66 protein-coding genes (2 of these 66 cut by a window edge) are annotated in these 57,671 nt (G+C 35.6%); 44 read left to right on the top strand and 22 right to left on the bottom strand.

What is annotated here, in order from left to right; translation table 11 throughout:
* Positions 1–167 carry the 3' end of a rhomboid family intramembrane serine protease gene (locus N4270_RS13060; RefSeq protein WP_260097742.1) on the top strand. 586 nt of this gene lie to the left of the window's left edge, so the window shows 167 of its 753 coding nt (coding positions 587–753); its start codon lies beyond the left edge, outside the window; it ends in the stop codon at positions 165–167.
* Between the two features lie 2 nt (positions 168–169).
* Here the strand turns inward: N4270_RS13060 and rlmB are convergent, their stop codons facing one another.
* The 7 genes from rlmB to N4270_RS13025 form a co-directional block, all read right to left on the bottom strand.
* Entirely contained in the window at positions 170–904 is a 735-nt protein-coding gene (gene rlmB, locus N4270_RS13055; RefSeq protein ID WP_260097741.1) for a 23S rRNA (guanosine(2251)-2'-O)-methyltransferase RlmB, read from the bottom strand.
* A 61-nt stretch (positions 905–965) separates the two neighbouring features.
* A complete protein-coding gene (locus tag N4270_RS13050; RefSeq protein WP_260097740.1) occupies positions 966–2,609 on the bottom strand; it encodes an aryl-sulfate sulfotransferase in 1,644 nt (547 codons plus the stop codon).
* Between the two features lie 174 nt (positions 2,610–2,783).
* Complete coding sequence (locus N4270_RS13045) at positions 2,784–3,821, bottom strand: hypothetical protein (RefSeq protein ID WP_260097739.1); 1,038 nt, start codon at positions 3,819–3,821, stop codon at positions 2,784–2,786.
* Positions 3,822–3,835: 14 nt separating this feature from the next.
* Positions 3,836–4,696 (bottom strand): hypothetical protein, encoded by an 861-nt coding sequence (locus N4270_RS13040; RefSeq protein WP_260097736.1) that lies wholly within the window; start codon positions 4,694–4,696, stop codon positions 3,836–3,838.
* 11 nt (positions 4,697–4,707) lie between these two features.
* The gene (locus N4270_RS13035) at positions 4,708–6,225 is read right to left on the bottom strand and encodes a SusD/RagB family nutrient-binding outer membrane lipoprotein (RefSeq protein WP_260097735.1); all 1,518 of its coding nucleotides are present in this window, start codon (positions 6,223–6,225) and stop codon (positions 4,708–4,710) included.
* Positions 6,226–6,229: 4 nt separating this feature from the next.
* A complete protein-coding gene (locus N4270_RS13030; protein ID WP_260097734.1) occupies positions 6,230–9,340 on the bottom strand; it encodes a SusC/RagA family TonB-linked outer membrane protein in 3,111 nt (1,036 codons plus the stop codon).
* Between the two features lie 131 nt (positions 9,341–9,471).
* Entirely contained in the window at positions 9,472–11,160 is a 1,689-nt protein-coding gene (locus tag N4270_RS13025; protein WP_260097733.1) for a POTRA domain-containing protein, read from the bottom strand.
* A gap of 172 nt (positions 11,161–11,332) precedes the next feature.
* Here N4270_RS13025 and rpsL point away from each other — a divergent pair, with 172 nt between their 5' ends.
* From rpsL to eno, 34 genes are all read left to right on the top strand, one after another.
* Positions 11,333–11,707 (top strand): 30S ribosomal protein S12, encoded by a 375-nt coding sequence (gene rpsL / locus N4270_RS13020; RefSeq protein WP_008269190.1) that lies wholly within the window; start codon positions 11,333–11,335, stop codon positions 11,705–11,707.
* Positions 11,708–11,729: 22 nt separating this feature from the next.
* Entirely contained in the window at positions 11,730–12,206 is a 477-nt protein-coding gene (rpsG, locus tag N4270_RS13015; RefSeq protein ID WP_260097732.1) for a 30S ribosomal protein S7, read from the top strand.
* Positions 12,207–12,212: 6 nt separating this feature from the next.
* A complete protein-coding gene (fusA, locus tag N4270_RS13010; protein WP_204346318.1) occupies positions 12,213–14,339 on the top strand; it encodes an elongation factor G in 2,127 nt (708 codons plus the stop codon).
* A 12-nt stretch (positions 14,340–14,351) separates the two neighbouring features.
* A complete protein-coding gene (gene rpsJ / locus N4270_RS13005) occupies positions 14,352–14,657 on the top strand; it encodes a 30S ribosomal protein S10 (protein WP_007650482.1) in 306 nt (101 codons plus the stop codon).
* A gap of 138 nt (positions 14,658–14,795) precedes the next feature.
* Positions 14,796–15,413, top strand: a complete 618-nt coding sequence (gene rplC, locus N4270_RS13000; RefSeq protein ID WP_204346317.1) for a 50S ribosomal protein L3 — start codon at positions 14,796–14,798, stop codon at positions 15,411–15,413.
* Positions 15,413–16,042, top strand: a complete 630-nt coding sequence (gene rplD, locus N4270_RS12995; RefSeq protein WP_260097709.1) for a 50S ribosomal protein L4 — start codon at positions 15,413–15,415, stop codon at positions 16,040–16,042. The genes rplC and rplD overlap by 1 nt, the downstream gene beginning before the upstream one ends.
* A gap of 7 nt (positions 16,043–16,049) precedes the next feature.
* Positions 16,050–16,340, top strand: a complete 291-nt coding sequence (gene rplW, locus N4270_RS12990) for a 50S ribosomal protein L23 (RefSeq protein ID WP_204346315.1) — start codon at positions 16,050–16,052, stop codon at positions 16,338–16,340.
* 10 nt (positions 16,341–16,350) lie between these two features.
* Complete coding sequence (gene rplB / locus N4270_RS12985; RefSeq protein ID WP_260097708.1) at positions 16,351–17,178, top strand: 50S ribosomal protein L2; 828 nt, start codon at positions 16,351–16,353, stop codon at positions 17,176–17,178.
* A gap of 10 nt (positions 17,179–17,188) precedes the next feature.
* Positions 17,189–17,467 carry a 30S ribosomal protein S19 gene (gene rpsS, locus N4270_RS12980; protein ID WP_260097707.1) on the top strand — a complete coding sequence of 93 codons (279 nt, stop codon included), beginning with the start codon at positions 17,189–17,191 and terminating at the stop codon, positions 17,465–17,467.
* Between the two features lie 5 nt (positions 17,468–17,472).
* Entirely contained in the window at positions 17,473–17,880 is a 408-nt protein-coding gene (rplV, locus tag N4270_RS12975; protein WP_260097706.1) for a 50S ribosomal protein L22, read from the top strand.
* 8 nt (positions 17,881–17,888) lie between these two features.
* Positions 17,889–18,605, top strand: a complete 717-nt coding sequence (rpsC, locus tag N4270_RS12970; protein ID WP_260097705.1) for a 30S ribosomal protein S3 — start codon at positions 17,889–17,891, stop codon at positions 18,603–18,605.
* A 19-nt stretch (positions 18,606–18,624) separates the two neighbouring features.
* A complete protein-coding gene (gene rplP, locus N4270_RS12965; RefSeq protein ID WP_260097704.1) occupies positions 18,625–19,044 on the top strand; it encodes a 50S ribosomal protein L16 in 420 nt (139 codons plus the stop codon).
* Between the two features lie 13 nt (positions 19,045–19,057).
* The gene (gene rpmC, locus N4270_RS12960) at positions 19,058–19,249 is read left to right on the top strand and encodes a 50S ribosomal protein L29 (RefSeq protein WP_260097703.1); all 192 of its coding nucleotides are present in this window, start codon (positions 19,058–19,060) and stop codon (positions 19,247–19,249) included.
* A gap of 18 nt (positions 19,250–19,267) precedes the next feature.
* Positions 19,268–19,525, top strand: a complete 258-nt coding sequence (rpsQ, locus tag N4270_RS12955; protein ID WP_006988541.1) for a 30S ribosomal protein S17 — start codon at positions 19,268–19,270, stop codon at positions 19,523–19,525.
* 2 nt (positions 19,526–19,527) lie between these two features.
* On the top strand, positions 19,528–19,896 hold the full coding sequence (rplN, locus tag N4270_RS12950) for a 50S ribosomal protein L14 (protein ID WP_040248536.1): 369 nt from the start codon (positions 19,528–19,530) through the stop codon (positions 19,894–19,896).
* Positions 19,897–19,907: 11 nt separating this feature from the next.
* Positions 19,908–20,219, top strand: coding sequence for a 50S ribosomal protein L24 (gene rplX / locus N4270_RS12945; protein WP_260097702.1), 312 nt, complete (start codon positions 19,908–19,910; stop codon positions 20,217–20,219).
* A 2-nt stretch (positions 20,220–20,221) separates the two neighbouring features.
* Positions 20,222–20,773 carry a 50S ribosomal protein L5 gene (gene rplE / locus N4270_RS12940; protein WP_260097701.1) on the top strand — a complete coding sequence of 184 codons (552 nt, stop codon included), beginning with the start codon at positions 20,222–20,224 and terminating at the stop codon, positions 20,771–20,773.
* Between the two features lie 3 nt (positions 20,774–20,776).
* The gene (gene rpsN / locus N4270_RS12935; protein ID WP_092579393.1) at positions 20,777–21,046 is read left to right on the top strand and encodes a 30S ribosomal protein S14; all 270 of its coding nucleotides are present in this window, start codon (positions 20,777–20,779) and stop codon (positions 21,044–21,046) included.
* A gap of 91 nt (positions 21,047–21,137) precedes the next feature.
* Positions 21,138–21,536: a 30S ribosomal protein S8 gene (gene rpsH / locus N4270_RS12930; RefSeq protein ID WP_260097700.1), complete on the top strand. Its 399-nt coding sequence runs from the start codon at positions 21,138–21,140 to the stop codon at positions 21,534–21,536.
* A 17-nt stretch (positions 21,537–21,553) separates the two neighbouring features.
* Positions 21,554–22,096, top strand: a complete 543-nt coding sequence (gene rplF / locus N4270_RS12925) for a 50S ribosomal protein L6 (RefSeq protein WP_260097699.1) — start codon at positions 21,554–21,556, stop codon at positions 22,094–22,096.
* Positions 22,097–22,106: 10 nt separating this feature from the next.
* On the top strand, positions 22,107–22,463 hold the full coding sequence (gene rplR / locus N4270_RS12920; RefSeq protein ID WP_204346307.1) for a 50S ribosomal protein L18: 357 nt from the start codon (positions 22,107–22,109) through the stop codon (positions 22,461–22,463).
* Between the two features lie 6 nt (positions 22,464–22,469).
* Positions 22,470–22,994, top strand: coding sequence for a 30S ribosomal protein S5 (rpsE, locus tag N4270_RS12915; RefSeq protein WP_260097698.1), 525 nt, complete (start codon positions 22,470–22,472; stop codon positions 22,992–22,994).
* A gap of 11 nt (positions 22,995–23,005) precedes the next feature.
* Positions 23,006–23,188: a 50S ribosomal protein L30 gene (gene rpmD / locus N4270_RS12910; RefSeq protein ID WP_260097697.1), complete on the top strand. Its 183-nt coding sequence runs from the start codon at positions 23,006–23,008 to the stop codon at positions 23,186–23,188.
* Between the two features lie 96 nt (positions 23,189–23,284).
* Complete coding sequence (gene rplO, locus N4270_RS12905) at positions 23,285–23,737, top strand: 50S ribosomal protein L15 (protein ID WP_260097696.1); 453 nt, start codon at positions 23,285–23,287, stop codon at positions 23,735–23,737.
* 12 nt (positions 23,738–23,749) lie between these two features.
* Positions 23,750–25,102 (top strand): preprotein translocase subunit SecY, encoded by a 1,353-nt coding sequence (secY, locus tag N4270_RS12900; RefSeq protein ID WP_260097695.1) that lies wholly within the window; start codon positions 23,750–23,752, stop codon positions 25,100–25,102.
* A gap of 86 nt (positions 25,103–25,188) precedes the next feature.
* Complete coding sequence (gene infA / locus N4270_RS12895; RefSeq protein WP_026753784.1) at positions 25,189–25,404, top strand: translation initiation factor IF-1; 216 nt, start codon at positions 25,189–25,191, stop codon at positions 25,402–25,404.
* Positions 25,405–25,464: 60 nt separating this feature from the next.
* Positions 25,465–25,581: a type B 50S ribosomal protein L36 gene (gene ykgO / locus N4270_RS12890; protein WP_081990159.1), complete on the top strand. Its 117-nt coding sequence runs from the start codon at positions 25,465–25,467 to the stop codon at positions 25,579–25,581.
* Positions 25,582–25,684: 103 nt separating this feature from the next.
* Complete coding sequence (gene rpsM, locus N4270_RS12885; RefSeq protein ID WP_260097693.1) at positions 25,685–26,059, top strand: 30S ribosomal protein S13; 375 nt, start codon at positions 25,685–25,687, stop codon at positions 26,057–26,059.
* 97 nt (positions 26,060–26,156) lie between these two features.
* Positions 26,157–26,540 carry a 30S ribosomal protein S11 gene (gene rpsK / locus N4270_RS12880; protein WP_120202429.1) on the top strand — a complete coding sequence of 128 codons (384 nt, stop codon included), beginning with the start codon at positions 26,157–26,159 and terminating at the stop codon, positions 26,538–26,540.
* A gap of 170 nt (positions 26,541–26,710) precedes the next feature.
* A complete protein-coding gene (gene rpsD / locus N4270_RS12875) occupies positions 26,711–27,316 on the top strand; it encodes a 30S ribosomal protein S4 (protein ID WP_260097685.1) in 606 nt (201 codons plus the stop codon).
* A gap of 97 nt (positions 27,317–27,413) precedes the next feature.
* The gene (locus tag N4270_RS12870; protein WP_091423918.1) at positions 27,414–28,406 is read left to right on the top strand and encodes a DNA-directed RNA polymerase subunit alpha; all 993 of its coding nucleotides are present in this window, start codon (positions 27,414–27,416) and stop codon (positions 28,404–28,406) included.
* Positions 28,407–28,479: 73 nt separating this feature from the next.
* Positions 28,480–28,953, top strand: a complete 474-nt coding sequence (rplQ, locus tag N4270_RS12865) for a 50S ribosomal protein L17 (protein ID WP_204346299.1) — start codon at positions 28,480–28,482, stop codon at positions 28,951–28,953.
* A 325-nt stretch (positions 28,954–29,278) separates the two neighbouring features.
* Positions 29,279–30,382, top strand: coding sequence for a glutamine-hydrolyzing carbamoyl-phosphate synthase small subunit (gene carA, locus N4270_RS12860; protein ID WP_260097677.1), 1,104 nt, complete (start codon positions 29,279–29,281; stop codon positions 30,380–30,382).
* A gap of 159 nt (positions 30,383–30,541) precedes the next feature.
* Positions 30,542–31,834 carry a phosphopyruvate hydratase gene (eno, locus tag N4270_RS12855; protein ID WP_260097676.1) on the top strand — a complete coding sequence of 431 codons (1,293 nt, stop codon included), beginning with the start codon at positions 30,542–30,544 and terminating at the stop codon, positions 31,832–31,834.
* Between the two features lie 86 nt (positions 31,835–31,920).
* On the opposite strand, the gene N4270_RS12850 is transcribed toward eno, so the two are convergent.
* The gene (locus tag N4270_RS12850; RefSeq protein ID WP_260097675.1) at positions 31,921–32,673 is read right to left on the bottom strand and encodes a DUF481 domain-containing protein; all 753 of its coding nucleotides are present in this window, start codon (positions 32,671–32,673) and stop codon (positions 31,921–31,923) included.
* Between the two features lie 214 nt (positions 32,674–32,887).
* Here N4270_RS12850 and N4270_RS12845 point away from each other — a divergent pair, with 214 nt between their 5' ends.
* A complete protein-coding gene (locus N4270_RS12845; protein ID WP_260097674.1) occupies positions 32,888–34,174 on the top strand; it encodes a citrate synthase in 1,287 nt (428 codons plus the stop codon).
* A 62-nt stretch (positions 34,175–34,236) separates the two neighbouring features.
* Complete coding sequence (locus N4270_RS12840; RefSeq protein ID WP_260097673.1) at positions 34,237–35,151, top strand: dimethylarginine dimethylaminohydrolase family protein; 915 nt, start codon at positions 34,237–34,239, stop codon at positions 35,149–35,151.
* On the opposite strand, the gene N4270_RS12835 is transcribed toward N4270_RS12840, so the two are convergent.
* The 8 genes from N4270_RS12835 to rsfS all read right to left on the bottom strand — a co-directional run bounded on the left by N4270_RS12835 (position 35,148) and on the right by rsfS (position 41,386).
* Entirely contained in the window at positions 35,148–35,579 is a 432-nt protein-coding gene (locus tag N4270_RS12835; RefSeq protein WP_260097672.1) for a hypothetical protein, read from the bottom strand. The genes N4270_RS12840 and N4270_RS12835 overlap by 4 nt on opposite strands.
* Before the next feature lie 55 nt (positions 35,580–35,634).
* Positions 35,635–36,534 (bottom strand): M28 family metallopeptidase, encoded by a 900-nt coding sequence (locus N4270_RS12830; protein ID WP_260097671.1) that lies wholly within the window; start codon positions 36,532–36,534, stop codon positions 35,635–35,637.
* Positions 36,535–36,558: 24 nt separating this feature from the next.
* Entirely contained in the window at positions 36,559–36,825 is a 267-nt protein-coding gene (locus tag N4270_RS12825) for an acyl-CoA-binding protein (protein WP_260097670.1), read from the bottom strand.
* Positions 36,822–37,475 carry a phosphatidylserine decarboxylase family protein gene (locus tag N4270_RS12820; RefSeq protein WP_260097669.1) on the bottom strand — a complete coding sequence of 218 codons (654 nt, stop codon included), beginning with the start codon at positions 37,473–37,475 and terminating at the stop codon, positions 36,822–36,824. Before N4270_RS12820 ends, N4270_RS12825 begins: the two co-directional genes overlap by 4 nt.
* Positions 37,465–38,286 carry a phosphatidate cytidylyltransferase gene (locus N4270_RS12815; RefSeq protein WP_260097668.1) on the bottom strand — a complete coding sequence of 274 codons (822 nt, stop codon included), beginning with the start codon at positions 38,284–38,286 and terminating at the stop codon, positions 37,465–37,467. Before N4270_RS12815 ends, N4270_RS12820 begins: the two co-directional genes overlap by 11 nt.
* A complete protein-coding gene (locus tag N4270_RS12810; RefSeq protein ID WP_260097667.1) occupies positions 38,287–38,892 on the bottom strand; it encodes a lactate utilization protein in 606 nt (201 codons plus the stop codon). It abuts the gene before it with no gap.
* Between the two features lie 115 nt (positions 38,893–39,007).
* Entirely contained in the window at positions 39,008–40,975 is a 1,968-nt protein-coding gene (ftsH, locus tag N4270_RS12805) for an ATP-dependent zinc metalloprotease FtsH (protein ID WP_260097666.1), read from the bottom strand.
* Positions 40,976–41,014: 39 nt separating this feature from the next.
* The gene (gene rsfS / locus N4270_RS12800) at positions 41,015–41,386 is read right to left on the bottom strand and encodes a ribosome silencing factor (RefSeq protein ID WP_260097665.1); all 372 of its coding nucleotides are present in this window, start codon (positions 41,384–41,386) and stop codon (positions 41,015–41,017) included.
* Positions 41,387–41,482: 96 nt separating this feature from the next.
* Here rsfS and N4270_RS12795 point away from each other — a divergent pair, with 96 nt between their 5' ends.
* A complete protein-coding gene (locus N4270_RS12795) occupies positions 41,483–42,214 on the top strand; it encodes a biotin--[acetyl-CoA-carboxylase] ligase (RefSeq protein ID WP_260097664.1) in 732 nt (243 codons plus the stop codon).
* On the opposite strand, the gene N4270_RS12790 is transcribed toward N4270_RS12795, so the two are convergent.
* Together N4270_RS12790 and pyrE are read right to left on the bottom strand one after the other, a co-directional pair.
* Positions 42,211–42,606, bottom strand: a complete 396-nt coding sequence (locus N4270_RS12790) for an SRPBCC family protein (protein ID WP_260097663.1) — start codon at positions 42,604–42,606, stop codon at positions 42,211–42,213. The two genes, N4270_RS12795 and N4270_RS12790, sit on opposite strands and share 4 nt — an antisense overlap.
* Positions 42,607–42,637: 31 nt before the next feature.
* The gene (pyrE, locus tag N4270_RS12785) at positions 42,638–43,282 is read right to left on the bottom strand and encodes an orotate phosphoribosyltransferase (RefSeq protein ID WP_260097662.1); all 645 of its coding nucleotides are present in this window, start codon (positions 43,280–43,282) and stop codon (positions 42,638–42,640) included.
* Positions 43,283–43,405: 123 nt separating this feature from the next.
* On the opposite strand from pyrE, the gene N4270_RS12780 reads away from it, so the two are divergent.
* Positions 43,406–43,987 (top strand): NUDIX hydrolase, encoded by a 582-nt coding sequence (locus N4270_RS12780; protein ID WP_260097661.1) that lies wholly within the window; start codon positions 43,406–43,408, stop codon positions 43,985–43,987.
* 49 nt (positions 43,988–44,036) lie between these two features.
* Complete coding sequence (locus N4270_RS12775) at positions 44,037–44,249, top strand: hypothetical protein (RefSeq protein WP_260097660.1); 213 nt, start codon at positions 44,037–44,039, stop codon at positions 44,247–44,249.
* Between the two features lie 37 nt (positions 44,250–44,286).
* Here the strand turns inward: N4270_RS12775 and N4270_RS12770 are convergent, their stop codons facing one another.
* Entirely contained in the window at positions 44,287–46,020 is a 1,734-nt protein-coding gene (locus N4270_RS12770; RefSeq protein ID WP_260097659.1) for a M14 family metallopeptidase, read from the bottom strand.
* A 116-nt stretch (positions 46,021–46,136) separates the two neighbouring features.
* Here N4270_RS12770 and N4270_RS12765 point away from each other — a divergent pair, with 116 nt between their 5' ends.
* Entirely contained in the window at positions 46,137–46,523 is a 387-nt protein-coding gene (locus tag N4270_RS12765; RefSeq protein ID WP_260097658.1) for a hypothetical protein, read from the top strand.
* Positions 46,524–46,571: 48 nt separating this feature from the next.
* Positions 46,572–47,504, top strand: a complete 933-nt coding sequence (gene ctlX / locus N4270_RS12760) for a citrulline utilization hydrolase CtlX (protein ID WP_260097657.1) — start codon at positions 46,572–46,574, stop codon at positions 47,502–47,504.
* 199 nt (positions 47,505–47,703) lie between these two features.
* On the opposite strand, the gene N4270_RS12755 is transcribed toward ctlX, so the two are convergent.
* The 3 genes from N4270_RS12755 to N4270_RS12745 all read right to left on the bottom strand — a co-directional run bounded on the left by N4270_RS12755 (position 47,704) and on the right by N4270_RS12745 (position 51,188).
* The gene (locus tag N4270_RS12755) at positions 47,704–48,336 is read right to left on the bottom strand and encodes a chromophore lyase CpcT/CpeT (RefSeq protein ID WP_260097655.1); all 633 of its coding nucleotides are present in this window, start codon (positions 48,334–48,336) and stop codon (positions 47,704–47,706) included.
* Between the two features lie 56 nt (positions 48,337–48,392).
* Positions 48,393–50,453 (bottom strand): tetratricopeptide repeat-containing sensor histidine kinase, encoded by a 2,061-nt coding sequence (locus N4270_RS12750; protein ID WP_260097654.1) that lies wholly within the window; start codon positions 50,451–50,453, stop codon positions 48,393–48,395.
* Positions 50,454–50,819: 366 nt separating this feature from the next.
* Positions 50,820–51,188, bottom strand: a complete 369-nt coding sequence (locus N4270_RS12745; protein WP_260097653.1) for a VOC family protein — start codon at positions 51,186–51,188, stop codon at positions 50,820–50,822.
* Between the two features lie 103 nt (positions 51,189–51,291).
* Between N4270_RS12745 and argS the strand changes: the two genes are divergently transcribed.
* On the top strand, positions 51,292–53,076 hold the full coding sequence (gene argS / locus N4270_RS12740; RefSeq protein WP_260097914.1) for an arginine--tRNA ligase: 1,785 nt from the start codon (positions 51,292–51,294) through the stop codon (positions 53,074–53,076).
* A 199-nt stretch (positions 53,077–53,275) separates the two neighbouring features.
* Positions 53,276–57,671, top strand: partial view of a choice-of-anchor Q domain-containing protein gene (locus N4270_RS12735; protein WP_260097652.1) — the 5' portion only. Its footprint extends 1,598 nt past the window's final position; only the first 4,396 of its 5,994 coding nucleotides appear in the window; it begins with the start codon at positions 53,276–53,278; its stop codon lies beyond the right edge, outside the window.

Raw genomic sequence — 57,671 nt, 5'->3', positions numbered from 1 at the left:
GGCAGGAGCCAGATTATAATGAAGAAGATGATCCGTTTTTGAAGCATTTTGATGAAAACGGAAACTTTATAGAAATCTTAGAACCTGAACTAGAGGAGGAGTCAATACCTGAGGATACGGGTGTAAATTATAACTATACGTTTAAAGAAAACAAAGACAAGGAATAACTTTAAAGCCGTTGTCTAACCGCTTCATATAAAAACGCCCCACAAGCCACCGAAACATTAAGTGATTCTATTTCGCCTAGCAAAGGAAGTTTGGCTTTATCGTCTGCAACTTTTAATACCGAAGGATTGATGCCTTTCCCTTCAGACCCCATGATTATAGCACAAGGTTCTTTAAATGATACATCGTAAATGGTGTTGTCTGTTTTTTCGGTCGCTGCAATAACTTTGATACCGCTAGCTTGCATGTAAAACACTGCATCTTTAATATGGTCTACTTTGCAAATTGGCATTTTGAAAATGGCGCCAGCACTGGTTTTAATGGCATCACCGTTAACAGGAGCACCGCCTTTTTTCTGAATAATAATTCCTGAAACTCCAGTACATTCAGCAGTACGAACAATAGCACCAAAATTACGTACATCACTCAGTTGATCTAATAATAAAAATAGAGGTGTTTTACCAGATTCGATGACATTCATCACTAAGTCTTCAAGATCATGAAATGTAATTGGAGCGATTTGCGCAATGGCACCTTGGTGGTTCTTTTTAGAAAGACGGTTAAGTTTTTCTACGGGAACATAGGAACAGTTTAAGCGTTCTTTTTTAAGAAGCTGCTCTAATTCTGAAAATAATTCACCACGCAATCCTTTTTGAAGAAATATTTTATCAATGTTTTCTCCAGACTTTATAGCTTCAATTACGGCACGTATACCAAAAATGGTCGTTTCTTTTTCCATGGCTCAAAGGTATAAAAAAACCATTCTAAAAATAGAATGGTTTTTAAATGTGTTTTATAAATTACTGTTTGATGATTTTTTTACTAATGTTATGCTTGCCAGCATAAATCTGTATAAAATAAACTCCAGAATTAAAACTTGAAATATCAATAGAACTAGTATGAGTTGCCTCATGAATTTTTTGTCCTAGCATCGAGTACAATTCAATCTTGTCAATAGTATTAGTTGCTGAAACATGAACAAGATTTGATGTTGGGTTTGGGTAGATTTTGAAATTGACAAGATCTAAATCATCTACACTTAAGTTTTCACAAGGTGTAAGGTCTGGGTTTAATTCTAGTGTATTTCCTGGTGTTAAATCTCGCCCTGTAAAAGCAGCATAATTTGTAGGGTATTTAATCGCTCTAAATAAAGGGTTATTTGCAGGTGGTGGATTACCTTGATTGGTTGTTGAGCCATCTCCGTTATTAACCGGATTCACATACCTCCAAACCTCATTTTCATTACTGTCTATTTCAAAAATTTCACCTGAGCGTCCTTCGCAGATTAATAAGTTTCCGTTAGGCAAACGTTGGGCACTGCTTAAAATTGGTGAATAGAATTCGGAAGGCGAAGTCGATTGATCCGAATAAGAATATTCAGCAACTAATGGCCCATAAGCAGTATTAGGTGTATAATCATAAATTCCTGGAGCTGTTGTTGGAGGATCTATGATTGTGGCTTCAGAATATTCTGGAAATCTTCCGTTCCCATTATTAAAAATGAGAAGCTTACCAGCATCTACTAAACCACTTTCAATATAATGCGCATAATGTTGTCCAAATAAGGTTTGGTCTGCAGGAGTCCCTTGTTTATAGGCTAAAGGATTACCCCATCGGTATAAAAAATCGCCGCCTTTGCCATAAGTTCCGCCTGTACTTGTAGCAGATTCGGCTATAGTGGTTGAGTGATCTATAATATAAATTTCACTTAGATTTCGAGAGCTTATTACGATTTGGTCCAAATTCTCATCGTACTGTATGGAATTAAAATGAAGCCAATTTGCGCTTCCAGAACCGCCATTTAAGAAATTAATATCTAGTTTGCCAGGACTCATTGCAACATCACCAAAATTATCTTTAGTTGGGTCAAAATCCTGAATGAGGTGATCTTTAACATTCCAGTCCCAAACAACATTGGCTTGGTCGACGCCAACAGGTTCTACTTCAAAGATACGTTCGTTATAGAGTCTGGTGTCGTTCATATTATTGGGGTCTCTTCCTGCATCAATAGCTTCAGCAGCTGTCATGGTTGTCACGGCAAGAATCAACACATTACCATTAGGCATTGGGTAAATATCATGGTGCTGTCTGAAGTCGTTTGTATTATATAGATAAGACCAAATTAAATCACCTTCCCAATTAAATAATTCTATAACACCACCTTGTCCTCCAAACGTAATATTACTACTTGTATCGGTGACACGACCAGCTCTTAATAAATTGCCATTGGGTAGTAAGTAAACAGCATTTCCTGGAGGGTAAGCACTTTCCCATTGGTTAATGATTTCACCGCAATTATTAAATAAGTAAGATTTTGTATATGCTGTGATAAGTGTATAAGCATCAAAGGCATCTTCAGTAATGGCTATAGTTCCTACGGTATTCTGGCTTTGGGAAACGCTAAAAAGTATAAAAGTAAAATAGAGGAGTAATTTTTTCTTCATAGTATAGTTCTTCAATGGGTATTAGAAACTAGATTTTAACAAACCTAATACTTATATGCTAAACTAAACTTTAAGAAAATAAATTTAACATATTTGAGATGTTAAATTTACTGCTATTACTAATAAAAAAACCACCAGAATTCTGGTGGCTTTTTATTTGTTTTATTTCAATGTTTATTGATTTTTTAGTCGTCTCTTTTCTTCGAGAGTCAACCTATAATCAGCAAACCTGCCTTGAGCAATTTGCGTATCATTACTATCGGTAATGGTATAAGTGTTACCTGTTTTTTCAACAGTAAATGAAGTGATAGCATTATCATTACCATCGTTTAATCCACCATCATTTAAAGGAAACAATGTCGATAAATCAACAGATTCCACAAAAACACCTGCTTTCATAAAATCTATAGAAACAGGAATGTTATCACCATCTGCCGATGTATTGCCATTAGCAGTCCAAAAACTGGCATCGATGGTATAAAACCCATCAGCATCAGAACTAAGAATTGTTAGTTCTTCAGGGCAATCATTGTAGCTAGTTTGAACATATGCACCTCCATAGATAAGTTCTAAATCGAGGTCCAAGCCAGCATCAATGTCGCAAGCATCGGCACCGCTATCCAGATAATCACCAGCCCAATTAAGTCTGGCAACCAAGTCATTCCCAACAAAATCATTGATAATGATACTAATGTCTTCTTCGATAGTAGCATTCATTAATGAAGTCGCAGATAATCTCAGATTAACTGTTTCGGTACCTTCAGGAATGAAATCTTGAAGTGTTTCGATATTTAGTTCTATCGTTTCAGTGAATGCTGGAAAGGACGCCACATAACCTGTTCCGCCTAAATAACCATATTCAAACCAACCAGATTCGAACCAGGTTGGATAAGGTACTTCAATGGCATCAAATTGAACTCTGTCATAGAATCCATTACCAGTTGTTGGGTCGCCTTCAGCCGTTACAACTGGGTTTCCATCGGCATCTAAAATGTCAATTCTGATATCAATTTTTTCTGCGACAGGATATTCTACATCAAGGATGAACGTTGCTGTTTCGCCTTCGGTAACTGTAACAGAGTTACTCATTAGTATGAGTTCAGGTTTACCTCTTCTAGGAATCGAATCGTCGTCTTCACATGAAACGCTTACGAAACCTAAAAGGAACACAAGTACTAAGGTGTAACTTATTTTTTTATGTATATTTTTCATATTATTTTTTTGTATTAAAGTGGTGTATAAACTGAGACTCCATTTTCGCCATAACCTTCGCAGAACCATGATATGGTAATCACTCCTGTGTCTGGATCTACCGCATTGACGCCACCTTCTAATGGCACAACTGCACCCCAGGGATCTGTTTGGTTTTCCCAAGAGATATCACCACAGTTTTCAGTGAATTCAACATCAAAACTGGTTGCTCCGGTTCCGTAGGCATCTGCATAAGGTCCAGAGCTGTATAAGCCACTAGACATATCGAAGACTCTATATAAACCGTCGCCTAAAGCTTCGATTTCAATATCGGTGGTTTGCGGATTGTATGCAGGCAAGAAATCATGATACCCATAAGTTGTGGTAACACTATACATGCCTCCAATATCAGAAAAGCAAATTCCATTGATATTAATAGTTAAGGTTTTAAACGAGTCTGCAACTTGGCTATTACTTGCAGACGTAATATTAAGTATTAAGGTTTTAGGATTATCTACATCAATAACTCCAGAATAAAAATTGATATCTAGAGTGCCAAATTCGCTGTTTTGCGGAATGGTAATTGATTGTGATGAATCTACAAAGTCGTAATCCGTTCCGGCAACAGCTGTAGAACTCTGGTCGACTTCAAAACTTACAGTAATACTTGGGTTGCTTGAGAAGTCCTCTCCTCCAAATAAAACGATATTTTCACTGTACATATTGACGGCTCCATCGGTGACAAATGCAGGAGAAGCTTCACTGTTATTAAATCCAACGACAAAAGGAGTGTTGGCGAGGTCTGATTCTAATTGCTGCGGATCATCGTCTATACTACACGAAATCATGAGTTGCATGCTTAGAATGGTTAATAAAATACATTTAATTTTTTTCATAATCTTTTTTTTTAGTTAACATCCCAAAAAATTGAAGAATTGAATGCAGTATCTACAGTTTGATTGTAAACACTAACATTTGCAGAATTCCCCGTGTATTCTGATGTTGGGTAAAGTAATCGTAAGGGTCTATTTGGTCTGTTTGTGATATCTGGAAGCGGCATATTACTTGGGTATCCGGTTCTGGTATACTCAATCCAAGTTTCAGCTCCATTCGTTCCACCTAAATCAATCCATTTTTGGGTGATGATGGCTTCCAATTTATCTGCAGTACCATCCCAACCAATTCCACTAACATTATTAGCATCATTTAGGTAAGTTCCTATAGATGCACCCAATCTATTAAACGATGATTGAATGGCACTTTCAAACAAACCCTTAGCGTTTCCAGAATTTAGTAAGCCTCTGAAAACGGCTTCAGATTGAAGGAATAAAGCTTCGGAAGCAGTCATAATATAACCATCTTGTTCTGGAGACATGAGTAATCCAGGACCAATACGTGAAGGTTGTTCACCACCACCTTGAGTATTTCCTTGAATGGAAGCTTGACCAGATCGCGTGGCATATAATCGTTCTAATCTTGTATCAGAAACGCCATTAGTCGTTCCGTTTAAGAATTCGACCAAAAAGGTTGTTGGTCCGGCTCTAAGGTTATTAAAAGTTTGGTTTGCAGTATTGCCAAATTGACCAGCATCATATCCAAATGTTTCAACGAATGGGTTCATTCGGTCTACTTCATCAGAATAGCCTGGATTGATAGTAACATTTTCTCCGACACCTAAAAATGTAGCATTATTAAGTGTAGCAAATTCAGTATTGAGAACAGTTTGTAAATCTGGTGATGATTGAGCCGCATCAGAGACACGTAATAACATTCTCAATTTTAAGGTATTTCCAAATTTAATCCACATACTCATATTTCCACCCATGATCACATCGTTAGAACCCATACCAACAGCAGTGCTTGTATCTGTGTTTTGAATTTGTTCTATAGCATCATTAATATCATTAATCAAGGCTACATATACGTCGACTTGATTGTCATATTCAGGAAAGAGTAAATCTCCACGTTGATGAATATCAGTAAAAGGAATATCACCATATAAATCGACTAAATATTGAAAATAGAAAGCTCTATAAATTTTAGAAGCCCCTTTGAAATAATCATAATTATCGTCGTAATCATTTTCAATGATTTGAGTTAGATTTCCAGTTCTTGCCATTAAATTATCCCAGATTCCGCTGTAAAAATCGGTAGTTAGCTGGTATTGGAATTCAGTAAAGTAAGGCGCTTGAACCTGTTGTGCGTTACCAGACCATGTGGCAATCATTGTATTTCCCAGTTCGTTCATGGTACTCATGAGCGTTTCAGAAGGTACAGTAAGTGCTCCTGGCAAGATCACTTCCGGAGGTAATTCATCAATAAGGACACCATTAGGATCTTCATTCACGAGTACATCGTTACAAGAAAATGCTAGAAAAAGTAGTGTCAGTGACAACGTGTATTTTAGTTTAAATATATATTTCATTTTCTTAAAAGTTAAATTTTACATTCATTGAATAAAACTTGGTTGGAGGTGTTTGTCCGTAACCACCTATACCAGATCCAATTTCTGGGTCGTTATAACCTCTGTTTTCTTTTGGCAGAAGAACAAGTAGGTTTCTCCCGCTAATTCCTACAGATAAACCTTGAATAAAGGTATTCTCCAGAGCTTTACTTGGAAGTGTATAACTCAACGCAATTTCTCTAAGTTTGAAAGCTGTGGCATCTAGTATGAAGTTTTCATCGACACCTGTAAAGTCATCACTTTGTACAAACGATTGGTATTGAGCATAAGCCGATGGTCCTCCATAAGATGTTCCTGTAAGTACAGTTGTATTGGTTGTACCAGAGCCTTCCACCGTTGAATTTGGAAAAATAAAATAACCTCTTCCATTTTCAGCTGTTATGAAGCTACGACCTTGACCCGTTAAGTTGTTATAAATACCAGAATAGAATACATGCCCAGTTCTAAAATCGGCAACCGCACTTAATCGAAACCCTTTGTAGGTCACTTCCGTTCCAAAATTTAAAATGTAATCTGGTGTTGTTTTTCCAAGGACTTTAAGACCAGAGGCCGTTCTTGGTGAACCATCAGGATTTAAAACTACACGACCTTCGTCGTCTCTCTCGTAAGCTGTTCCTTGAATTAAAGGAAATTCTTCACCTTGAATCGCGTAGATTCCTGGAGCGCCACTACCTAATTGGTCTGCGTCGTCTGTAATTTTTGTGGCAATGGTTTTTTGAGAAGCATATCCGAAGTTTAAGTTCCATCTAAAGTCATCAGTTTTTATGGGAGTCAAGCCTAAGTCTATTTCGTAAGCATTAGTTTCAGTTTCACCAACGTTGATTCCGGCACTAAATACACTGGTTGATGATGAAACCGAAGCACTTAATATTTGATTGTCATTAGTGTAAAATGAATAACTTCCGTCTAGAGTAATTCTAGGAACACCACCTCGTCTTAATAACTCTAAGTTTAAATTAGCTTCAAAGGTGTTGATAAATTCAGGTTCAATAGCATTGTCAAAAGTTGAAGATGGAATAATAAATGAGTTGACACCTCCTGGATAAGGAAATGCTGCAGGTCTAAATCCGGTATCAAAAAGATCATGGGCTCCAAGAGCCGAAATATTTGCTGTTTTTACATAACCACCAGAGACTTTCATTTTGTGTAAAAAGTCGGACTTAATTTCAGGAAAGGCTTTGGTTGGTATAAATGATACACCAGCAGAGTAGTAGAAGAACGCAATGTCTCCAATTGTTCGACCAGCAGATTGTAATCTAGAATCCCATTCTTGACGTCCTGTAAGATTTACAAACAAATAGTCTTTGTAGTTTAAATCGATATTCGCAAATACAGCTTGCTGTCTTGTTTTTGAACTAAAGTCTGATACCGAAATACCACTAGAAATATTTTCTACAGTATAGAGACCTGGGAGTGTTAAAATGTCTCCAGATGTGGTTTGCGAGAATCCTTTGCTTTCCGTAGTATTAAAGCCTATCAGCGATTTTAAGCCAATATCTTCAGTTAAATCATAATTAAAATTGGCTATCAAATCTGTATATAAGGTTCTTGAATTATTGCTAGAAACACTTAAAGACGATTGAATATCTCTACTATCTCCAGTAACAGTATATTCCGACACATAATCGTTTGCAAAAGTGAAGGATTTGCCGCTATTGGTAACGACATTGCTTCTTAAAACAGCACTTATATTATCATTGAATTGATAAGAGAGTTCGGCAGATAAATCAGATCTTGTGTTTTCTGAAACACTTCTCTGGTTATCTCTAACCCAATACGGGCTATTTCCAAAAGCGGTCCAGTGGTCACTATTACTACCAGAATTGAAATCTGTTACATTTACATCACTTGGTAGTTGGGCTAATTCAGCATAAACACCGCTTAAACGTACAGTACCATCACTGTTGAAAATTGTACTGGAAACATCTTGGTCTTCACTAGTGAAACGCACATTTCCAGAGATTGAAAATTTGCCAAATGTTTTACCTGCACTAAGCGCTAAGAAATCCTTTTTGTAGGTGTCTTTCGGGATGATACCATCTGTCGTCCTTCTATTGGCTGTTAAAGAATAAAACCCTTCACTATCTCCTCCAGAGAGAGTTATCGTATTTTGAAGTGCCACACCTGTATTAAAAAAGTCTTTCATATTGTCTTTTTTAAATTCATAGGTATTGTATCTGAAATCTGTAACGGTGGGATAAGGTAAACCAACTGGTTGAATAGAACCATCATATTCTGGTCCCCAAGACCCTTGGTCAAAGGCATCTATTTCTCCCCAATAGCCTTTTCCGTATCGGTCTTGAAGTTGAGGAAGAAACGCTATTTCCTCAAGAGTTAGAGTAGAGGCGTAAGCAACATTGAGTTTGCCTTGATTTTTGGTTCCTTTTTTTGTAGTTACAATAATAACACCATTACCACCGCGAGATCCGTAAAGCGCTGCTCCATTCGGACCTTTAATAATATTAATAGATTCTATGATTTCTGGATCTAAATCTGATAAAATTGTCGCAGAAGAAATAACATTATCTATAACAACTAATGCTGAGTTGGATCCCGAAAGCGATCGGGTACCTCTAAGTCTAATGGAGGTTGAAGGATTAACACCCGTATTAGTGGTATTAATTTGTAATCCCGAAACTTTACCTGCAAGTGATTGCACTGCATCAGGATTATTTGCCGATGTAATCTCTTCAGCTTTAAGGTTTTCATAAGCTGTTGTAATTTCATCTGGTTTTCTCTTGATACCTACAGCGGTAACGACAACTTCGTCTAAGGACTCGGCATCTTCGATCATGGTAACATTTACAGTGTTAGATTCACCTACAGTAATTTCTTGAGTTTTTAAGCCTACATAAGAGAATACTAAAATGTCTCCAACATTACTTTGAATGGTGTAATTACCATCAAAGTCGGTTTGAGTCCCTGTGGTTGTTCCTTTAATGAGAATGTTAACGCCTGGAAGCGGCAGAGCAGATTGGTCTGATACGGTTCCAGAAATTGTTTTTTCTTGTGCTAACGTGAGTTGCACAGCTAACAGTAATAATACGGTTAGTGCTTTGCATAGAGTTTTTTTCATACTTTGAGTTTGAGTTAAAATTGGTCTTAAGCCAAATTTCTTAATAAAAAGTTAATAAAACAATCTAGATGTTAGAAAGTTTTCTATAATTATGTTAAAATAGGTAAGATATTATCGGGAATACAATTAAATCAGAATGTTGTTGTCAAACTCAGATGGATTTTTGAATCTGATAATTTGAATTTTTGATTCTCAGTTTTTCCGCTGGAATAATTAAATCGAAACAGTCCAGCTTTGGTTAATAGTCCAAATCCGAAGCCAAACCCAAAGAGTTTTCCTTTTTGATTAGCGATTTGATTTTCAAAATAAGCAGCATCAATTACAGAGTGCACATAGATCGTGTTATTGAGTTTGTATCTGTATTCGGTATTTAAAACCCCATAGAGGTTAGCAATTAGACTATTTTCTTCAAAGCCTCGAATAGAATTGATACCACCAAAACGAGGAAGTTCATTTTCTAAATAGGTGTCTGAGACCAGATAATTACCACTAAACTTTCCGTAGATGCTATTTTTAGCATTCAAATTAAATATTTTAAAAGTATTTAAATAAAAGTTAGATTGGCGCTCGTCTATGGTTTCGTAGGTGCGATTTCCAAAACCGGTCGTGATATCGAATAAGAAATTTACAGGAAACAGTAATTCGTAATTTTGTCGTTTAGTATAGGTGTAATTAATAAAGTATTGGTTTGACTTGTAATCTGTAATTAGGGTTGTTGGTAGCTCTAGTAAGTCGGTTGAATTCACCGAATTAATTCCAGCCGAAATCGCATGCTTACTATTCACTTGATATTTAATTTTGGCAGCCTGACTTACAGTTACAAACGACGAATCTCTTTTAAATATGTTTAAGTTTAAATCGAGCCCGATAGGGGAACTAAAAAGATAAGGCGCTCCAATTTTTAAATCGAAAGTTTGTTGGTCATTTTCATCACTTTTATATAAGAGTTTTAATGATTCTCCGTAATTAAGATTATTAGTAAGATTTAAATCAAGATAACCGTCAAATTCAATTTTATTTGTGCTTTCATTGGTGCCAAATCCTAAGAAGCCATCAAAGGTGTTACTTCTCGCTTTTTCAAGATACATATATAATATGGTAGAGTCTCGAGTAAAAAGAACTTCGGGGTCTTTTATTTGATTCGCAAAAACCAAATCATTCAATGCGGCTGTTTTCTCTTTAATTTTTTTTAAGCTGAAGGTTTGTCCGGTTTTAATTTTTAAATAACGTTTAATAAACGACTTTGGGAATTTTTCATAACCTTTTAGTATTAACTTGTCTACGGTTCTTGATTGAGCCGCACTCACCGAAAGCGATCCAGATAATGTTTTTGGGTCAATTTTTTTAATATCATTTATAATAAGTGTACTAAACGGGTTGCCGCGATTGGCAATTTCTGAATTGATAGACTGTAAGGTGGTTTCTACCTGTTCTATCGGAATCACTAATTGCTGATTTTTATTTAGGAATCCAGTTAATTTTAAAATAGACAGATCAACTAGATTGTGGTGCTCTATGATAATAGTATTGTATTTATGTTTGATACTGAAAGTGGCTAGGTAAGAAGAATCGTTCTGTTTTTTTAAATGGCGTAATTCACTTTCAATATAACCAAGTGTGTTTAATCGTTTCTTTAAACGCTTAACTTCTAAATCTAAAGACATATAATCCTGAAATGTTTGTTGGTACCCTAAAGAGTCAATCGTTTTGGTTTCTTTTTCAGAAGTCCCAACCGCAGTTAAATACAAATTTTGGGTCAACGTTTCTGAAGACCATAATATAAATAGGAGTAAAATTAAAGGACTAATTTTTAGTGACATTCATAGAAATATTATTCAAATCTAACGGAAATTAATCAGTAAAAATATCTGACTATAAAAATAAATTGAAAAACTTTCTAAAATTAATAGCTATGGGTTTGAATTATTGATATTTATTTCTACCTTTGCAGCCCTCTAAGGAGAGGGTTTAATAAAAATTATATAGTAATATATGCCAACAATTTCACAATTAGTACGAAAAGGAAGAGCCAAAATAACCAAGAAGAGTAAATCGGCTGCTTTAGATTCGTGTCCACAAAGACGTGGTGTGTGTACTCGTGTTTACACGACGACACCTAAGAAACCTAACTCAGCAATGCGTAAGGTAGCAAGGGTTCGTTTAACAAACGGAAACGAGGTTAACGCATACATCGGTGGAGAAGGACACAACTTACAAGAGCACTCGATAGTATTGGTTAGAGGTGGAAGGGTAAAAGATTTACCAGGAGTTAGATATCACATCGTTCGTGGTGCCTTAGACACAGCAGGTGTTGCAGGTAGAACACAACGTAGATCTAAGTATGGTGCAAAACGCCCTAAGAAGTAATTAAAAACTTTAAGAAGAAGACATGAGAAAAAGAGCAGCAAAAAAGAGACCGCTTTTACCAGATCCAAGATTTAACGATCAGTTAGTAACTCGTTTCGTTAATATGATGATGTGGGATGGAAAGAAGTCTGTCGCTTTTAAAGTATTCTACGATGCTATTGATATTGTAGAATCAAAAAAGACTGATGACGAAAAAACAGCTTTAGAAATTTGGAAAGATGCCTTATCTAACGTTATGCCTCACGTAGAAGTGCGTAGCCGTAGAGTTGGTGGAGCAACATTCCAAATTCCAATGCAAATTCGTCCAGACCGTAAAGTATCAACAGCTATGAAATGGTTGATTGGTTACTCAAGAAAAAGAAACGAAAAATCTATGCCTCAAAAATTAGCTGCTGAAATTTTAGCTGCAGCTAAAGAAGAAGGAGCAGCTGTTAAGAAGCGAGTTGATACTCACAAAATGGCAGAAGCAAATAAGGCATTCTCACACTTTAGATTTTAATTTAAGATGGCAAGAGATTTAAAATTCACAAGAAACATAGGTATCGCTGCACATATTGATGCAGGAAAAACGACAACTACAGAGCGTATCCTTTATTATACAGGGGTTTCACATAAAATTGGTGAAGTACATGATGGTGCTGCAACAATGGACTGGATGGAGCAAGAGCAGGAAAGAGGTATTACAATTACTTCTGCTGCAACCACTTGTACATGGAATTTCCCAATGGAGAATGGACAACCAACTCCAGATACAAAAGGATATCACTTTAATATTATAGATACTCCAGGTCACGTTGATTTTACGGTTGAGGTAAACCGTTCTTTACGTGTACTAGATGGTTTAGTATTTTTATTCAGTGCAGTTGATGGTGTTGAGCCACAATCTGAAACGAACTGGAGATTAGCTGATAACTATAAAGTGCCTAGAATTGGTTTCGTTAATAAAATGGACCGTCAAGGCTCTAACTTTTTAGGAGTTTGTCAGCAAGTAAAAGATATGTTGAAATCTAACGCAGTGCCAATTGTATTAAACATTGGTGATGAAGCAGATTTTAAAGGGATCATTGATTTAGTAAAAAACAGAGCTATTGTATGGCATGACGAAACTCAAGGGGCAACTTTTGATGTTATCGATATTCCAGAAGAAATGAAAGCTGAAGCGCGTAAGTATCGTGCCCTTTTAATTGAAGAGGTAGCAACTTATGATGAAGATCTTTTAGAAAAATTCATGGAAGATGAAGATTCAATTACAGAAGAAGAAGTGCATGCTGCACTTAGAGCTGCTGTAATGGATATGGCTATCATTCCTATGATTTGTGGTTCTGCATTTAAAAATAAAGGGGTACAGTTCTTATTAGATGCTGTATGTCGTTACTTACCTTCTCCAACAGATAAAGAAGGAATTAGAGGAATCAATCCAGATACTGAAAAAGAAGAATTACGTAAGCCAGATGTAAAGGAGCCATTTGCTGCTTTAGCATTTAAAATTGCTACCGATCCTTTCGTAGGTCGTTTAGCATTTTTCCGTGCCTATTCTGGTCGTTTAGATGCAGGTTCTTATATCTTGAACAACCGTTCAGGTAAAAAAGAACGTATCTCACGTATCTACCAAATGCACTCTAACAAACAAAATGCTATCGATTTTATCGAAGCAGGTGATATTGGAGCAGCAGTTGGATTTAAAGATATCAAGACTGGTGATACCATGTCTGATGAAAAACATCCTATTGTTTTAGAATCTATGGACTTCCCAGATCCAGTAATTGGTATCGCGGTTGAGCCTAAAACTAAAGCAGATGTTGATAAATTAGGTATGGCTTTAGCGAAATTAGCTGAAGAAGATCCAACATTTACAGCAAGAACTGATGAGGCTTCAGGACAGACGATTATCTCTGGAATGGGTGAGCTTCACTTAGATATTATTGTTGACCGTTTGAAGCGTGAGTTTAAAGTTGAAGTTAATCAAGGTCAACCTCAAGTAGAGTACAAAGAAGCGATTACACAACGTGCTGAACACAGAGAAGTTTATAAGAAACAATCTGGTGGACGTGGTAAATTTGCTGATATCGTATTTACGTTAGAGCCAGCAGAAGAAGGAAAAGTTGGTTTAGAATTCGTTTCTGAAATTAAAGGTGGTAACGTTCCTAAAGAATTTATCCCTTCAATTGAAAAAGGATTCAAAATGGCAATGGTTAACGGACCATTAGCAGGTTACGAAGTTGATGCTATGAAAGTAACATTAACTGATGGATCTTACCATGATGTAGATTCTGATCAATTATCGTTCGAATTAGCAGCGAAGCTCGGATTTAAAAATTCGGCAAAAGCAGCTAAAGCGGTAATCATGGAACCAATCATGAAACTTGAAGTTATTACTCCTGAAGAAAACATGGGTGATATCGTAGGTGACTTAAACCGTCGTCGTGGTCAAGTAAGTGATATGGGTGACAGAGCTGGAGCAAAAACTGTAAAAGCGACTGTGCCATTATCTGAAATGTTCGGTTATGTGACAACATTAAGAACATTATCATCAGGTCGTGCAACATCAACAATGGAATTTTCACATTATGCTGAAACTCCTTCTAACATTTCAGAAGAGGTTATCAAAGCAGCTAAAGGCGTAGAAGCTTAAAACTAAAAGAAAATGAGTCAGAAAATTAGAATAAAATTAAAGTCTTACGATCATAATTTAGTTGACAAGTCTGCTGATAAGATTGTAAAAACAGTAAAAAGTACTGGTGCTGTAGTAACTGGACCAATTCCATTACCAACACACAAAAAGATTTTCACTGTATTACGTTCACCACACGTAAATAAGAAGTCTAGAGAACAATTTCAATTAAGCTCTTACAAGCGTTTATTAGATATTTACTCTTCATCTTCTAAAACAATTGATGCCTTAATGAAACTTGAATTACCAAGTGGCGTTGAAGTAGAGATTAAAGTGTAATGAAACTCCTGCTTACGTAGGAAGTAGAAATGTCCCACCGATGCGGTCGCGGGAAAAACGGTAAAAATACAATTCAAGGTCGAATGTATTTTCGGCCTTGAATTTTAATAAATAGTAATAATAAATAAATTAATAATTATGTCTGGGTTAATAGGAAGAAAAATCGGTATGACCAGCATTTTCGATGAAAATGGAAAGAACATTCCATGTACAGTAATCGAAGCTGGACCATGTATCGTTACCCAAGTCAGAACCGAAGAGGTCGACGGGTACAATGCCCTTCAACTTGGTTTCGATGACAAGACAGAGAAAAGTGCTACAAAAGCTGAAATTGGTCACGCCAAAAAAGCTGGTACTTCTGTTAAAGCAAAAGTCGCGGAATTTCAAGGATTTGAAGGAGATTACAAATTAGGTGATGCCATAACAGTAGAGCACTTTATCGAAGGTGAATTTGTTGATATTGCAGGAACTTCTAAAGGTAAAGGTTTCCAAGGTGTTGTAAAACGTCATGGATTTGGTGGAGTTGGACAAGCAACGCATGGTCAACACAACCGTTTAAGAGCTCCAGGTTCTATTGGTGCTGCTTCATATCCTGCGAGAGTATTCAAAGGAATGAAAATGGCCGGAAGAATGGGTGGCGAAAGAGTGAATGTTGAAAATTTAAGAGTCTATAAAGTAGTTCCTGAAAAGAACTTACTTGTGGTTAAAGGATGTGTTCCAGGACACAAAAACTCTTATGTAATTATTCAGAAGTAATGAAAGTAGCAGTTTTAGATATAAACGGAAAAGACACAGGTAGACAGGTAGACCTTTCTAAAGATGTGTTTGCTATTGAGCCTAATAATCATGCCGTATACTTAGATGTTAAGCAATATCTTGCTAACCAACGTCAAGGAACGCATAAGGCTAAAGAAAGAGCAGAAATTGCAGGAAGTACACGTAAGATTAAAAAACAAAAAGGTACAGGTACTGCAAGAGCAGGTAGTATCAAATCTGGTGTATTTAAAGGTGGTGGACGTATGTTCGGACCAAGACCTAGAAACTATAGCTTTAAATTGAATAAAAACCTGAAGCGTTTAGCACGTAAATCAGTGTTAACAATGAAAGCTAATGATAAAGATATCGTTGTATTGGAAGACTTCAATTTTGATGCTCCAAAAACGAAAAACTTTACAGCAGTATTGAAAGCACTTGATATTCAAGACAAAAAATCGTTGTTTGTGTTGGGTGCGTCAAATAATAATGTATATTTGTCATCACGAAATTTTAAAGGCTCTGAAGTTGTAACTAATTCAGAATTAAGTACTTATAAAATTTTAAACGCAAATAAATTAGTTCTTCTAGAGAGTTCTTTAGAAGGAATTGAATCGAATTTAAGTAAATAAGTAGACAATGAGTATCTTAATTAAACCTATTATCACTGAAAAAGCGACAACCAATAGTGAGTTGAATAACTGCTTTACATTTCAAGTGAACACCAAGGCGAACAAGGTAGAAATCAAAAAAGCAGTTGAAGCTGCTTATGGTGTCTCTGTTGAAAAAGTTCGTACTATAAATGTCCGTCCAGATCGTAGTACCCGTTATACAAAAACAGGTATTCAACATGGTAAAACAAATGCTGTTAAAAAAGCAATTGTACAACTGGCGGAAGGTGAAGTAATTGATTTATACACTAACATGTAATTAGACAAGAATGTCAGTAAGAAAATTAAAACCAATCACATCAGCTCAGCGTTTTAGAGTAGTTAATGGATTCGATGCCATTACTACTGATAAGCCGGAAAAGAGTTTACTCGTTCCGAATAAAAGATCTGGTGGTAGAAACAATCGAGGAAAAATGACCATGCGCCAAATTGGTGGAGGTCATAAAAGAAAGTATCGTATTATCGATTTTCAACGTAACAAAACTGGAATTCCTGGTGAAGTTATGTCAATCCAATATGATCCAAACAGAACAGCGTTTATAGCATTATTGAACTATCAAGATGGCGAAAAGCGTTACATCATTGCTCAAAATGGTTTGCAAGTTGGGCAAAATGTAGTGTCTGGTAAAGAAGGAATAGCACCAGAAATTGGTAATGCTATGCCATTAAGTGAAATCCCATTAGGTACTATCATTTCTTGTATCGAATTACGTCCTGGACAAGGAGCAGTAATGGCAAGAAGTGCAGGTGCATTTGCTCAATTAATGGCAAGAGACGGGAAGTTTGCTACAGTTAAATTACCATCAGGAGAAACACGAATGATTCTTTCTGAATGTATGGCAACTATTGGTGTAGTTTCTAACTCTGATCATCAGTTAACGGTTTCTGGTAAAGCAGGACGTACTAGATGGTTAGGTAGAAGACCAAGAGTAAGACCAGTGGTAATGAATCCAGTCGATCACCCAATGGGTGGTGGTGAAGGTAAATCTTCAGGAGGACACCCAAGATCTAGAAATGGTATTCCGGCTAAAGGTTATAGAACACGTTCTAAAACTAAAGCGAGTAATAAGTATATTGTAGAACGTAGAAAGAAATAATTGAGATAATATGGCACGTTCATTAAAAAAAGGACCTTACATCCATTACAAATTGAATAAAAAAGTTGAAGAGAATGTAGCTTCAAACAAAAAGACAGTAATCAAAACGTGGTCTAGAGCCTCAATGATTTCTCCAGATTTTGTTGGACAAACAATCGCTGTTCATAATGGTCGTCAATTTGTACCAGTTTATGTAACTGAAAACATGGTAGGTCATAAATTAGGAGAATTTTCACCAACACGATCGTTTAGAGGTCACGCAGGTGCAAAAAATAAAGGTAAAAAATAGTAGCTATGGGAAGTCGTAAAAAACAAATGGCAGACGCTATTAAGGAAGACAGAAAGAAAGTTGCATTTGCAAAGTTGAATAACTGTCCAACTTCACCAAGAAAAATGCGTTTAGTTGCAGACTTGGTAAGAGGAAAAGAAGCTGAAAAAGCATTACAAATCTTGAGATTTAGCCAAAAAGAAGCCTCACGTAGATTAGAGAAATTACTTTTATCTGCAATTGCTAACTGGCAAGCTAAAAATGAAGATGCTGATATTGAAGAAGCAGATTTATTTGTTCAAGAGATTAGAGTTGATGGCGGATCTATGTTAAAAAGATTACGTCCAGCACCTCAAGGTCGTGCACACAGAATTAGAAAAAGATCTAATCACGTAACTGTTGTGATTGGAGCTAAAAATAACACACAAGCTTAAATAGAGATATGGGACAAAAGACAAATCCAATCGGAAATCGTTTAGGAATTATCAGAGGATGGGAATCTAACTGGTATGGTGGAAATGATTATGGTGATAAACTTGCTGAAGACGATAAAATCAGAAAGTATATCCATGCTCGTTTATCAAAAGCTAGTGTATCTAGAGTTATTATTGAGCGTACGCTTAAACTTGTAACCGTTACTATCACTACTGCTAGACCTGGTATTATTATCGGTAAAGGTGGCCAAGAGGTAGACAAGTTAAAAGAAGAGCTTAAGAAAATTACTGGAAAAGAAGTTCAGTTAAACATCTTTGAAATTAAAAGACCTGAACTTGATGCGTTTTTAGTAGGATCAAGTGTTGCTCGTCAAATTGAGAATCGTATCTCTTACAGACGTGCAATCAAAATGGCAATTGCTGCTGCTATGCGTATGAATGCTGAAGGAATAAAAATTCAAATTAGTGGTCGTTTAAATGGTGCTGAAATGGCACGTAGCGAACATTATAAAGAAGGACGTATTCCTTTATCTACATTTAGAGCTGATATTGACTATGCTTTAGTTGAAGCACATACTACTTACGGTAGATTAGGTGTAAAAGTATGGATCATGAAAGGTGAAGTGTACGGAAAAAGAGAACTTTCTCCATTAGTTGGCTTGTCTAAGAAACAAGGTGGCAAGTCTGGAGGACGTGGTGGGAACAAATCTCGTCGTAGAAAGTAATTTTTAAAGAAAAGTAAAAATGTTACAACCGAAAAGAACAAAATTTCGTAAAGTCCAAAAAGGACGTATGAAAGGAAATACTGGAAGAGGACACACACTTTCGTATGGTATGTTTGGTATAAAATCTTTAGATTCTAATTTTTTGACTTCTCGTCAAATCGAAGCGGCTCGTATTGCTGCAACGCGTTACATGAAAAGAGAAGGTCAATTATGGATTAAAGTATTTCCAGACAAACCAATTACCAAGAAACCTTTAGAGGTACGTATGGGTAAAGGAAAAGGTGCTGTTGAATATTGGGTAGCTGTTGTGAAACCAGGTAGAATTATATTCGAAGTTGGTGGAGTACCTATCGAAGTTGCAAAAGAAGCATTACGCTTAGCAGCTCAAAAACTACCTGTGAAAACTAAGTTTTTAATCGCTAGAGATTACGAAGCATAATTTATTTGATATTATGAAACAATCAGAAATTAAAGAATTATCAGTAGCTGAGTTACAAGAGAAACTTAGTGAAACTAAACAGAGTTATGCAGACCTTAAAATGGCACATGCAATCTCTCCATTAGATAATCCAATTCAGTTACGTAACGTTAGACGTTCAGTAGCAAGAATTGCAACAGAATTAACTAAAAGAGAAATACAATAATTGTATTCTGGCTGAAAGATGGAAAAAAGAAATTTAAGAAAAGAGCGTATAGGAGTTGTTACGAGTAACAAAATGCAGAAATCAATCGTGGTTGCTGAAGTTAAAAAAGTAAAACACCCTATGTACGGAAAGTTCGTTTTGAAAACAAAGAAATATGTTGCTCACGACGAAACAAACGATTGTAACATTGGAGATACTGTAAAGATCATGGAAACACGACCTTTAAGTAAATCTAAATGTTGGAGATTAGTAGAAATAATTGAAAGAGCGAAGTAATTATGGTACAACAAGAATCAAGATTAAAAGTAGCTGATAACACTGGAGCAAAGGAAGTTTTAACAATCCGTGTTCTAGGTGGTACAAAAAGAAGATACGCTTCTATTGGAGATAAAATTGTAGTCTCAGTAAAAGATGCGACTCCTAATGGAAACATTAAAAAAGGAGCAGTATCAACAGCAGTAGTTGTTCGTACTAAAAAAGAAGTGAGACGTCCAGACGGATCTTATATTAGATTCGATGATAACGCTTGTGTCCTTTTAAATCCAACAGGAGAAATGAGAGGTACACGTGTTTTTGGACCCGTAGCTAGAGAACTTCGTGATAAGCAATTCATGAAAATTGTATCATTAGCACCAGAAGTGCTTTAATGACTAATAAAATGACAAAGTTTAAAATTAAATCAGGAGATACTGTACAAGTAATAGCTGGAGACCATAAAGGTACCGAAGGTAAAGTTCTTAAAGTATTAAAAGATAAAAACAAAGCCATCATTGAAGGTGTAAACATGGTTAAGAAACATACGAAACCAAGTGCACAAAACCCTCAAGGAGGCATTGTAGAGAAAGAAGCACCAATACACATGTCTAACTTATCGTTGTTAACTTCAAAAGGAGAAACAACTAGAGTTGGTTACAGAGTTGAAGGTGACAAGAAAGTAAGATTTTCAGTAAAATCAAATGAAGTAATATAGTTATGGCTTATATTCCAAGATTAAAACAAGAGTACAAGGACAAAGTAGTTTCTGCTCTTACAGAAGAATTCGGATATAAAAACGTAATGCAAGTTCCTAAACTTAAAAAGATCGTTATATCTAAAGGTGTTGGAGCTGCTGTTGCCGATAAAAAATTAATTGATCATGCAATTGATGAATTAACAATGATATCTGGTCAAAAAGCTGTAGCGACACTTTCTAAAAAGGATGTTGCCTCTTTTAAATTACGTAAAGGGATGCCAATTGGTGTGCGTGTGACGTTAAGAGGAGAGCAAATGTATGAGTTTTTAGATCGTTTAGTAACTTCAGCTTTACCACGAGTTAGAGATTTTAATGGTATCAAGGCAACAGGTTTTGATGGTCGCGGAAACTATAACTTAGGTGTTGTTGAACAAATTATCTTCCCAGAAATCAATATTGATAAAATCAATAAAATCTCTGGTATGGATATTACTTTCGTAACATCTGCAGAAACAGATAAAGAAGCAAAATCGTTATTAACTGAATTGGGTTTACCTTTTCAAAAGAACTAAGATATGGCTAAAGAATCAATGAAAGCCCGTGAGGTAAAAAGAGCAAAAACAGTAGCAAAATATGCTGAGAAACGTAAAGCTTTAAAAGAAGCTGGAGATTACGAAGCATTACAAAAGTTACCAAAAAATGCTTCTCCAATACGTCAACATAACCGTTGCAAGTTAACTGGAAGACCAAAAGGGTATATGAGAACTTTCGGTATTTCACGTGTAACATTCCGTGAAATGGCAAACCAAGGTTTGATTCCAGGTGTTAAAAAAGCATCTTGGTAGACCAAATCGTTTTATCGCGATTACAACAAGAATTATAAATTGGTTTTAGGTTCGACATCGTGTCGAAAACCACTACCGCAAATTAATATAAATGAATACAGATCCAATTGCTGATTACTTAACAAGAATCAGAAATGCAGTGAAAGCTAACCATAGAGTAGTTGAGATTCCTGCATCAAATTTAAAAAAGGAGATAACTAAAATCTTATTCGATCAAGGATATATTTTAAGTTATAAATTCGACGATTCTACTGTACAAGGTACTATTAAAATAGCCCTTAAGTACAACAAAGAAACTAAAGAGTCGGTTATCAAAAAAATTCAACGAATCAGTACACCAGGTTTACGTAAGTATGCTGGCGCTAACGAAATGCCAAGAATCCTTAACGGTTTAGGTATTGCTATTGTATCTACATCTCATGGTGTTATTACAGGTAAGCAAGCGCAACGCGAAAATGTAGGTGGTGAATTATTGTGTTACGTTTACTAATTTAAAGCAGAAAGAACATGTCAAGAATAGGAAATAATCCAGTAGCAATTCCAGAAGGAGTTACAGTTGATGTTAAAGATAGCGTAGTTACTGTAAAAGGTAAATTAGGAGAATTAACACAAAACTTCGATACTGTTGAAATTAAAGTTGAAGACGGAAACGTACTTGTAACTAGATCATCAGATAGTAAAGAACAAAAGGCTAAACACGGTTTATACAGATCTTTAATGCACAACATGATTGCAGGTGTATCTAAAGGATGGACTAAAGAATTAGAACTTGTTGGTGTAGGTTATAGAGCATCTAACCAAGGTCAAAAATTAGATTTGGCTTTAGGATTCTCTCACAATATCGTTTTAGATGTTGCACCAGAAGTTAAAATTGAAACCATTTCAGAAAAAGGTAAAAACCCAATAGTAAAATTAACATCTCACGATAAACAATTAGTTGGACAAGTTGCTGCGAAAATTCGCGGATTTAGAAAACCAGAACCTTACAAAGGAAAAGGAATCAAGTTTGTTGGTGAAGAATTAAGAAGAAAAGCAGGTAAATCAGCTTAAAAAATTAGTTATGGCATTAACAAAGAACGAAAAAAGACTAAGAATAAAAAGCAGAATACGTAAGGTTGTTTCTGGTACAGAAGCAAGACCACGTTTAGCTGTTTATAGAAGCAATAAAGAAATCTACGCTCAAGTTGTAGACGATGTAACAGGTAAAACCCTAGCTGCAGCATCTTCAAGAGATAAAGATGTCGCTTCTGCAAAAGGAACTAAATCAGAAAAAGCTGCCCTTGTGGGTAAAGCTGTAGCTGAAAGAGCAATTAAAGCAGGTATCAATACGATTTCTTTTGATAGAGGTGGATACCAATATCACGGAAGAGTAAAATCATTAGCTGAAGGCGCACGCGAAGGCGGACTTAAATTCTAAGACACTATGTATCAAAAATATAAAAACGCAGAATTAGTAAAACCAAGTGGAATTGATCTTAAAGATCGTTTAGTTGGTGTTCAAAGAGTTACCAAAGTAACAAAAGGTGGTAGAGCTTTTGGTTTTTCAGCGATCGTAGTGGTTGGTGATGAAGCTGGAGTTGTAGGTCACGGTTTAGGAAAATCTAAAGATGTTGCAACTGCAATCGCAAAAGCTGTTGAAGATGCTAAGAAAAATTTAGTAAGAATTCCTATCATTAAAGGAACCTTACCTCACGAACAAAAAGGTAAATTTGGTGGCGCAAGAGTAAACATTATTCCTGCTGCACCTGGTACTGGAGTTATTGCTGGTGGAGCTGTAAGAACAGTTTTAGAAGCAGTTGGTGTTCACGATGTATTATCAAAATCTCAAGGATCTTCTAACCCTCATAACGTAGTTAAAGCAACTTTTGATGCTTTATTACAATTAAGAGATGCAAGAACAATTGCTAAGGATAGAGGCATTTCTCTTGAAAAAGTATTTAACGGTTAATCAATAGGACGATGGCAAAGATTAAAGTAACAAAAGTAAAAAGCGCAATCAATCGTACACAAACTCAAAAGAGAACTTTAGAAGCTCTTGGGTTAAACAAAATTGGTCAAACCAAAGTACATGATGCATCTCCAAGTATACTTGGAATGGTAAGTAAAGTTTCACATTTAGTTTCTGTTGAAGAAATGAACTAAATAGCTGTCAATTCTATTTCTAAGGTTAATTGATTCATTCGATCTGACCTTAAATAAAAATAGAAATTAACAGATCAAACAAAATAATAAGATACAATGAACTTAAGTAATTTAAAACCAGCAGAAGGTTCTACAAAGAATCAAGGTAAAAGAGTAGGTCGTGGACAAGGTTCTGGAAAAGGTGGTACTGCAACTCGTGGTCACAAAGGAGCTAAGTCGCGTTCAGGTTACTCTAAAAAATTAGGTTTCGAAGGTGGTCAAATGCCACTTCAAAGACGAGTTCCTAAATTTGGATTTACAAATATTAACCGTATAGAATATCAAGGGATTAACTTAGATAAACTACAAGAGTTAGTAGACAACAAGAAAATAAAGGATGCAGTTGATTTTCAAACACTAGTAGATCTAGGTTTGGCGGGAAAGAATGAATTAGTAAAAATTCTTGGTCGTGGTGAATTAAAATCAAAATTAACAGTAACAGCTCATAAATTTACGGCAACAGCAAAAGCTGCAATTGAAGCTGCTGGAGGTGAAGCTGTAACTTTATAAGAACTCTTTAGTATGAAAATAATAGATACATTAAAAAATGTTTGGAAAATAACTGAGCTAAAAGACAGAATCATTTTAACGCTTGGTCTGCTTTTAGTTTACCGTTTTGGTGCTCAGGTTGTATTACCAGGTATTGATGCCACTCAATTAGGAGGTTTACAAGATGGTGCAGATGGAGGTATAATCGGAATCCTTAATATGTTTACTGGTGGTGCCTTTGCTAATGCTTCAGTTTTTGCATTAGGTATTATGCCTTACATTTCGGCTTCTATTGTTGTTCAGTTAATGGGAATTGCTATTCCGTATTTACAGAAATTACAAAAAGAAGGTGCTAGTGGTCAAAAGAAGATTACTCAAATTACACGTTGGTTAACAATTATCATCTGCTTATTCCAAGCACCTGGTTATTTAGCAAGTTTACAACCTGCATTTGGTATTCCTTCAACCGCATTTTTATTAGGTACAGGTCCTGTATTTTATATCTCAGGAGTAATTATATTAGTCACTGGATGTATATTCGCTATGTGGTTAGGTGAAAAAATTACCGATAAAGGTATTGGTAATGGAATATCACTATTAATTATGGTTGGTATTATCGCAACCTTACCTCAATCATTTATTCTTAACGCAGGATCGCGTTTAGATGGTGGTGGAAATGGTGGATTGATGATGATCTTAATCGAATTAGTCGTTTGGTTTGTTATCATCTTAGCTTCAGTAATGCTAGTCATGGCTGTACGTAAAATCGCCGTTCAATATGCGAGACGTACTGCTTCTGGTGGTTACGAAAAAAATGTATTTGGATCAAGACAATTTTTACCATTAAAACTAAATGCTTCAGGTGTAATGCCAATTATCTTTGCTCAAGCAATTATGTTTGTGCCTAGTTTAATTGGAAAGTCTATGGGAACTTCAAGTGAAGTTGGACAATGGATGCAAGCACAGTTTAATGATCCTTTCGGATTGTGGTATAATGTTGTATTTGCATTGTTGATTATCATCTTTACGTATTTCTATACAGCAATTACTGTTCCTACAAACAAAATGGCTGATGATTTAAAACGAAGTGGAGGATTTATTCCTGGAATTAGACCAGGTACCGAAACATCGGAGTATTTAGATAAAATAATGTCGCAAATTACATTACCTGGTTCTATCTTTTTAGCATTAATCGCTGTGTTCCCAGCTATTATTGTACAAGTGATGAACGTTCAAGGTGGATGGGCATTATTCTTTGGTGGCACATCGCTACTAATTATGGTTGGAGTTGCAATAGACACAATGCAGCAAATCAATTCATACTTGTTGAATAAGCATTATGATGGTTTGATGAAGACTGGTAAAAACAGAAAAGCAGTAGCTTAAAATGTAATACTAATTTAGAGGGAAATCTTCGGAAATATTTAGGCAAGGTATTTGCTTATCCAAGATGAAACACTAAAATATATAATATGGCAAAACAAGCAGCAATAGAACAAGACGGATCAATCATCGAAGCATTATCTAATGCGATGTTCCGTGTTGAACTAGAAAATGGTCACATTGTGACAGCACACATTTCAGGTAAAATGCGTATGCATTACATTAAATTGTTACCTGGAGACAAAGTAAAATTAGAAATGAGTCCTTACGATTTAACGAAGGCTCGAATAACTTATAGGTACTAAATTAATTTAAGTGACCAGGCTAAAAAGCACAATCACAAAAAATTAAGTAAAACAACAAAGATGAAAGTAAGAGCATCAATTAAAAAGAGAAGTGCAGACTGTAAATTAGTCCGCAGAAAAGGTAGACTTTACGTCATTAACAAAAAGAATCCACGATTCAAACAAAGACAAGGTTAAACAAGACACTAGACATTAGTAATTAGTAGTTAGATGAATCTGTTCGAAATAGAAATGTTTAGGATTCTAACAACTAAAAGCTAACAGCTAAAAACTAAACAATATGGCAAGAATTGCAGGTGTAGACATACCAAAACAAAAAAGAGGAGTTATTTCTTTAACTTATATCTACGGTGTAGGTAGAAGTAGAGCTCAAGAAATTTTAGCAGCAGCTAAAGTAGACGAAAGCATCAAAGTACAAGATTGGACAGATGAGCAAATTGGAGCAATCCGTGACGCTGTTGGATCATATACTATCGAAGGTGAATTACGTTCTGAAACCCAATTAAACATTAAACGATTAATGGATATTGGATGTTACAGAGGTATTCGTCATAGAGCTGGACTTCCATTAAGAGGTCAAAGAACTAAAAACAACTCTAGAACGAGAAAAGGTAGAAGAAAAACTGTTGCAAACAAGAAAAAAGCAACTAAATAATAATAGTCTTTAGTCTTTAGACGTTGGAAAGAATCTGTTTGAAATTTAACGGTTTAGGATTCTAGCGACTATTACTAAAACTAAAAGCTAAAAAAATATGGCAAAGTCAAGTACAAAAAAACGTAAAGTAATTGTAGATGCTGTAGGAGAAGCTCACGTAGCTGCCTCTTTTAACAACATCATCATCTCTTTAACAAACAAAAAAGGTGACGTTATTTCATGGTCATCAGCTGGTAAAATGGGATTTAGAGGTTCTAAAAAGAACACCCCTTACGCTGCTCAATTAGCTGCAGAAGATGCTGCTGGAGTTGCAAAAGAAGCTGGACTTAAAAAAGTGAAAGTATACGTAAAAGGTCCTGGTAACGGTAGAGAATCTGCAATTAGATCAATTCATAACGCAGGTATCGAAGTCACCGAAATTATCGATGTGACTCCATTACCACACAATGGATGTAGACCTCCAAAAAGAAGAAGAGTATAATTTATGCTTTAAAAGAATTAATATCAACTGTTTTTAATGGTTGATATTAATTTTTTATGTGTAAATTTGCAAACTGAAAAATAACAAACAAGTATCAACGAGAGATCAACGTTCGTCGAAGGATAAGATTAAGACCTTAATTCACAAACACTCTCAAAACAAATTTTAAAATGGCAAGATATACTGGTCCTAAAACTAAAATAGCCCGAAAGTTCGGTGAAGCTATTTTTGGAGATGATAAAGCTTTCGAAAAAAGAAACTATCCTCCAGGTCAACACGGTGCAAACAAGCGTCGTGGAAAAAAATCTGAATATGCAATCCAATTAATGGAAAAGCAAAAAGCAAAATATACCTATGGTATATTAGAAAAGCAATTCAGAAACATGTTTAAAAAAGCAACGGCTGCACAAGGTATTACAGGTGAGGTTTTACTTCAACTTTGTGAATCTCGTTTAGATAATGTAGCTTACAGAATGGGATTATCTCCTTCACGTAGTGGTGCAAGACAATTAGTCTCTCACAGACATATCACAGTAAATGGTGAAATCGTAAACATCCCTTCTTACCAATTAAAAGCCGGAGATGTTGTTGCTGTTAGAGAAAAATCTAAATCATTAGAAGCAATCCAAAATTCATTAGCTAATTCTAGCAATGTATACGAATGGATTACTTGGAACAACGATACAAAACAAGGAACTTATGTTTCTGTTCCAGAACGTATCCAAATTCCAGAAAATATCAACGAACAATACATCGTCGAATTATATTCTAAATAATAAATTAATCATATTGGTATTTAGCCAAAGGATTTATAGTCGTCTTCAAACTTATAAATCGCGCAACTAAATAACAATCAAAACGAAGACACTAGATATGGCAATATTAAATTTTCAGAAGCCCGACAAAGTAATCATGATTGATTCAACCGAGTTTGAAGGTAAATTTGAATTTAGACCTTTAGAACCAGGTTACGGATTAACAGTTGGTAATGCGTTAAGAAGAGTTTTATTATCTTCTTTAGAAGGTTTCGCAATTACATCCATTAGAATAGAAGGCGTAGATCACGAATTCTCTACTATTGCAGGTGTAGTTGAAGACGTTACAGAAATGATTTTGAACTTAAAACAAGTTAACTTTAAGCGTCAAATCGATGAAGTTGATAACGAATCTGTTTCAATTTCTATTTCTGGGCAAAACCAAATTACTGCCGGAGATTTCCAAAAGTTTATCTCAGGTTTCCAAGTATTAAACAAAGACTTAGTCATTTGTAACTTAGATCCTAAAGTAAATATTAACATGGAAATCACTATTGAAAAAGGTAGAGGTTATGTTCCTGCTGAAGAAAACAAAAAAGCTTCAGCTCCAATCGGAACCATCTTTACAGATTCAATTTATACGCCGATTAAAAATGTTAAGTATAGCATTGAAAACTTCCGTGTAGAACAAAAAACAGATTTCGAAAAGTTAGTTTTTGAAATTATCACCGATGGATCAATTGCACCTAAAGATGCTTTAACCGAAGCTGCTAAAATATTAATTCACCACTTCATGTTATTCTCTGATGAGCGTATCACTCTTGAAGCTGATGAAATTGCACAAACTGAAACTTATGATGAAGAATCACTTCACATGAGACAACTATTGAAAACTAAATTAGTTGATATGGATCTTTCTGTACGTGCATTAAACTGTTTAAAAGCTGCTGAAGTTGACACACTTGGAGACTTAGTATCATTTAATAAAAATGACTTAATGAAGTTCCGTAACTTTGGTAAGAAATCTTTAACCGAGCTTGAAGAGCTTGTTAATGTTAAAGGTTTAAACTTCGGAATGGACTTAGCAAAATATAAATTAGACAAAGATTAATACATTAAAATAATCATATTTTGCTCTCCCAATAGCAATCGGGATTTGGTAGCAAGATGATAAAACAAACGTCATGAGACACGGAAAGAAATTTAACCATTTAGGAAGACAAACGGCGCACAGAAAAGCAATGTTAGCTAATATGGCATGTTCGTTAATCGAACACAAACGTATCAACACTACAGTTGCTAAAGCTAAAGCTTTAAAACAATTTGTAGAGCCAATGATTACAAAATCTAAGGAAGATACAACACACAACAGACGTATCGTTATGTCTAGATTAAGACAAAAAGATGCCGTTACTGAATTATTCAGAGACGTGGCTGTTAAAGTTGCAGATCGTCCAGGTGGTTATACGCGAATCATCAAATTAGGAAACAGACTTGGTGATAACGCTGATATGGCAATGATAGAATTAGTTGATTACAACGAGATCTACAATGCAGGTAAAAAAGAGAAGAAAACGACAAGAAGAAGTCGTCGAGGAGGCTCTAAACCAGCAGCTGTCGCTCCAGTTGAAACTAAAGCAACTAACGAAGAAGAGTAAAATGCGACCAATAAAGCGAGTCAAACTTAATTGCAATACAAATCGTAAATTAAACTGGCTTCTCTATTTACCTCTCGATTTTCGAGTGTTAATAAGCATTTAATATATAAAGGATAATCTATTTTAGGTTATCCTTTTTTTTATAGATTTTTGTAAACATATTTTGGGCGTTACTCCCTTTCGCTATAGCTTCAGTGAGTCAGGCTTTTCGCTATATCTTTTTTGGAAAAACAAAAAAGGATGTCGCTACAATCCTTAACGCAGAAGAATAAATAATTAGAAAACACAACAACAAACAAGGTTACGACTAACAACACAACAAAAAATGAAATACCAAAAACGTAAAAAAGCCCTTATTCTTTTAGCCGATGGCACCATTTTTCACGGCAAATCTATAGGTAAAGAAGGTACTGCCTTTGGGGAAGTTTGCTTCAATACAGGAACTACAGGTTACCAGGAAATTTTTACCGATCCGTCGTATTACGGACAATTAATGGTCACTACAAATGCCCATATCGGGAACTATGGCACCAAAGCCGAAGAAATCGAATCAGATACCATTAAAATTGCAGGATTAATTTGTAAAAATTTCAGTTTTGAATATTCACGTCCCGCTGGTGATAAAACTTTAGAAGAATTTCTTAATGACCATAACCTCTTAGCCATTTCCGATGTCGATACACGCGCTTTAGTGAGCCATATTAGAGATCATGGCGCTATGAATGCTGTCATTTCTACTGACGTTGATAATATTGAAGGCTTAAAAAAACAATTAGCCGAAGTGCCTAGCATGGAAGGTTTAGAATTAGCCTCTCAGGTTTCAACCAAAGAACCTTATTACTACGGTGATGAAAATGCGTCTTATAGAATTGCTGCCCTGGATATCGGAATTAAAAAGAACATCCTTCGTAATCTTGCTAAACGCGATGCCTACATTAAAGTGTTTCCGTACAATTCGAAATTTGAAGATTTAGAAGCCTTTAAACCTCATGGTTATTTCTTGTCTAATGGACCTGGAGACCCAGAACCTTTAGTGGAAGCCCAAGCCGTAGCAAAAGAAATAATTAAACGTGATTTACCTTTGTTTGGAATCTGTTTAGGGCATCAGGTTATTGCATTGGCTAACGGAATTTCAACTTATAAAATGCACAACGGACATCGCGGAATCAATCATCCGGTTCAAAATTTAGTTACTACTAAAGGTGAGATAACTTCTCAAAACCACGGCTTTGCCATCAATAGAGAAGAAACCGAAAATCATCCTGATGTTGAGATTACCCATGTGCATCTTAATGACCATACCGTTGCCGGAATTAAACTAAAAAACAAGAACTGCTTCTCAGTACAATATCACCCTGAAGCTAGTCCTGGACCAAACGATTCAACCTATTTGTTTGATGAGTTTATCAATAATATCAAAAATAATTAATGATGGAATGTCAAGGAAACCTAAGTTTTTTTGACATTTCTGTTTTACGAAAACATTATCGTTGAGATATAATGTAATTCTGCTTTACCAGCAGTTATTATAGCCTAACTATTTTGTAAATTTGAAATTCAAATTTTTAAATAACTTAAACCAAACATAATGAGCATTATAATTAATATTCATGCAAGACAAATTTTAGATTCAAGAGGTAACCCAACCGTTGAAGTTGATGTGGTAACCGAAAACGGTGTTATGGGAAGAGCAGCTGTACCTTCAGGAGCATCTACAGGCGAACATGAAGCTGTAGAACTAAGAGATGGTGGCGATAACTATATGGGAAAAGGCGTATTAAAAGCCGTTGATAATGTGAATGCTGTCATTGCTCAAGAATTATTAGGCGAATCGGTGTTTGATCAAAATAGAATTGATCAGTTGATGATCGATTTAGATGGTACACCTAACAAATCAAAATTAGGCGCCAACGCCATTTTAGGAGTGTCTTTAGCGGCTGCAAAAGCGGCTGCAGGTGAATTAGGAATGCCTTTATATCGCTATGTTGGTGGTGTGTCTGCAAATACATTACCTGTGCCAATGATGAACATCATTAATGGTGGTTCTCATAGTGATGCGCCAATTGCATTTCAAGAATTTATGGTCATGCCTGTAAAAGCTAAAAACTTTACGCACGCCATGCAAATGGGAACTGAGATTTTCCATAATCTTAAAAAAGTATTACACGATAGAGGGTTGAGTACAGCTGTTGGTGATGAAGGTGGTTTTGCGCCAAATTTAGAAGGAGGAACCGAAGATGCTTTAGAAACCATAGCAAAAGCTGTCGCTAATGCTGGATATAAATTAGGTGATGATGTGATGATTGCTTTAGATTGTGCTGCTGCCGAATTCTATAAAGATGGTAAATACGATTATACTATTTTTGAAGGCGACTCCGGAAGTGTGCGTACGAGTCAGGAGCAGGCCGATTACTTAGCCGAATTATCAGAGAAATATCCAATTATCTCAATAGAAGATGGTATGGATGAAAACGACTGGGAAGGTTGGAAATACTTAACTGAAAAAATCGGAAACAAAGTACAACTCGTTGGTGATGATTTATTCGTAACTAACGTAGAGCGTTTATCTCGTGGTATCGAAAATGGGATCGCTAATTCAATCTTGATTAAAGTAAATCAAATTGGAACCTTAACTGAGACTATTTCCGCAGTAAATATGGCTCATAATGCAGGATATACTTCGGTAATGTCTCATCGTTCTGGTGAAACTGAAGATAATACTATTGCCGATTTAGCTGTGGCTTTAAACACCGGACAAATCAAAACGGGTTCTGCGTCACGTAGTGATCGTATGGCAAAGTACAATCAGTTATTACGTATCGAAGAAGAATTAGATACAACGGCTTACTTTCCGGGCTTAAATGCTTTTAAAGTTAAATAAGACTGTTTTAAATAAATATTTAAAAAACCTATTCGTTAATTCGGCTAGGTTTTTTTATGTCATTCTGAAGAAGATTTTTACGATAACTAAAAACTATAAAGCAAACCATTAGTCAGTTCAAATTGGGTCTTCGGAATGCTTGAACTCACCGGAAAGGCATCGTAAAAATAATTGAAGTTAGTCTTAAAGGCTAAATTTTTAAAGACTTCAAATAGAAGTGCAGTATTACTCGAAAAGCGATAATCACTAAAGGCATCAATTCTCGGCTGATAATAACTAGTGCTAATAATACTAATCGTTTCTGTAGGATACATACTAAAGGATAGATAGGCACTTCCTCTGACATCCTTTTGAACACGATCGCTAATAACATTAGACGCTTTTTCATATTCGTACATAATCAAGGTACCTAAATAAAAACGGTAATTCTCATGTTCTGAGAGTTTAAATCGTGGACCAGTACCTAATAAGCCTCTAAAATCAATTTCAGAAATTGCATCATATTGTGCCTGAACAAAAGCTTCCCATTTTATACGAGACGACACTTTTCTATTATAACGCAAATGCTGTGTTCCGCGGTTAACTAATGAATTACCTTCAATTTTCTGAAGATTTAAATCATTCACAAAAAGCCATAAGTTAGTTTTATCATTATACTGAATGTGAGCCTTGTTTGCAATTCTGAAAATATCATTCTTGTTTTTTATCAGCGATAAATCTAAACTAACCGAACCTGTCCATTTTGCAGAATCGGAAGCCTTCCGTAAAGTTTCAACGTTTACCACTTGAGAAACGGAAGTTAATGACCAACAAAAAAAGAGTAGAGTAAGATATCGCATAGCTAAAAATTGATGCCGCAAAATTAATAATTACCATTTGTAATTCAAGATAAATCTATCTTTTGATGTCATGTTAATACTATAAAATGGACTCCTAGTAGCTCATCGATTTTTTGAATACCAAAATTGTTAAAAGCATTATAATATCACTTCGTAAATCCTTAGATATTTTGTAATTTAGCAATCCGCAAAAACAAAACAAATTCTCATATATATGTCAGATAAAGCTACACTAGAAATTAATGGTAAAAAACATGAATTCCCGTTAGTTACAGGTACCGAAAACGAAGTTGCAATTGATATTAAAACCCTTAGAGGTGTTACAGGTGGTGTGACCACAATTGATCCTGGTTATAAAAACACTGGGTCTTGTGAAAGTGCCATTACATTTCTAGATGGTGAAAAAGGAATTTTAAGATATAGAGGTTATTCTATTGAAGAATTAGCCGAAAAAGCCGATTTTTTAGAAGTAGCTTATTTATTAATATTTGGCGAACTTCCTAATCAAGAAGAATTGGATAAATTCCATTCCGATATTAAAAAGCATGCTGTTGTTGATGATGACATTAAAAAAATATTAGATGCCTTTCCTAAGTCTGCGCATCCAATGGGTGTTTTAGCATCGTTAACAAGTGCCTTAACAGCTTTTAATCCATCTTCAGTAAACGTAGACTCTGAAGAAGAAATGTACAATGCCATTGTTAGAATTTTAGGTAAATTTCCAATCTTAGTGGCTTGGACTTTACGTAAAAAGCAAGGGATGCCATTAGATTATGGCAGTTCGTCTTTAGGTTATGTAGAGAATATCTTACAAATGATGTTTAAGCGTCCTGATGAAGATTACACGCAAAACAAGATTCTAGTTAATGCTTTAGATAAATTATTAATTCTTCATGCCGATCATGAGCAAAACTGTTCAACATCTACAGTAAGAATTACAGGATCGTCACATGCAGGATTATTTGTATCCTTATCTGCTGGTATTTCTGCACTTTGGGGACCACTTCATGGTGGAGCTAACCAAGCGGTTTTAGAAATGCTGGAAGCGATTAAAGAAGATGGTGGTGATACTAAAAAATACATGGCAAAAGCTAAAGACAAAAATGATCCATTCCGTTTAATGGGCTTTGGACATAGAGTCTACAAAAATTTCGATCCAAGAGCAAAAATCATCAAGGTTGCTGCAGATGATGTGTTAAGTGATTTAGGTGTTGAAGACCCAATTTTAGATATTGCAAAAGGCTTAGAAAAAGAAGCTTTAGAAGATGCCTATTTTGTAGATAGAAAATTATATCCAAATGTCGATTTCTACTCTGGAATTATTTACAGAGCCATGGGAATTCCTGTTGAAATGTTTACAGTAATGTTCGCTTTAGGACGTTTACCAGGATGGATTGCACAATGGAAAGAAATGCGTATGCGTAAAGAGCCAATTGGTCGTCCAAGACAATTATATGTTGGTGAAACCTACCGACCTTTTAAAGCTATTAGTGAACGTTAAACTCCTATAAGAGATTACAAAAGCTTCATAATTCTATGAAGCTTTTTTTATATTTGTAATCTATGATTCAACCTCACGTTAAAAACGAAACCTCTCGATTGAGAGCTGTTATTCTTGGTACGGCTAAGAGCAACGGACCAACACCAACTGTAGCACAAGCATACGACCCTAAATCTTTAGAACATATCAAAGCAGGAACCTATCCTAAAGAAGCAGATATGGTCAAAGAAATGGAAGCTGTTGCCCAAGTTTTTGAAAAATATGAGGTGAAAGTTTACCGACCAGAAATTATTAAAGATTGCAATCAGATTTTTTCTAGAGATATTGGTTTTGTAATCGATACTACATTTATCAAAGCAAATATTCTTCCGGATCGTGAAGAAGAACTCGACGCGATTCAGTATGTGATTGATCAAATAGATCCTAAAAATGTTCTGCGACCTCCTGAAGAAGTTCATATTGAAGGTGGTGATGTGATTGTATGGAATGACCATATTTTTATTGGCACCTATCGCGAACCCGATTATGCCGATTATATCGTTGCAAGAACCAATGTAGAAGGTGTCGATTATATTACGAAACTATTTCCGCATAAAACGGTCAAGAGTTTTAACCTGCGAAAGTCTCAAACCAATCCTAAAGATAATGCCTTACATTTAGATTGTTGCTTTCAACCTATTGGCACGAATAAAGCAATTTTGCACAAAGAAGGTTTTCTAGAGGAAACAGAATACGAATGGTTACTGAATTTCTTCGGAAAAGAAAACTGTTTTATCATTTCCAAAGATGAAATGTATGACATGAATAGTAATGTATTCTCTATTTCTGAAGATGTTATTGTTTCTGAACGTCATTTCACCCGATTAAACACTTGGCTTCGCGCGCAAGGATTTACGGTTGAAGAAGTCCCTTATGCCGAAATAGCAAAGCAGGAAGGCTTGTTACGCTGCTCAACGCTCCCTTTGATTCGAGATTAATTTAAAATTTTTATTAAATCGTCTTTCGGTTTGGTGTATTCGTTCTTATTAAAATTAAGTACAATAAGATACATTACTAGAATTCCAAATGCTATGAGTAAGGTATACTTTTCCGTAAAAAGAATGATTACAAATAATTGACTTACTAAAAAAAATAGAAAGTATAGTTTAGCACTTGATACAACACTGGTGGCATAAACTTCAGTTTTAGTGCCAGAAGCCTTCATTCGGACTTTAGTTTTGTAATAATAGGTTTTACTATAAGTTTTAAAATCCTCTTCTTGGAACCAAAACGTGTTATTGCTTTTTTCAGTTTCATAACTGTAATTCGAATTGATATCTAACATTAGATGATCAAAAGATTCGAAAATTTGGGCTACAGTTTTATGTGAATTGTATGTGTTAAAACTAAAAGGTAATAATTTCATAAACAGCATCTAATAGGCTATGTTGTATATAATTAATTCTTCTCTTTTGGCGATTTTACTTTTTAATAGCTACCGCAAACTCTAAAGCAGCACCTAAAGCTCCTTTGGTAATTTCGTAAACATAAGCTACATCCATATGTGCTAAGTCATCATCTTTGGTATGATTCATAGGCGACTCATGTTTTTCAAAGAGTCCGGTTATCACAAAACCTTGATCTTCAAATGGCATATAGTCTGAAGCATAGGCATTTGCAATTTCAGTTTTCAGATTGGAGTATAAGCGCATATAATTGGCCAGCTGTGTCGTGGCCTTCGCTGAGGCTTCGTTATTTGAGGTGGGTTGTGATTCATCACGTTCGCAAACCACCGTATCATTTGTTTTACCTTTAACACCACCAACTTCATCAATATTAAAGACTAATTTAATATCTAGTTGGTCTTTAATTACTGTGTTTTTTACATAATAGTTACTGCCAATCAATCCGTCTTCTTCTCCCGAAAAATGAATAAACTTAATCGAATATTCAGTATCTATATCTTTTAGAAGTCGTGCAAGTTCCATAATAAGAATGGTTCCTGTGCCATTATCGTTAGTGCCAGGACCATTAATGGTATCGTAGTGTGCATCAATAACGATAAAGGTATTTGGATATTTGGTTCCGGTTTTGGTTACAATAATATTATGACTTGTGCCTGCTTTATAACTAAAAGGCTGCAATACGATGTCTGTATAACCTAAACGTTTATAACGCGAGGTAATCCAGGTTTCACATTGTGTAAGAGCTTCAGAACCGACATTTTTTATTCCGAAGTTTTCAAAAGTCGTTAAATCTTTAAGGATGTTTGCTTCCGAAGTTTTAGCAACCACATCAGCATAAAACTGATTTTTCGTTTGAGCAGAACAGGCACTAATACCCAAAAACATTAGTAAAATAAAGGTTATTGATTTCATCATAAAATATCGGAATTAATACATTTACTATTCTCTGTACAACAGATAATTGTTGACCAAATCAATGTAAATGCGTTTCGCTTCGTCTGGAGTAACGTCTTGAACCTGAAACAATGCGTTGGTCTTAAAAGCATTGATAATTGGTTTGCTGCTACTTGGTCTGGAGTAATTATTACTCGCTTTTTTGTAATAAGCGTAAAGGCGCAATAAAAAATCGGCAGGAAAAGGTTCGGTATGCGCGTTAATTCGTGCTACTGCTTCTTGAAATTCTATGTCCAGTTCTTCGGAAGTCATTGTTTTTCGGCAATTATACTTTCGCCACCTTTTACTTTTTGATTCAATTCTACTTTTATATCGGCATCAAGCGGAAGGAACAGGTCAACACGTGATCCAAATTTTATAAATCCGGAATCACTTCCTTGAACTGCTTCATCATCTGCTTTGGCATAATTTACGATACGCTTAGCTAAGGCTCCTGCAATTTGTCGGTACAACACTTTTCCGAAGTTATTATTTTCAACGACAACGGTGGTGCGTTCATTTTCTTCACTCGCTTTTGGATGCCAGGCTACCAGATATTTTCCTGGATGGTATTTACTATAGGTCACTTTACCACTAATAGGATAGCGTGTTACATGCACATTGATGGGCGACATAAATACAGAGACTTGTATGCGTTTGTCCTTAAAAACTTCTTTTTCAAAAACTTCTTCAATAACGACTACTTTTCCGTCTACAGGCGATACAGCAGTATGATCTTGCAGGCTCGTAAAACGTTTAGGGTTCCTAAAAAACTGAAGGATAAGAACGAGCAGTACCAACATGCCAACCATGAGCGTAATTCGCAACCAATTGATATCGATAAATCGATCTATTAATAAAATGGATGCAATCACAACGACTAATGTGATGAAAATAATTTTATAACCTTCTTTATGAAACATAGGTAACAATTCTTAAAAACAAAAATATAAAAGATGCTGCAAATATGATACTATCGAGGCGATCTAACAAGCCGCCATGACCTGGCATAATAACACCACTGTCTTTTACATTAGCCTGACGTTTAAATTTAGATTCTATGAGGTCTCCAAGGGTTCCGAAGACACTAATAATAATACTTAAAATGAGCCAATTTGTAAAGCTTAATGTATCTGTAAAGTTAGCAATAAAATAACTGCCAATACAGGAAAAAAAGAGACCGCCTAAAAAACCTTCCACAGTTTTCTTTGGTGATATGCTAGGAAACAACTTTTGTTTTCCAAAGTTTTTACCAACTAGATAGGCAAAAGTGTCATTTATCCAAATAAGTATAAACGATCCTAAAAGGAGTAGTGGTGTGAACTCTTGATTAAAATTACCGATACAGATGAGAAACACAAAACTACTAGATAAATAAAAGGTTGTGATTATAAAACGTTTGGTACTAAATAGCGGAATGGTTTTTTCTGAAAACAAATCCTTAATCAAGATAAGTTGTACAAAAATGGTAATGACGAGTAAGATTTGCGAAGCTTCGTTAAAGCCTGTTGATGTTTCTGAAAAAAGTTTCCAATAAGCAAAACCAAAATAGAGCGAAGCAAATACAGGATAAGGCCAGAAACTTTTTAATTGGATAAGTTTTTTAAATTCTGCGAGGCAAACGATTCCAAAAATGAAAAACAAAACAATGAGTGCGTGCTGCCAAAATAGTGATGCAATGAGTAATGAAACGTATAACAAGCCAGAGAGCGCTCTTGTACCAAGTTCTTTCATTTATAAATCTTCTAGGAGCAACAAATATAAGTTTTTTGAACTGCTTCCGTAGGTAAGGAAGTCTTTATCTTCAATTGTTTTAAAGTGCTTTATAGTAGTAATGTTTGTTGGAATTTTATCTCTGTTTTTTCCTTTGATTCCGCGTAATCCTTCACCTATATTTTGAACAAACTGGCTGGTTGTAGCATAGATGATAAAATTATCGGGCAGTTCTTTTAATTTCTTTTCAGCAATTTGGTTGGAGGAAATAAGTAATGAACCGTCATCAGAAATTAAGTACTCACAGGTTGAAAAGAAATAGGTGCTTTCAGATATGCGCTTAGTTGTATTGAATTCAAAATTTGTAAATAATTCATTGAGGCGCTCGTCAAACAACAATACTTTTTCTTCGCCCCAATTATTTTCATTTAAAATAGCATTTAGGCTGTCATAGATTTCCTGCATATTTTCGCAATAGAGAAATTTACCGCCATTAGCTTTAAAATTTATTGTGAATTGTTCATCAACGGGCAGCTTTATTTCAGGCATGTACTTGCCTCTCTCTTCGCTTTTTATGTTGTCTTCAGGAGTGTTTTTTAAACCGAAGATTTTACGAAATAGACTCATGTATAGGAATTGCTATTAACCTAATTGAATTAATGTATTTCTCAAATATAAAAAAACTTAAACTAATGCTGTATTAATTTAAGTTTTTTATAAGATTTATCGCTCATGGGAAGTGTTATTCTTCTTCCTCAATTTTAGCTTCTTTTTTAGGTTCAACGAGTTCCTTTTTTTCAAACGGACGCTTGCCAAATATCTTTTCTAAATTGTCTTTAAAAATGACTTCTTTTTCAAGTAGAACCTCGGCCAATTCGGTGAGCTTATCTTTGTGATTTTCTAATAAGCTAATTGCACGTTGATATTGTGCTTCAATAATATTTGAAATCTCATTATCAATGAGTTCTGCAGTTTGCTCACTATAGGGTTTTGTAAAACCATATTCAGATTGCCCTGAAGAGTCGTAATAGGTTAAATTTCCAACTTTATCACTTAAACCATAAATAGTTACCATGGCTCTAGCTTGCTTGGTTACTTTTTCAAGATCACTCAAGGCTCCAGTAGAAATTTTATTAAATATCACTTTTTCTGCCGCTCTTCCACCAAGTGCAGCACACATTTCGTCTAGCATTTGCTCTGGTCTTACAATTAGGCGTTCTTCTGGTAAATACCAAGCAGCTCCTAGCGATTGCCCACGTGGTACAATAGTAACTTTTACTAGAGGTGCTGCGTGTTCTAACATCCAGCTTACAGTAGCATGACCCGCTTCGTGGAAAGCAATGGCTTTTTTCTCGTCTTTGGTTATGATCTTATTCTTCTTTTCTAATCCGCCAACAATACGGTCAACGGCATCTAAAAAGTCTTGTTTATCTACCGCTTTTTTGCCATTACGTGCAGCGATTAATGCCGCCTCATTACAGACGTTAGCAATATCGGCACCCGAAAAGCCTGGTGTTTGCTTTGCTAAGAAATCGACATCCAATTTTTCAGATTGTTTGATAGGTCTTAAATGAACCTCAAAAATTTCTTTACGTTCTCTAACATCTGGTAAGTCTACAAATATTTGTCTGTCAAAACGACCAGCACGCATTAAAGCTTTATCAAGAACATCAGCTCTGTTGGTTGCGGCTAATACGATAACATTAGTATTGGTGCCAAAACCGTCCATTTCTGTTAGTAACTGATTTAAGGTGTTTTCACGCTCATCATTAGAACCAGAGAAATTACTTTTTCCACGCGCTCTACCGATAGCATCAATTTCATCAATAAAGATGATAGCTGGAGATTTTTCTTTGGCTTGCTTGAACAGGTCACGTACACGAGATGCACCAACACCGACAAACATTTCAACAAAATCGGAACCAGATAGAGAGAAAAATGGGACTTTAGCTTCACCTGCAACCGCCTTAGCTAATAAGGTTTTACCGGTTCCTGGCTGTCCAACTAATAAAGCACCTTTAGGTATTTTACCACCGAGTGACGTGTATTTTTCAGGGTTTTTAAGGAAATCTACAATCTCTTGTACTTCTTCTTTAGCACCTTCTAAACCAGCGACATCTTTGAATGAGGTTTTAACATCTGTCTTTTCATCAAAAAGTTTGGCTTTCGATTTTCCTATGTTGAAAATTTGTCCGCCAGCACCTCCACCAGAACCACCAGACATTCGTCTCATGATAAATATCCAGACGCCAATAATGAGTACAAAAGGAAGTAATGAGAAAATCAAACTCCCTATTGGGTTCGATTCACTTTTAAAATCTACAGGAACAAAAATACCGTTATCTGCATCATTAATTTCATCTAATTTATCTTGAAAGATATCTAAATTACCAAACTCGAATACATAATTTGGTTGCGGAGAAACAGAAGGAAGAATACTCGTCGGTTTTGCATTTTTATGCGCTTCTTTTTCTAAAGCTTCCTTTGTAAGAAATACACGAGCTTCTTTGTTGTTAACGATAAGCAATTCAGCGACATCGCCATCCTTCATATAATTAAAGAATTTTGAAGGGTTGATGTCTTTAGAAGCATCACCACCAAATCCGCCAGAAAATAATTGAATTGCTAAAAATGCTGCAATTACGAATCCGTAAATCCAATATGGGCTAAACTTTGGTTTTTTATTTAAATTTTTATTGTCTTTTGCCATCTATAGGTACCACAACTGTGGTTTTTTTATTTATTAGTTTTAATAACTTGTTTCTATTACAGTTGTTTTTGCGTCACCCCAAAGACTTTCAATATCGTAATATTCTCTAATATGTTTTTGAAACACATGCACGACTATATTTACATAATCCATTAACACCCATTCGGCATTGTCGTTTCCTTCAATATGCCAAGGATTGTCTTTATGTTCTTTACTTACTTTTTTCTGAATAGAATTTACAATGGCATTTACCTGCGTGTTTGATGTTCCTTCACAAACTACAAAGTAATCACAAACTGTATTTTCAATTTCTCTTAAATCTAAAATTGTAATTTCTTTACCTTTTACATCTTCAATCCCAGCAATAATCGTACTTATTAGTTGATCTGGACTTGTATTTTTTTTCGCCATTAAATTGATTTAATTTTGTGCAAAGTTATTATTTTTTTGCGTCTTACAAACGGTTATTAATCATAAGAAATTTATAATTTTTTTTAACACATTACTATGCGTATAATCAAACTTAGTGCCATCGACTCCACCAACACTTTTTTAAGGCAGTTGAGCAACGCTGAAGCACTTAAAGATTATACAGTTGTTGTTGCCGAATCTCAAACTAATGGACGCGGTCAAATGGGAACGGTTTGGCATTCTGAAAAGTCCAAAAACCTTATGGCTAGTGTGTTTTTAGATGTTTCGTTTTTAGCTATTGAGGACAGTTTTTATATAAGTATGATAATTTCTTTGGCTATTTCTAAGACTTTGAAAGGCTCTCAAATTAAAGCGATAAAAGTTAAATGGCCTAACGACATTTTGGCAGACCAAAAGAAGATTTCGGGTGTTTTGATAGAAAATGTCATAAAAAATAATCGGTTGCAGGCAACGATAATTGGTTTCGGGCTCAATATTAATCAGACTCATTTTGAAAATTTACCAAATGCCACTTCAATGCTTAAGGCCTCAGGAAGGCTCTATGATTTAGACGAAATTTTACACGTTGTTATTACGAATTTGAAACATTATGCCGAGATGCTAAAGCGAGGTCAATTTGCATCTATAAAGGAATTGTATGAAGCCAATTTATTCAGAAAAAATAAACCTTCAACATTTGAAGACGCTGAAGGTGTGTTATTTTCGGGGTTTATAAAAGGGGTTTCAAACTCAGGACATCTTCAGGTTTTGGTTGAAGATGCGGTCATCAAAGAATTTGATTTAAAAGAAGTACGGCTATTATATTAAACCTGTGCAGGCATATTACCAGCAAGGGTTTCAATAAATTTACTGATAGGTCCTTTAATCATCATTGCCATCATGGCATTGAATTCGCCTTCAAAAACCAATTCCACTTCACTTTTATCTTCAGCAATACTGGTAATATTTGCAGTAAGTGAAAAATCTAATTTTCCGCCGGCAGCACCTAATACAATCTTACTTGGAGGAACAGCTTCTTTCTTTTTTAATACAATCTCAGGCATGCCTTTAAGTGCAAATAAAAATTTATCGTCTTCTAAAACTTCAAATTTGCTGATGTTATCTGGCATTAATTTTTCGAAATTTTTGACATCAGATAAAAAATCAAAAGTTTCTTGTGCTGATTTATTTAGTGTAGTTTTTGGTGATTCTAATTTCATGGGTGTTGTTTTATATTTTAATACGCTTCAATCAAATAGCGTTCCATTCACTAGGATTGGCATTCCAACGTGCCAAAACTTCTTGTTCTTTAGCATTTATATAGTTGGTGTCCATGGCCTGTTCTAAAAGATTTTCATAGTTGCTTAAGGTGTGAAGTTCAACATTGGCAGCTTCAAAATTTTTGGCAGCAATATCAAATCCGTAAGAAAAAATGGCAACCATTCCTTTAACATTAATATTGGCTTCTTTAAGTGCTTTGACGGCATTAAGACTACTTTTTCCGGTACTAATAAGATCTTCAACAACAACGACATTTTGACCAGATTGTACAAATCCTTCAATTTGATTTTGTCGTCCGTGCGATTTTGCTTCGGGTCTTACATAAATAAATGGGAGTCCGAGATATTCAGCCACCAACATACCAATTCCTATAGCACCAGTAGCGACACCAGCAATAACATCTACTTTTCCGTAGTGCGAGGCGATGTGTTTGGCCATAGTTTCACGAATATAATTTCTAATTGGCGGAAAAGATAATACAATTCTATTATCACAATAAATTGGTGATTTCCATCCTGAAGCCCAAGTAAAAGGGGCATTGGGTTGCAGTTTTATTGCATTTATTTGCAGTAAAACTTCGGCGGTTTGCTTAGCAGTTTCTTTGTCAAAAATCATGTTGCAAAACTACGCTTTTTTGCTAAAAAGAATTTCAGAATTTAAAATAAAATTAATTTTAAAAATGGTGGTCATCTGCATAAAAATGATATTTTTACGCTACTAATACCTACTGTACTATAGATGTATCACGTTTTTGTAAATGACAAACCTATCATTTTGACTACCAAAGTTGAAAAGGAAGATGGTTTTAAAAATTTCCTCTTATCTGAAGTTAATATTGGCAAGGTTATTAAACTTTTGAATGCGACCTCGTTAGAAGCCGTTAGACTTATTGGAAAAAAAGAAGATAAATTATTAAAGAAATTTCTCAAGCTTTTACCAAATGTAGTTGCTGGTGGCGGAAAAGTTTACAATACTAAAGGAGAGGTTCTCTTTATATTCCGTAATAATAAGTGGGATTTGCCAAAAGGAAAAACTGAAGGCAAAGAAACTATTGAGGCTACTGCTATTAGAGAAGTGGAAGAAGAGACAGGTGTTGCTGGTTTAGAGATTACAAAGCCTCTAGATACGACTTACCATATTTTTAAGCGCAATGGTCGACACAAAATAAAAGTGACCTATTGGTTTGAAATGACCACCACTTTTGAAGGTGAATTATTTCCGCAGGAAAATGAAGGAATTACAAAAGTAGCGTGGTTATCTCCTAAAGAGAGTCAGGAGGCACTCAGTAATAGCTATGCAAATATCAAGATTTTGGTCTAGATAAAACGTTACAAATTAGTTGTTTGAGTAAATTATTTATCCTATTCATGTGGCTGATGTTTCTGAAGTCCCTTCTGGTTTAGGTCCAGATAAATACGCTATTGAGGATTATAAATGCATGGTTTTTATTCAAAGTTCTAAAAGCTTTTCGGGTAATACTGAGTATTCTTTTCAACTTGTCAACAGAAGTACCAATACGGTTTATTATCATTCCTCTTCAGGAAATACGATCAAGATGTATCTCAAGAAGCTCTTAAAGTAAATAAGCTTGACAAGTCACTTTTGACCTTAGGTTTGTTTTATTCTATTCGGTAAATAGGATATTGTAAATGCGCTTTTTCGTAGTTAGCACTTTGTTTATGAATCCAATCTAATTGCGCATACCAGTTATTTGCAAACGCTTCATCGTAGGTCTTTTTAAGATTAAAGTCTATTTTTAATTTCGGATTTTTAACGAGCAATTCTTGAGCTTTATCTTCCCATACATAAGGTGAAAATCCTTCCTTTTGTTGCAGAATGGTATCAAAGAAATTCCAGCTAAAAAATGAATCTGTTGCCTGTGGTTCTAGGGTTTCAAGCAAGTATCGGCAGCCGCGTTGATTGGTGTTGATAATACAGTCGCCTTTAAAAAATTTGACTTTCTCCACATGAGTTTCCACTTCAATATTGTAATGCGGATAATGTCCTTCATAAGCCTGTTTTCTGGTGTCGTAACTTTTAATCTTATAAGAAGTGACTGTCAAGGTGGTGTCTTTTTCAAGTTTATGCATCACAATATCGTTTAATGATAATCTGTAAATGACATCCCACCAGGCTTGCGGAATCACATAAGATTTAGGAATCGTAACCTCTAAAGTTGGGGTCATGTAATTTTTATAGATGACTTCTTTCGTAAAGGGTTTGGTTCTATCATATTTTAAACGTTGTGCTCCAGTAAATTCGCTGGGAATCATTTGGCCTTCGTAACCTTTAAATTGTAGGGTTGATGTTTTGGTGGTATCAACGGTCCATTGCAGCGGATAGGTTTTTTTTGCTTTCAATTCAGATAAAGCATTTCTTCTCAGTTTTGTAATTTCTTCACCTTCAGATTCTGTAATTTCAATCATACTTTTCATGAGCTCATAAGTTCCTTCAACCCGTTGTTTGTAAGGTTTTAGCATGTGAGTTTCTACCATCATTCCTAAGGTATTCCACAATGTTGTGTATCCCGTAGAGTAGCGTGGCGAATCCATAAACTGTGCGAAGCCTTGTTCTGGAGTTCTGTTAAATACATTTACATAAGGTGTAATGTCCCAATCTTTTTCCAAAAGTTTCTGTTCTAATTGAGGCATCATTTTGTCATGTAAAAAAGCGCCTAGACTTCCTCCTAACTTATTGTGTTGCGTGAATAAATGAGTCAATGTATATTGATAGTCGGCACCATTACTTACGTGGTTGTCTATAAAAACATCTGGCCGAATCTCATTAAAAATTAACGCAAAGGACTGCGCATTTTTAGTGTCGGCTTTAATGAAGTCTCTGTTCAGATCAAAATTACGTGCATTACCTCTAAATCCGTACGAAACTGGTCCGTTTTGATTGGTTCTTGTTGTCGAATTTCGGTTTAAACTTCCACCAACATTATAAATAGGGATTGTGACTAAAACGGTAGATTTGGGCATCTCAATTTTTCCTTGAACGATATCTCTAAATAACAGCATGGTAGCATCAATACCATCAGATTCTCCCGGATGTATACCATTATTGATTAAGAGCACACGTTTATTTTCTTTTATTTCTGTAAAATCAAAATTTTCATCAGGATTAAGGGTCACCATATGGAGTGGTTTTCCTGAATCGGTACCCCGAACAGATTTCAGTTCTATAGCATCATATTCATAAGCCAGTTGTCTGTAAAATGTAATAACTTCATCATAAGTAGCTGTTTCTGTTCCATTTGATGTTTCAAACGTTGTAATCAAATCATTGTCTGTTGAGTTTTTTTCTGAAGAACAAGAGAAGACAATGATAAAAAGGCAAAGTAATTTTTTCATACCAGAACGCTAATTGATGGGTTAATTGTTAATATGTTGTTTATTTCTTTCTGAACGACAAGTTAGAACTTTTCAAAGTTAATCTAATTTTGAATATCCCTCTTAATTAATAGCTAATGAAAGTTTTTATATTACCCTTTGCGAAGATTACCCTTCTTCATAAAAGTATAGCCGAAGTTGTCATCAATGACGATGTGATTATGGACGCTGAAATGGTGGAAGTTTATCATGATTTTTTATTGTCTAATCTCGTGGCACCATTCTCTTTATTAATCAATAAAGAACACGCTTATTCCTATACTTTTGACGCTCAAGTTAAAATTGCCAATTTAAAAGAAATCAACTGTATGGCCGTTGTTTTGTATAATTTTAGTGCCGAAATGGGAACAAAAGTTCTTATCGATTTAAATAAGGGCAACAACTGGAACATTAAAATTTTTAGAGAACGTGAAGAGGCTTTAGACTGGTTAAAATTCAATCAAAATAATAAAAGCGCAATGTAGTTTTCTAGATGAAAATTAATTAATTTTACGGCACTTTAATTTTAAAAAATGTCTCAGACAACAAACACTATTTTGATGATTCGTCCTGTAAACTTTAGGATGAACGAACAAACAGCAGTCAACAATTATTTTCAAGAAGATTTAAATTTAAAAAATGCTGAAATCAATGCTAAAGCACAAGCTGAGTTTGATGCTTTTGTAGAAAAGTTGCGTGCTGTTGGAGTTCAGGTGATTGTAGAGGAAGACGATAAATTAATGGATACACCAGATTCTATATTTCCTAATAATTGGGTGAGTTTTCATGAAAATGGCGATGTTGGTTTATATCCCATGTTTGCTGAAAACCGACGACGAGAACGACGTGATGAGGTGTTTATTCGATTAGAAAGTGAAGGCTTTAAAATAGAAAACATTATTGATTATACGAGTGCTGAAGAAGAAGGAGTTTTTTTAGAAGGCACAGGAAGTTTACTTTTAGACAGAGTCAACTCAAAAGCCTATTGCGCTTTATCGCCTAGAGCTGATGAAGATTTATTTATTGAATTTTGTGAAGATTTTGAGTATACACCTATAATTTTTACTGCCAATCAAACAGTTGACGGCAAACGCTTGCCTATCTACCATACCAATGTTATGATGTGTTTAGCTGAAGAGTTTTCGGTTATTTGTTTGGATAGTATTGATGATAAAAAAGAGCGGAAGCATGTCATTAAAAATTTAAAATCTGATGGTAAAACCATAATTGAGATTACCGAAAGTCAGATGCATCATTTCGCAGGAAATATGCTTCAGGTTCAAGGTCATAATGGGCAGCGCTATCTGGTGATGAGCAAAGCGGCTCATGACAGTCTAACACCAAAGCAAATTGCGACAATCGAAAGTTTTTGTCCGATAGTATCCAGTTCATTAGAAACAATTGAAACCTGTGGAGGCGGAAGCGCTCGCTGTATGATGGCTGAAGTGTTTTTACCTAAAAACTAGCCGCTTAACTAAGTTTTAGCTTGCATTTTTTCAGAAGAGATTCATATTCAACATCATTAAATCGTCACCCTGAACTTGTTTCAGAGTCTCATTTAACAATTTATGGAATGTCAAATAGTAATGTGATGCTGAAACAAGTTCAGCATGACGTTAATACTAAATGAAGGCATTCTAAACAGTCTGTTTTTGCTTTGTAATTTTAATCTAGTTTATTGAAAATATAACCACCTTTTTCGGCGCCCCAAACATGTTCACCCTTAGCGTCAAAGCCACGATCCCATGAAATGATTTTATCTTCCATAATCTCTACTTCGCTTGTCGCATAAGCAGCACCATAGAGTGTGCTTTCACAAGTTTTTTCCCCTGTTTCGCCTTTAAAATAATCTGCGTCGAGTCGCTTGAGTAAGACTTCACAACCTTCTTTTTTAGAAATCTGATCTAAAGTAAGTTCTTGAAAAGCTTCTGGTGTTTTCCACTTACCAATCCAAAGCGAATCATTTTCAATAGTATATGCTGCCGAGTTATACATGCTGTCATTTAATCGGGTGATTTCGTAAATACGCTGTCGGTAGGGTTGCTCTTGCTTAGAACTCAAAGCTTGTTCCACATATAAGAAATTTCCTTTGTCTTTCCATATCGGATACATATGTAATGAGATATTGAAATAGGTAGAGTCAACCTGCGATTGTATTTCTGAATCAAAAGAGCCTTGCATGAGTGCAACTAATTCATGTGAGTGATCTTGAGATATTGGCTCTTGAGGAGTTTGCTTATCGTTTTTACAACCAATTAAAGTTAGGATAATAAGCAGTGTTAGAAAGTTTCGAATCATTATTAGTCTCTTTTTTTGAAAGATAGTAAAAATAATGAAATAAGATTTCTTGAAAATTAAGCCGTTGTAGCTGGTTTCATTTTAGGAAGTTCTACATAGAATTTTGTGCCTACATTTGGTGTGCTTTCTACCCAGATTCTGCCGTTATTAAGTTCGACTAATTCCTTACAAATTGTTAGGCCTAAACCTGTTCCTTTTTCGTTGTTTGTACCTCTTGTAGTAAAGGTGCCATTTTGGAAAAGTTTATCAACATTTTCTCTAGAAATCCCAACACCAGTATCTTCAACACAAATTAATGCATTACCATTATGATCGGTATTTGAAACGGTGATCACATCACCAACTCGGGTGAATTTGACCGCGTTTGTAATTAAATTTTGTATCACGATTTCAATCATACTTTTATCAGCATAAACAAAATCTCTTTGCGATTCGTCGATAAGAACAATACGTTTTTGCTCCACTTTTTGTTCAACAAGACTTATTTTATTCTGAAAGACGTCTTGGATGTTAAACAAGTCGGCCTTAGGTTCTAAATTCTGCATTTGAGATTTAGACCAGTTCAGTAAATTATAAAGCAGTTGTGATGCATTATCGGCATTTTCACTTAATTCAGGAACAAGGTCATAAAATTCTTCTCTAGAAATCCCATCCTCTTTAAGTAAGTCAATAAAGCCTTTTATAGAAGAAATGGAATCTTTTAAATCGTGAGACACAATAGAGAAAAGGCGGTCTTTTACATTATTTACTTCTTCGAGATGCTTGGTTTGTTTAGCAAACTCTTGATTTTGAAGTTCAATTTGTTCGTTTTTTTCTCGAAGTTCTCTATTAAATTTAAGAGTGTTTTTTCGTTTGAGATAAATCAATAATAAAATTGTAGATACAATTAAAAACGCAGCACCTAAAACATATGAAATCGCTTTCTGTTTTTTAAACTGAATATCTTTTTCTTCTTCTTGTTGCTTTAAAGCTATGGCATTAAAATCCTCATCAGCATCTAGAGGTTCCACAGTGATAGGTTGGGTAATAACTGGAATGATAGGTTGGTTGGCCTTATCGAGTTCACTTTTTAAGTTAAAATATTTGCCTTGCCAAAAGAATGCATTTTGGAATTTTCCATTTATTGAATCTAATTCTTTATGCAATCTGTAGTTTTTAAGTAACTCAGGTTTATTGTTGATTTTTGAAGCAATTGTGTAAGCTTCATCAATTTGAATTTGAGCTAACTTTACTTTGCCTTGTTGCATATTGAGTTCACCAATAGCATTCAACGCTCTTAGAATACCATCGTCATTATTGTTTTTTCTGTTGAACTTTAAACCTTCAACAAGGTATTCGGCAGCTTTGTCATAATCTTTAAACTTGAGGTATTCGGCACCAATTCGCGGCAAAATCTCACCTCTGAGCTTTTGATCTGTATTAGGGTTGAGAAGCTTTAAAACCTTTTCGTAATATTCAATGGCTTTTCGGTGTTCTTTTCGTTCAGAATATAAAAGCGCAATGTTTCGGGTTGAGGTTTTAATACCAATGCTATCTTTTAATTGTTCCCTTACATCTAATGCTTTAATGTTAAATTCAAGAGATTTGTCTATCTGATGTGTGTTGTAATAAGCTTCAGCTAAATTATTATACGCAGAACTCAATTCATTATTTAAATGACGTGATTCAAAGGTTTTAATGGCAGATAGTGAATTCTCAAGACCGACACCATAGTTTCCTCGTTTAATTTCTATCAAGCCAATACTGTTATTCACTTTGGCAATTCCTAGAGTGTCGCCTAACTGTGTATAATAGCGTTTGGATCTATTATAGCCATCTATGGCATTGTAATAATCATCTCTTTGGGCATAGATTAAAGCTTTGTAGTAGTTAACATCAGCGATGCCTTTGGTGTGATTTAATACTTTGGATAAACGTTCTGTATTTTCGATATATACAAGTGCCTTTTTGTAGCTTTTGGCCTCGTAAAGCGCTTTAACCAAACGTAACGAAGTATCGACTTTTGTAGAATCTTGTTTTTGAAAAGATAAATGCACAGTAAGACTATCGATCTCATTGGTTTGTGAAACACAAAAGACCGAAGCACATAAAACAGCTAATGTTATTAACTGTTTCATAGTTTAGTTTGGGCATTAATAATTGCAAAATTATTTCTACACGATACTTCCTTTAGCGTTGGATAGTTAGGGTGCTTTAATAATAATGACAATCTCAATAAAGATTGATTATTAAGTTTCATCAACGTTTGGGACTTTGATTAATAGCATTTCAAAAATCACTAAAAAGGTTCTTAAACCCTAATTTTTAGGTTTTAATACCTATAAATTAGTTAAAGTGACCATTGAAATTTATAAAAACATCGACGAATAGATAAACGGCAAAAAACATAGAAAAACGGCACAACTATCGACGAAATGCATGTTGTTTGTTAAGGTTTTGATTATTAAGTGATTGTGTGTTTAATCCTAAAATAAGAGTACTTCTTATGGATGTAATTCTTGTCCGAATTTAATTAAATTTCCATCATGATCTAGAATTGAAAATTCGCGCATACCATAAGGCTTGTTTTCTAGTTTTCCGTTGGGATGAATCACGTCAAAAGCTTGTAATTCCTTATATAAGATGTCTATATCTTTAACATCAACATAACAGCTTGTGTGTTCTGGATGGATTTTATCATTACACTTCCAAAAATGTACCACAAAATGGTCACGAGCAATTACTGCATAATTATCATCGAGGTATCCCACACGATTAAAGCCTAGTTTGGATTTGTAAAAATCGACGGTCTTTTTAATGTTTAATGATGCTAATACTGGAATTCCTCGTAATAAATGGTGCTGTCTTTCCATAAATTTGAATGCTTAATAGGACTAAAATAAGTAATTAAAGCGCCTAGTCATCTTAAAATTTTAATAAAAAACATATCTTTGCAGACTTAAAATCATGACTAAAATGAATCTTCAGGAGACACTGTCACAAAAGGTAAAACAGGCCGTAAAATCTGTTTTTGATGCAGAATTACAATCAGTAGAATTTCAAGCCACTCGTAAAGAGTTTGCTGGAGATATTACAGTTGTTGTGTTTCCTATGTTGAGGATTGTTAAAGGTAATCCTGTCCAAATAGGAGAACAAATTGGGACGTATTTGGTAGAGCACGTTAATGAAGTCAAGGCATTTAATGTCGTAAAAGGCTTTTTAAATATCGAAATTAACGATGCCTATTATATTAATTTTTTTAATAGTATTAAGGACCAGAATAACTACGGTTTTGCTACACCTAATTCTAAAGGAAAAGCAGTAATGGTCGAGTATTCTTCACCTAATACAAATAAACCTCTGCATTTAGGACATATTAGAAATGTGATTTTAGGGTATAGCGTTTCTGAAATTTTAAAAGCATCAGGAAAGAAGGTTTATAAAACGCAAATTATTAATGATAGAGGCATTCATATTTGTAAAAGTATGTTGGCCTGGAAGCGCTTCGGAAATGGAGAAACTCCAGAGTCAATTGGTCTAAAAGGCGATAAACTTGTAGGGAATTACTATGTGAAATTCGATCAAGAATACAAGGCAGAAATCCAACAGCTTATTTCCAAAGGACAAACCGAAGAAGAGGCTAAAAAGCAGGCGCCAATTTTATTAGAAGCCCAGGATATGCTCAGAAAATGGGAAGCTGGAGACGAGGAAGTTGTCGCATTATGGAAAAAAATGAATGGTTGGGTTTATGACGGTTTTGATGCGACCTATAAAGCTATAGGTGTCGATTTTGACACCTTATATTATGAAAGCGAAACCTATTTATTAGGTAAAGAATTTGTAGCCGAAGGTTTAAAAACAGGCGTGTTTTTTACGAAAGAAGATGGGTCGGTTTGGTGTGATTTAACCGATGAAGGTTTAGATGAAAAAATCGTTTTGCGTAGCGATGGGACTGCCGTATATATGACTCAAGATATTGGTACTGCAATTCAACGTGTCAAGGATTTTCCAGATGTTGGTGGTATGGTGTATACCGTTGGGAATGAACAGGAATACCATTTTCAAGTCTTGTTTTTAATTATTAAAAAACTCGGTTTTGACTGGGCCGATAATTTATATCACTTAAGCTACGGGATGGTTGATTTGCCTTCCGGAAAAATGAAAAGTAGAGAAGGAACTGTGGTTGACGCCGATGATTTGGTCGATGAAATGGCACAGACTGCTGGTGAGATTTCTGAAGAATTAGGAAAACTTGACGGCTATTCTGAAACAGAGAAACAAGCGCTTTACAAAACAATTGGTTTAGGTGCTTTAAAATATTTTATTCTTAAAGTCGACCCGAGAAAACGTATTTTGTTCGATCCTAAAGAGTCTATCGATTTTCAAGGCAATACAGGACCTTTTATTCAATATACTTATGCGCGTATTCAGTCAATCTTACGTAAATCTAATTTAGATGTGTCTGTAACTTCTAGTCAGTCAGAGGTAATCATGCATCCTAAAGAAAAGGAACTACTTAAACAATTAGAATTGTTTCCTGAAGTGATTCAAAATGCTGCAGATAATTACAGTCCTGCGCTCATAGCAAACTATACTTATGAATTGGTGAAAGAATTTAATTCCTTTTATCAAAATGTTTCTATTTTAGGTGCCGATAATACCTCCGAAAAAGTGTGGCGTGTACAGTTATCTCAAACCGTTGCTAACGTGATAAAAAATGCATTTAACCTTCTTGGAATCAATGTTCCTGAACGTATGTAATTAAGAATTCCTTAATCATCAATTCGTTTTGTTTAAATATTGTCAAATTTTGAACCTATAATCAAAGGAGTTTGCATTTATTATTCTTAATAAAATGTTAAAATTTCAGTTTTATAAAACCCACTCTTGAGTTTTCTCGTAAGTGTTAGTGTCTTACCCCAAAAGGCGTTAAAACAAACGTTTAATTAACACTAATCAAATGAGAAACAAAATTACTCTTGGTATTGCCTTTGCAATAGCATTTTTTATTTCAACACATTCATTCGCACAAATTGTTACAAGTGGTGCCGATGATGGAACAGACGGAACATTGCGAAATGAAATCGCAGATACACCTATGGGTGGAACCATTACATTTATGCCATCGGTTACTACGGTCACTTTAAACAGTGAACTTTTAATTGATAAGGATCTTACCATAACAGGTACGCCTTCATCAACTGTGGTTATTGATGCCAATTCTAATGGACGAATATTTAATATTACTTCTGGAAACGTCACTTTAAATGATTTAACATTAACTAATGGTGTTGCACCCGATGGTGGTGGTATTTATATGACCAATGCCACAGTAATTATTAATGATTGTATTATTTCCAACAATGTAGCTAATGCCACGGGTTCTCCTGCTGGTTCTGGTGGTGGAATTTTTAACGATGTTGGTGGAATATTAGTGGTTAATGATTCTGAAATATCATCAAATACAGCCAATAGAGCTGGTGGTGGTGTTGAAGACAAAACAGCTGGTGGTGCCACCATAACAACAACGCTCAATAATGTATCCTTGTTAAATAATAATGCTGGTGTATCACCAGCTATAGCGGCTCCTGGAAATGGTGGCGGTATTCATGTATCTAGCAACGGTTCAGTAAATATTACAGGAGGTATGGCTAGTGGAAATAGTGCAGCACGTGAAGGTGGCGCTCTTTGGAATGGCTTCGGAACCATGACTGTTGATGGTATGATAATCCAAAATAATGATGCTCAAGGTGACGGAAGTGATGATGGCGGTGGAGGTATCTTCAACAATGGAGGAACACTTATCGTTCAAAACGGAACAACAATTTCAAATAATACTGCTTCAGGAACTTTAGGTTCTGGAGGCGGAATTTTTACATTGACTCCAGGGACTTTGAATGTTGACGGACTTACAATCGAGAATAATACAGCTAATAGAGCAGGTGGTGGAATTGAAATTAATTCTGCCGTTGGTGAAACTTATACTTTCAATAATGTATCATTAATTGGAAATACAGTAAATGGACCAGCACCAGGAAATGGTGGCGGACTTCATATTTCTGGAGCTGGTGATGTTATTTATAATGGCGGAACAGTATCAAACAATACCGCTTTTGAAGGTGGAGGTTTATGGAATAGTGTTGGTGTAATGTCAATTAACGGAACAACCGTTACTAATAATACAGCTACAGGTGATGCTACAGGTGGTGGAGGCCTTTTTAATAATGGCGGAACACTTAATGTTGATAATGCAACAACGCTTACTGGAAATATAGCTAGTGCTAGTACGCCAGGTGGTCGTGGTGGTGCCATATTCAATAATACAGGAGGTGTTTTAAATCTTTCTAACGGATTAACAATTTCTGGGAATTATGCGAGTAGAGCTGGTGGTGCCATTGAAGATAGTTCTGAAGGGACTTTAACTTTAGACGGTATAACTTTAACTGGAAATGCTGCTGGTGTTGATATAGGATTAGGGAATACAATTATGCCTAACCCAGGAAATGGTGGCGCTATTCATTTATCTGGTACGACGAATGCTACAATTAATAATAGTACAATTACTTTTAATTTTGCAGCTTCTGAAGGTGGTGGCTTATGGAATAATTTAGGAACCATGACTATCGATAATACATTAGTTGATGGGAATGATGCCCAAGGTCCAGATGCAGATACTGGAGGCGGCGGAATTTTCAATAATGGCGGAACTTTAGTCTTACAAAATTTAACAACAGTTACTAATAATGTGGCTACGGGAACTTCAGGTTCTGGTGGAGGTATTTTGAGTACCGACGGAAGCGTAACGGTTAATACCTCATGGGTTGCCTATAATTCGTCTAACCGCGCTGGTGGTGGAATTGAATTAATTGAAGGAAACTTAATACTAATAAATACAACTTTAGACTTTAATACGACGGGATCTGCTCCCGGAAACGGAGGTGGTTTACATATCACTGGTGCCGCTGATGCTAATATATTAGGGGGAACTGTGAATAGTAATACGGCAAGTCGTGAAGGTGGCGGCTTATGGAATGGGTCTGGTACCATGACAGTTAATGGAACTGTTATAGACAGTAATATTGCTCAAGGAGCTGCTGCTGATGATGGTGGTGCGGGAATCTTTAACAATGGAGGAACCCTAAATGTCATAGGTGGAACAAGCATAACAAATAACGATGCAAATGGCGCTTTAGGTTCTGGAGGTGGAATTTTTTCAACCGCAGGTGTTGTTACCATAGAGGCTTCACTAATTAACAATAACGCTTCTAATCGTGCTGGTGGAGGAATCGAACTTATCGAAGGAACTCTAAATATTACAAATTCTACTGTTAATTCAAATGTAACAGGTTCTGCGCCAGGAAATGGTGGCGGACTTCATATCACAGGTGCTGCAAATGCGACTATAACTGGTGGTACATTTAATACCAATTCTGCGACGCGTGAAGGTGGTGGATTATGGAATGGTTCAGGAACAATGACTGTTGATGGAACAACCATTTCAGGAAATTCAGCAATTGGTGCGGCAGCAGATGATGGTGGCGCAGGAATTTTTAATAATGGCGGAACGTTAAATGTAATTGGAGGAACAAGAATCACAAATAATACGGCTACTGGAGCTTCTGGCTCAGGTGGTGGTATCCTGTCAACTGCAGGTGTGGTGACTATCGATGCTTCAGAAATAACGACAAACACTTCAAGTCGTGCAGGTGGTGGTATCGAAATTATAGAAGGTACTTTAAATATTACAAATTCAATTCTAGATTCTAATACGACGGGTTCTGCTCCCGGAAATGGAGGCGGACTCCATATTACAGGTGCAGCTGATTCTAATATTACAGGAGGAACGGTTAATAATAATGTTGCTGCACGAGAAGGTGGTGGCTTATGGAATGGGTCTGGTACTATGACTGTTGATGGAACAAATATCGATGGAAATACAGCTAGTGGTGATGCAGCAGATGATGGTGGCGCCGGAATCTTTAATAACGGCGGAACGTTGATCGTTCAAAATGGAACAACTATTATCAATAATATGGCTGATGGCGCATCGGGTTCTGGTGGTGGTATACAAAACGTAGCTGGAGGAACAGTATCCATTTCAAATTCAACGATTACGAATAATTCAGCCAATAGAGCTGGAGGCGGAATTGAAGATAATTCGACCTTGGCTTCCGGAACACTCACATTAACAAATGTTACTTTGAATAATAATTCTACAGGTGCTGCTCCAGGAAATGGAGGTGGTTTACATATCACTGGTTCTGGTAATGCCACTATTAATGGCGGAACTACAAATGGAAACACGGCTGCTAATGAAGGTGGTGGACTTTGGAATGGTTCAGGGATTATGATACTGGTAGATCATATTGTAGATGGAAACACAGCATCTGGAAATGATGCGATGACGCCTGGAGCCGCTGGAGGCGGAGGTGTTTTTAACGAAGGTGGAACTCTTGATTTATCAGGTTCAACAGCTATTACGAATAACATTGCTGATGGAGCTCAATCTACAGGCGGTGGAATCTTAAATGCTGCGGGTACGTTAACGGCTAATGGAATTTCAATCTTGAACAACCAGTCTAATAGAGCTGGTGGCGGAATAGAAACCAATGGTGCTGGTGCAGTTTCACTTACCAATGTTAGTTTAGATTTTAATGAAACTGGTGTGGTAACAGGAGCAGGAGCTCCCGGAAATGGAGGTGGACTTCATGTGAGTGGAAATAGCATGGTGAGCGTTACTAACGGAACTGTTGATAATAATACAGCGGCTTCTGAAGGTGGCGGCTTATGGAATGGTTCAGGGACAATGACTGTTGATGCTGTTACCCTAGAAAATAATACCGCTAATGGAGATGCTGCCGATAATGGTGGTGGTGGAATTTTTAATAACGGCGGAATACTTATCGTTCAAAATGGAACACTTATTACGAGTAATTTAGCTGGTGGAACTTCAGGTTCTGGAGGTGGAATTCAGAATGTAGATGGTGGTTCTGTAATGGTTTCAGATTCGTCAATTAGTGGAAATTCAGCCAATAGAGCTGGTGGTGGAATTGAAGATAATTCAACTGTCGCCATTGGAACTATTACATTAATGAATACTAATTTAGATAATAATACAGTAGGTTCAGCTCCAGGAAATGGTGGTGGTTTACATATCACTGGTCCTGGAAACTCAACTGTTACAGGCGGTACAGTTAATGGAAATATTGCCGCTCTTGAAGGTGGTGGACTATGGAATGGAACAGGGTTGATGATTGTTGATGGAACGACCATTGATAATAATACTGCAAATGGAGATGCTGCCGATAATGGTGGCGGCGGAATTTTTAACGCTGGAGGTACATTAATTGTTCAAA

The sequence above is a fragment of the Psychroserpens sp. SPM9 genome (genome assembly GCF_025153525.1).
Lineage (GTDB): Bacteria > Bacteroidota > Bacteroidia > Flavobacteriales > Flavobacteriaceae > Psychroserpens.
This window is presented reverse-complemented; position numbering and strand designations above follow the sequence as displayed.

Coding starts and splice junctions, on each gene's coding strand:
- infA (WP_026753784.1), top strand. CDS start 25,189: ATGGCAAAACAAGCAGCAATAGAACAAGACGGATCAATCATCGAAGCA.
- eno (WP_260097676.1), top strand. CDS start 30,542: ATGAGCATTATAATTAATATTCATGCAAGACAAATTTTAGATTCAAGA.
- pyrE (WP_260097662.1), bottom strand. CDS start 43,282: ATGATTTTTGACAAAGAAACTGCTAAGCAAACCGCCGAAGTTTTACTG.
- rplW (WP_204346315.1), top strand. CDS start 16,050: ATGAGTATCTTAATTAAACCTATTATCACTGAAAAAGCGACAACCAAT.
- rpsC (WP_260097705.1), top strand. CDS start 17,889: ATGGGACAAAAGACAAATCCAATCGGAAATCGTTTAGGAATTATCAGA.
- N4270_RS12845 (WP_260097674.1), top strand. CDS start 32,888: ATGTCAGATAAAGCTACACTAGAAATTAATGGTAAAAAACATGAATTC.
- rplN (WP_040248536.1), top strand. CDS start 19,528: ATGGTACAACAAGAATCAAGATTAAAAGTAGCTGATAACACTGGAGCA.
- ykgO (WP_081990159.1), top strand. CDS start 25,465: ATGAAAGTAAGAGCATCAATTAAAAAGAGAAGTGCAGACTGTAAATTA.
- N4270_RS12820 (WP_260097669.1), bottom strand. CDS start 37,475: ATGTTTCATAAAGAAGGTTATAAAATTATTTTCATCACATTAGTCGTT.
- rplE (WP_260097701.1), top strand. CDS start 20,222: ATGGCTTATATTCCAAGATTAAAACAAGAGTACAAGGACAAAGTAGTT.
- N4270_RS12830 (WP_260097671.1), bottom strand. CDS start 36,534: ATGATGAAATCAATAACCTTTATTTTACTAATGTTTTTGGGTATTAGT.
- N4270_RS12815 (WP_260097668.1), bottom strand. CDS start 38,286: ATGAAAGAACTTGGTACAAGAGCGCTCTCTGGCTTGTTATACGTTTCA.
- rplD (WP_260097709.1), top strand. CDS start 15,413: ATGAAAGTAGCAGTTTTAGATATAAACGGAAAAGACACAGGTAGACAG.
- N4270_RS12810 (WP_260097667.1), bottom strand. CDS start 38,892: ATGAGTCTATTTCGTAAAATCTTCGGTTTAAAAAACACTCCTGAAGAC.
- N4270_RS12755 (WP_260097655.1), bottom strand. CDS start 48,336: ATGATTCGAAACTTTCTAACACTGCTTATTATCCTAACTTTAATTGGT.
- N4270_RS13050 (WP_260097740.1), bottom strand. CDS start 2,609: ATGAAGAAAAAATTACTCCTCTATTTTACTTTTATACTTTTTAGCGTT.
- rplX (WP_260097702.1), top strand. CDS start 19,908: ATGACAAAGTTTAAAATTAAATCAGGAGATACTGTACAAGTAATAGCT.
- rpsD (WP_260097685.1), top strand. CDS start 26,711: ATGGCAAGATATACTGGTCCTAAAACTAAAATAGCCCGAAAGTTCGGT.
- rpsH (WP_260097700.1), top strand. CDS start 21,138: ATGAATACAGATCCAATTGCTGATTACTTAACAAGAATCAGAAATGCA.
- rpmD (WP_260097697.1), top strand. CDS start 23,006: ATGGCAAAGATTAAAGTAACAAAAGTAAAAAGCGCAATCAATCGTACA.
- N4270_RS12770 (WP_260097659.1), bottom strand. CDS start 46,020: ATGAAAAAATTACTTTGCCTTTTTATCATTGTCTTCTCTTGTTCTTCA.
- ctlX (WP_260097657.1), top strand. CDS start 46,572: ATGTCTCAGACAACAAACACTATTTTGATGATTCGTCCTGTAAACTTT.
- rplV (WP_260097706.1), top strand. CDS start 17,473: ATGGGAAGTCGTAAAAAACAAATGGCAGACGCTATTAAGGAAGACAGA.
- N4270_RS12750 (WP_260097654.1), bottom strand. CDS start 50,453: ATGAAACAGTTAATAACATTAGCTGTTTTATGTGCTTCGGTCTTTTGT.
- N4270_RS13030 (WP_260097734.1), bottom strand. CDS start 9,340: ATGAAAAAAACTCTATGCAAAGCACTAACCGTATTATTACTGTTAGCT.
- rpsK (WP_120202429.1), top strand. CDS start 26,157: ATGGCAAAGTCAAGTACAAAAAAACGTAAAGTAATTGTAGATGCTGTA.
- rplR (WP_204346307.1), top strand. CDS start 22,107: ATGGCATTAACAAAGAACGAAAAAAGACTAAGAATAAAAAGCAGAATA.
- rplC (WP_204346317.1), top strand. CDS start 14,796: ATGTCTGGGTTAATAGGAAGAAAAATCGGTATGACCAGCATTTTCGAT.
- argS (WP_260097914.1), top strand. CDS start 51,292: ATGAATCTTCAGGAGACACTGTCACAAAAGGTAAAACAGGCCGTAAAA.
- rplP (WP_260097704.1), top strand. CDS start 18,625: ATGTTACAACCGAAAAGAACAAAATTTCGTAAAGTCCAAAAAGGACGT.
- rpsG (WP_260097732.1), top strand. CDS start 11,730: ATGAGAAAAAGAGCAGCAAAAAAGAGACCGCTTTTACCAGATCCAAGA.
- rpsS (WP_260097707.1), top strand. CDS start 17,189: ATGGCACGTTCATTAAAAAAAGGACCTTACATCCATTACAAATTGAAT.
- N4270_RS13035 (WP_260097735.1), bottom strand. CDS start 6,225: ATGAAATATATATTTAAACTAAAATACACGTTGTCACTGACACTACTT.
- rpsQ (WP_006988541.1), top strand. CDS start 19,268: ATGGAAAAAAGAAATTTAAGAAAAGAGCGTATAGGAGTTGTTACGAGT.
- N4270_RS13045 (WP_260097739.1), bottom strand. CDS start 3,821: ATGAAAAATATACATAAAAAAATAAGTTACACCTTAGTACTTGTGTTC.
- rplO (WP_260097696.1), top strand. CDS start 23,285: ATGAACTTAAGTAATTTAAAACCAGCAGAAGGTTCTACAAAGAATCAA.
- N4270_RS12835 (WP_260097672.1), bottom strand. CDS start 35,579: ATGAAATTATTACCTTTTAGTTTTAACACATACAATTCACATAAAACT.
- N4270_RS12795 (WP_260097664.1), top strand. CDS start 41,483: ATGCGTATAATCAAACTTAGTGCCATCGACTCCACCAACACTTTTTTA.
- rpsM (WP_260097693.1), top strand. CDS start 25,685: ATGGCAAGAATTGCAGGTGTAGACATACCAAAACAAAAAAGAGGAGTT.
- rpsJ (WP_007650482.1), top strand. CDS start 14,352: ATGAGTCAGAAAATTAGAATAAAATTAAAGTCTTACGATCATAATTTA.
- secY (WP_260097695.1), top strand. CDS start 23,750: ATGAAAATAATAGATACATTAAAAAATGTTTGGAAAATAACTGAGCTA.
- N4270_RS12825 (WP_260097670.1), bottom strand. CDS start 36,825: ATGACTTCCGAAGAACTGGACATAGAATTTCAAGAAGCAGTAGCACGA.
- rplB (WP_260097708.1), top strand. CDS start 16,351: ATGTCAGTAAGAAAATTAAAACCAATCACATCAGCTCAGCGTTTTAGA.
- N4270_RS12870 (WP_091423918.1), top strand. CDS start 27,414: ATGGCAATATTAAATTTTCAGAAGCCCGACAAAGTAATCATGATTGAT.
- N4270_RS12745 (WP_260097653.1), bottom strand. CDS start 51,188: ATGGAAAGACAGCACCATTTATTACGAGGAATTCCAGTATTAGCATCA.
- ftsH (WP_260097666.1), bottom strand. CDS start 40,975: ATGGCAAAAGACAATAAAAATTTAAATAAAAAACCAAAGTTTAGCCCA.
- rpsE (WP_260097698.1), top strand. CDS start 22,470: ATGTATCAAAAATATAAAAACGCAGAATTAGTAAAACCAAGTGGAATT.
- N4270_RS12765 (WP_260097658.1), top strand. CDS start 46,137: ATGAAAGTTTTTATATTACCCTTTGCGAAGATTACCCTTCTTCATAAA.
- rplF (WP_260097699.1), top strand. CDS start 21,554: ATGTCAAGAATAGGAAATAATCCAGTAGCAATTCCAGAAGGAGTTACA.
- carA (WP_260097677.1), top strand. CDS start 29,279: ATGAAATACCAAAAACGTAAAAAAGCCCTTATTCTTTTAGCCGATGGC.
- rpsL (WP_008269190.1), top strand. CDS start 11,333: ATGCCAACAATTTCACAATTAGTACGAAAAGGAAGAGCCAAAATAACC.
- rpsN (WP_092579393.1), top strand. CDS start 20,777: ATGGCTAAAGAATCAATGAAAGCCCGTGAGGTAAAAAGAGCAAAAACA.
- N4270_RS13040 (WP_260097736.1), bottom strand. CDS start 4,696: ATGAAAAAAATTAAATGTATTTTATTAACCATTCTAAGCATGCAACTC.
- rpmC (WP_260097703.1), top strand. CDS start 19,058: ATGAAACAATCAGAAATTAAAGAATTATCAGTAGCTGAGTTACAAGAG.
- N4270_RS13025 (WP_260097733.1), bottom strand. CDS start 11,160: ATGTCACTAAAAATTAGTCCTTTAATTTTACTCCTATTTATATTATGG.
- N4270_RS12790 (WP_260097663.1), bottom strand. CDS start 42,606: ATGAAATTAGAATCACCAAAAACTACACTAAATAAATCAGCACAAGAA.
- N4270_RS12780 (WP_260097661.1), top strand. CDS start 43,406: ATGTATCACGTTTTTGTAAATGACAAACCTATCATTTTGACTACCAAA.
- N4270_RS12840 (WP_260097673.1), top strand. CDS start 34,237: ATGATTCAACCTCACGTTAAAAACGAAACCTCTCGATTGAGAGCTGTT.
- rsfS (WP_260097665.1), bottom strand. CDS start 41,386: ATGGCGAAAAAAAATACAAGTCCAGATCAACTAATAAGTACGATTATT.
- rplQ (WP_204346299.1), top strand. CDS start 28,480: ATGAGACACGGAAAGAAATTTAACCATTTAGGAAGACAAACGGCGCAC.
- N4270_RS12850 (WP_260097675.1), bottom strand. CDS start 32,673: ATGCGATATCTTACTCTACTCTTTTTTTGTTGGTCATTAACTTCCGTT.
- rlmB (WP_260097741.1), bottom strand. CDS start 904: ATGGAAAAAGAAACGACCATTTTTGGTATACGTGCCGTAATTGAAGCT.
- fusA (WP_204346318.1), top strand. CDS start 12,213: ATGGCAAGAGATTTAAAATTCACAAGAAACATAGGTATCGCTGCACAT.